55 protein-coding genes and 2 pseudogenes (2 of these 57 cut by a window edge) are annotated in these 54,152 nt (G+C 73.0%); 33 read left to right on the top strand and 24 right to left on the bottom strand.

The genetic code is table 11. The features are described from left to right. Together ACFCXS_RS16950 and ACFCXS_RS16945 are read right to left on the bottom strand one after the other, a co-directional pair. Positions 1-883 carry the 5' portion of an FAD binding domain-containing protein gene (locus tag ACFCXS_RS16950; RefSeq protein WP_376644111.1) on the bottom strand. 110 nt of this gene lie to the left of the window's left edge, so 883 of the gene's 993 nt are visible here — the first part of the coding sequence; the start codon lies at positions 881-883; its stop codon lies off the left edge, out of view. Next, on the bottom strand, positions 880-1,425 hold the full coding sequence (locus ACFCXS_RS16945; protein ID WP_376644110.1) for a (2Fe-2S)-binding protein: 546 nt from the start codon (positions 1,423-1,425) through the stop codon (positions 880-882). The genes ACFCXS_RS16950 and ACFCXS_RS16945 overlap by 4 nt, the downstream gene beginning before the upstream one ends. A gap of 241 nt (positions 1,426-1,666) precedes the next feature. Here ACFCXS_RS16945 and ACFCXS_RS16940 point away from each other — a divergent pair, with 241 nt between their 5' ends. Continuing rightward, positions 1,667-2,245, top strand: coding sequence for a TetR/AcrR family transcriptional regulator (locus ACFCXS_RS16940; RefSeq protein WP_376644109.1), 579 nt, complete (start codon positions 1,667-1,669; stop codon positions 2,243-2,245). A 127-nt stretch (positions 2,246-2,372) separates the two neighbouring features. Here ACFCXS_RS16940 and ACFCXS_RS16935 read toward each other — a convergent pair whose 3' ends face one another. The 3 genes from ACFCXS_RS16935 to ACFCXS_RS16925 all read right to left on the bottom strand — a co-directional run bounded on the left by ACFCXS_RS16935 (position 2,373) and on the right by ACFCXS_RS16925 (position 7,699). Beyond that, the gene (locus ACFCXS_RS16935) at positions 2,373-3,392 is read right to left on the bottom strand and encodes a hypothetical protein (RefSeq protein ID WP_376644108.1); all 1,020 of its coding nucleotides are present in this window, start codon (positions 3,390-3,392) and stop codon (positions 2,373-2,375) included. Further along, entirely contained in the window at positions 3,389-5,047 is a 1,659-nt protein-coding gene (locus ACFCXS_RS16930) for a serine/threonine-protein kinase (RefSeq protein WP_376644107.1), read from the bottom strand. The genes ACFCXS_RS16935 and ACFCXS_RS16930 overlap by 4 nt, the downstream gene beginning before the upstream one ends. A gap of 159 nt (positions 5,048-5,206) precedes the next feature. Then, positions 5,207-7,699, bottom strand: coding sequence for a SpoIIE family protein phosphatase (locus ACFCXS_RS16925; protein ID WP_376644106.1), 2,493 nt, complete (start codon positions 7,697-7,699; stop codon positions 5,207-5,209). Between the two features lie 339 nt (positions 7,700-8,038). Between ACFCXS_RS16925 and ACFCXS_RS16920 the strand changes: the two are divergent. The 5 genes and pseudogenes from ACFCXS_RS16920 to ACFCXS_RS16900 form a co-directional block, all read left to right on the top strand. Beyond that, positions 8,039-8,221, top strand: a pseudogene (locus ACFCXS_RS16920) (hypothetical protein); the annotation flags it as partial. Between the two features lie 19 nt (positions 8,222-8,240). Next, positions 8,241-9,215, top strand: coding sequence for an alpha/beta hydrolase (locus tag ACFCXS_RS16915; protein ID WP_376644105.1), 975 nt, complete (start codon positions 8,241-8,243; stop codon positions 9,213-9,215). Between the two features lie 256 nt (positions 9,216-9,471). After that, a pseudogene (locus ACFCXS_RS16910) lies at positions 9,472-10,329 on the top strand (hypothetical protein); the annotation flags it as partial. A gap of 339 nt (positions 10,330-10,668) precedes the next feature. Next, the gene (locus tag ACFCXS_RS16905) at positions 10,669-11,073 is read left to right on the top strand and encodes a helix-turn-helix domain-containing protein (protein WP_376644250.1); all 405 of its coding nucleotides are present in this window, start codon (positions 10,669-10,671) and stop codon (positions 11,071-11,073) included. Positions 11,074-11,232: 159 nt separating this feature from the next. Then, positions 11,233-12,423 (top strand): CaiB/BaiF CoA transferase family protein, encoded by a 1,191-nt coding sequence (locus ACFCXS_RS16900; protein ID WP_376644104.1) that lies wholly within the window; start codon positions 11,233-11,235, stop codon positions 12,421-12,423. A gap of 65 nt (positions 12,424-12,488) precedes the next feature. Here the strand turns inward: ACFCXS_RS16900 and ACFCXS_RS16895 are convergent, their stop codons facing one another. From ACFCXS_RS16895 to ACFCXS_RS16885, 3 genes are all read right to left on the bottom strand, one after another. Further along, the gene (locus ACFCXS_RS16895; RefSeq protein WP_376644103.1) at positions 12,489-13,466 is read right to left on the bottom strand and encodes a TerC family protein; all 978 of its coding nucleotides are present in this window, start codon (positions 13,464-13,466) and stop codon (positions 12,489-12,491) included. Between the two features lie 85 nt (positions 13,467-13,551). Continuing rightward, positions 13,552-14,196, bottom strand: coding sequence for a phosphoribosyltransferase (locus tag ACFCXS_RS16890; protein WP_376644102.1), 645 nt, complete (start codon positions 14,194-14,196; stop codon positions 13,552-13,554). A gap of 100 nt (positions 14,197-14,296) precedes the next feature. Further along, positions 14,297-14,956 carry a dienelactone hydrolase family protein gene (locus tag ACFCXS_RS16885; protein WP_376644101.1) on the bottom strand — a complete coding sequence of 220 codons (660 nt, stop codon included), beginning with the start codon at positions 14,954-14,956 and terminating at the stop codon, positions 14,297-14,299. A gap of 443 nt (positions 14,957-15,399) precedes the next feature. Between ACFCXS_RS16885 and ACFCXS_RS16880 the strand changes: the two genes are divergently transcribed. From ACFCXS_RS16880 to ACFCXS_RS16870, 3 genes are all read left to right on the top strand, one after another. Next, positions 15,400-15,855 (top strand): archease, encoded by a 456-nt coding sequence (locus ACFCXS_RS16880; protein ID WP_376644100.1) that lies wholly within the window; start codon positions 15,400-15,402, stop codon positions 15,853-15,855. A 176-nt stretch (positions 15,856-16,031) separates the two neighbouring features. Next, positions 16,032-16,484, top strand: a complete 453-nt coding sequence (locus tag ACFCXS_RS16875) for a YbhB/YbcL family Raf kinase inhibitor-like protein (RefSeq protein ID WP_376644099.1) — start codon at positions 16,032-16,034, stop codon at positions 16,482-16,484. A gap of 142 nt (positions 16,485-16,626) precedes the next feature. Then, positions 16,627-17,886 carry an MFS transporter gene (locus ACFCXS_RS16870; RefSeq protein WP_376644098.1) on the top strand — a complete coding sequence of 420 codons (1,260 nt, stop codon included), beginning with the start codon at positions 16,627-16,629 and terminating at the stop codon, positions 17,884-17,886. Between the two features lie 79 nt (positions 17,887-17,965). Here the strand turns inward: ACFCXS_RS16870 and ACFCXS_RS16865 are convergent, their stop codons facing one another. Next, on the bottom strand, positions 17,966-18,394 hold the full coding sequence (locus ACFCXS_RS16865) for a VOC family protein (RefSeq protein WP_376644097.1): 429 nt from the start codon (positions 18,392-18,394) through the stop codon (positions 17,966-17,968). A 317-nt stretch (positions 18,395-18,711) separates the two neighbouring features. Between ACFCXS_RS16865 and ACFCXS_RS16860 the strand changes: the two genes are divergently transcribed. Next, a complete protein-coding gene (locus tag ACFCXS_RS16860; RefSeq protein WP_376644096.1) occupies positions 18,712-19,086 on the top strand; it encodes a peptidase M23 in 375 nt (124 codons plus the stop codon). A gap of 263 nt (positions 19,087-19,349) precedes the next feature. Here ACFCXS_RS16860 and ACFCXS_RS16855 read toward each other — a convergent pair whose 3' ends face one another. Continuing rightward, entirely contained in the window at positions 19,350-19,799 is a 450-nt protein-coding gene (locus ACFCXS_RS16855; RefSeq protein WP_376644095.1) for a hypothetical protein, read from the bottom strand. A 262-nt stretch (positions 19,800-20,061) separates the two neighbouring features. Between ACFCXS_RS16855 and ACFCXS_RS16850 the strand changes: the two genes are divergently transcribed. Then, complete coding sequence (locus ACFCXS_RS16850; protein ID WP_376644094.1) at positions 20,062-21,249, top strand: hypothetical protein; 1,188 nt, start codon at positions 20,062-20,064, stop codon at positions 21,247-21,249. Between the two features lie 76 nt (positions 21,250-21,325). Here ACFCXS_RS16850 and ACFCXS_RS16845 read toward each other — a convergent pair whose 3' ends face one another. The 4 genes from ACFCXS_RS16845 to ACFCXS_RS16830 all read right to left on the bottom strand — a co-directional run bounded on the left by ACFCXS_RS16845 (position 21,326) and on the right by ACFCXS_RS16830 (position 25,514). Continuing rightward, complete coding sequence (locus tag ACFCXS_RS16845) at positions 21,326-22,879, bottom strand: protein kinase (RefSeq protein WP_376644093.1); 1,554 nt, start codon at positions 22,877-22,879, stop codon at positions 21,326-21,328. Then, on the bottom strand, positions 22,876-23,673 hold the full coding sequence (locus ACFCXS_RS16840; RefSeq protein ID WP_376644092.1) for a serine/threonine protein kinase: 798 nt from the start codon (positions 23,671-23,673) through the stop codon (positions 22,876-22,878). The genes ACFCXS_RS16845 and ACFCXS_RS16840 overlap by 4 nt, the downstream gene beginning before the upstream one ends. 87 nt (positions 23,674-23,760) lie before the next feature. Further along, positions 23,761-24,498: a class I SAM-dependent methyltransferase gene (locus tag ACFCXS_RS16835; protein WP_376644091.1), complete on the bottom strand. Its 738-nt coding sequence runs from the start codon at positions 24,496-24,498 to the stop codon at positions 23,761-23,763. A gap of 41 nt (positions 24,499-24,539) precedes the next feature. Beyond that, positions 24,540-25,514, bottom strand: a complete 975-nt coding sequence (locus tag ACFCXS_RS16830; protein WP_376644090.1) for a hypothetical protein — start codon at positions 25,512-25,514, stop codon at positions 24,540-24,542. Positions 25,515-25,862: 348 nt separating this feature from the next. Here ACFCXS_RS16830 and ACFCXS_RS16825 point away from each other — a divergent pair, with 348 nt between their 5' ends. Next, complete coding sequence (locus ACFCXS_RS16825) at positions 25,863-26,312, top strand: spore-associated protein (RefSeq protein ID WP_376644089.1); 450 nt, start codon at positions 25,863-25,865, stop codon at positions 26,310-26,312. Between the two features lie 57 nt (positions 26,313-26,369). Here the strand turns inward: ACFCXS_RS16825 and ACFCXS_RS16820 are convergent, their stop codons facing one another. Beyond that, the gene (locus tag ACFCXS_RS16820; RefSeq protein WP_376644088.1) at positions 26,370-27,764 is read right to left on the bottom strand and encodes a glycoside hydrolase family 43 protein; all 1,395 of its coding nucleotides are present in this window, start codon (positions 27,762-27,764) and stop codon (positions 26,370-26,372) included. Positions 27,765-28,004: 240 nt separating this feature from the next. Here ACFCXS_RS16820 and ACFCXS_RS16815 point away from each other — a divergent pair, with 240 nt between their 5' ends. The 4 genes from ACFCXS_RS16815 (at position 28,005) to ACFCXS_RS16800 (ending at position 31,830) form a co-directional block, all read left to right on the top strand. Continuing rightward, positions 28,005-29,432 (top strand): amidase, encoded by a 1,428-nt coding sequence (locus ACFCXS_RS16815; protein ID WP_376644087.1) that lies wholly within the window; start codon positions 28,005-28,007, stop codon positions 29,430-29,432. 19 nt (positions 29,433-29,451) lie between these two features. Then, complete coding sequence (locus ACFCXS_RS16810) at positions 29,452-29,670, top strand: hypothetical protein (RefSeq protein WP_376644086.1); 219 nt, start codon at positions 29,452-29,454, stop codon at positions 29,668-29,670. A gap of 134 nt (positions 29,671-29,804) precedes the next feature. Continuing rightward, on the top strand, positions 29,805-31,274 hold the full coding sequence (locus tag ACFCXS_RS16805; RefSeq protein ID WP_376644085.1) for an SPFH domain-containing protein: 1,470 nt from the start codon (positions 29,805-29,807) through the stop codon (positions 31,272-31,274). A gap of 109 nt (positions 31,275-31,383) precedes the next feature. Then, entirely contained in the window at positions 31,384-31,830 is a 447-nt protein-coding gene (locus ACFCXS_RS16800; RefSeq protein ID WP_376644084.1) for a type II toxin-antitoxin system PemK/MazF family toxin, read from the top strand. On the opposite strand, the gene ACFCXS_RS16795 is transcribed toward ACFCXS_RS16800, so the two are convergent. After that, complete coding sequence (locus tag ACFCXS_RS16795) at positions 31,793-32,638, bottom strand: TIGR02452 family protein (RefSeq protein ID WP_376644083.1); 846 nt, start codon at positions 32,636-32,638, stop codon at positions 31,793-31,795. The genes ACFCXS_RS16800 and ACFCXS_RS16795 overlap by 38 nt on opposite strands. Positions 32,639-32,928: 290 nt before the next feature. Here ACFCXS_RS16795 and egtA point away from each other — a divergent pair, with 290 nt between their 5' ends. The 5 genes from egtA (at position 32,929) to ACFCXS_RS16770 (ending at position 37,654) form a co-directional block, all read left to right on the top strand. Then, complete coding sequence (egtA, locus tag ACFCXS_RS16790; protein ID WP_376644082.1) at positions 32,929-34,230, top strand: ergothioneine biosynthesis glutamate--cysteine ligase EgtA; 1,302 nt, start codon at positions 32,929-32,931, stop codon at positions 34,228-34,230. After that, positions 34,227-35,561 (top strand): ergothioneine biosynthesis protein EgtB, encoded by a 1,335-nt coding sequence (gene egtB, locus ACFCXS_RS16785; protein WP_376644081.1) that lies wholly within the window; start codon positions 34,227-34,229, stop codon positions 35,559-35,561. The genes egtA and egtB overlap by 4 nt, the downstream gene beginning before the upstream one ends. Further along, positions 35,561-36,352: an ergothioneine biosynthesis protein EgtC gene (gene egtC / locus ACFCXS_RS16780; protein WP_376644080.1), complete on the top strand. Its 792-nt coding sequence runs from the start codon at positions 35,561-35,563 to the stop codon at positions 36,350-36,352. Before egtB ends, egtC begins: the two co-directional genes overlap by 1 nt. After that, positions 36,349-37,311 (top strand): L-histidine N(alpha)-methyltransferase, encoded by a 963-nt coding sequence (gene egtD, locus ACFCXS_RS16775; RefSeq protein WP_376644079.1) that lies wholly within the window; start codon positions 36,349-36,351, stop codon positions 37,309-37,311. The genes egtC and egtD overlap by 4 nt, the downstream gene beginning before the upstream one ends. Before the next feature lie 127 nt (positions 37,312-37,438). After that, on the top strand, positions 37,439-37,654 hold the full coding sequence (locus ACFCXS_RS16770) for a dodecin (RefSeq protein ID WP_376644078.1): 216 nt from the start codon (positions 37,439-37,441) through the stop codon (positions 37,652-37,654). Positions 37,655-37,686: 32 nt separating this feature from the next. On the opposite strand, the gene ACFCXS_RS16765 is transcribed toward ACFCXS_RS16770, so the two are convergent. Continuing rightward, positions 37,687-38,181 carry an HAD family acid phosphatase gene (locus tag ACFCXS_RS16765; protein WP_376644077.1) on the bottom strand — a complete coding sequence of 165 codons (495 nt, stop codon included), beginning with the start codon at positions 38,179-38,181 and terminating at the stop codon, positions 37,687-37,689. Between the two features lie 112 nt (positions 38,182-38,293). Between ACFCXS_RS16765 and rpmF the strand changes: the two genes are divergently transcribed. Further along, positions 38,294-38,464 (top strand): 50S ribosomal protein L32, encoded by a 171-nt coding sequence (gene rpmF, locus ACFCXS_RS16760; RefSeq protein ID WP_376644076.1) that lies wholly within the window; start codon positions 38,294-38,296, stop codon positions 38,462-38,464. On the opposite strand, the gene ACFCXS_RS16755 is transcribed toward rpmF, so the two are convergent. Further along, positions 38,447-39,157 (bottom strand): DNA polymerase beta superfamily protein, encoded by a 711-nt coding sequence (locus ACFCXS_RS16755; RefSeq protein ID WP_376644075.1) that lies wholly within the window; start codon positions 39,155-39,157, stop codon positions 38,447-38,449. The two genes, rpmF and ACFCXS_RS16755, sit on opposite strands and share 18 nt — an antisense overlap. Before the next feature lie 139 nt (positions 39,158-39,296). Between ACFCXS_RS16755 and ACFCXS_RS16750 the strand changes: the two genes are divergently transcribed. Both ACFCXS_RS16750 and ACFCXS_RS16745 read left to right on the top strand, forming a co-directional pair. Then, positions 39,297-40,283, top strand: a complete 987-nt coding sequence (locus ACFCXS_RS16750; RefSeq protein WP_376644074.1) for an LLM class flavin-dependent oxidoreductase — start codon at positions 39,297-39,299, stop codon at positions 40,281-40,283. Between the two features lie 21 nt (positions 40,284-40,304). Beyond that, positions 40,305-42,650, top strand: coding sequence for an ATP-binding cassette domain-containing protein (locus ACFCXS_RS16745; RefSeq protein WP_376644073.1), 2,346 nt, complete (start codon positions 40,305-40,307; stop codon positions 42,648-42,650). Between the two features lie 113 nt (positions 42,651-42,763). Here ACFCXS_RS16745 and ACFCXS_RS16740 read toward each other — a convergent pair whose 3' ends face one another. Both ACFCXS_RS16740 and ACFCXS_RS16735 read right to left on the bottom strand, forming a co-directional pair. Beyond that, a complete protein-coding gene (locus ACFCXS_RS16740; protein WP_376644072.1) occupies positions 42,764-43,579 on the bottom strand; it encodes a lysophospholipid acyltransferase family protein in 816 nt (271 codons plus the stop codon). Beyond that, a complete protein-coding gene (locus ACFCXS_RS16735) occupies positions 43,579-44,346 on the bottom strand; it encodes a GNAT family N-acetyltransferase (protein ID WP_376644071.1) in 768 nt (255 codons plus the stop codon). Before ACFCXS_RS16735 ends, ACFCXS_RS16740 begins: the two co-directional genes overlap by 1 nt. Before the next feature lie 218 nt (positions 44,347-44,564). On the opposite strand from ACFCXS_RS16735, the gene gvpO reads away from it, so the two are divergent. The 8 genes from gvpO to ACFCXS_RS16695 are packed head-to-tail and all read left to right on the top strand — an operon-like array spanning position 44,565 to position 48,158. Further along, positions 44,565-44,888, top strand: coding sequence for a gas vesicle protein GvpO (gvpO, locus tag ACFCXS_RS16730; protein ID WP_376644070.1), 324 nt, complete (start codon positions 44,565-44,567; stop codon positions 44,886-44,888). 37 nt (positions 44,889-44,925) lie between these two features. Then, the gene (locus ACFCXS_RS16725; protein ID WP_376644069.1) at positions 44,926-45,402 is read left to right on the top strand and encodes a gas vesicle structural protein GvpA; all 477 of its coding nucleotides are present in this window, start codon (positions 44,926-44,928) and stop codon (positions 45,400-45,402) included. After that, on the top strand, positions 45,399-46,166 hold the full coding sequence (locus ACFCXS_RS16720) for a GvpL/GvpF family gas vesicle protein (RefSeq protein WP_376644068.1): 768 nt from the start codon (positions 45,399-45,401) through the stop codon (positions 46,164-46,166). The genes ACFCXS_RS16725 and ACFCXS_RS16720 overlap by 4 nt, the downstream gene beginning before the upstream one ends. A 4-nt stretch (positions 46,167-46,170) precedes the next feature. Continuing rightward, positions 46,171-46,428, top strand: a complete 258-nt coding sequence (locus ACFCXS_RS16715; protein ID WP_376644067.1) for a gas vesicle protein GvpG — start codon at positions 46,171-46,173, stop codon at positions 46,426-46,428. Continuing rightward, the gene (locus tag ACFCXS_RS16710) at positions 46,425-46,769 is read left to right on the top strand and encodes a gas vesicle protein (RefSeq protein WP_376644066.1); all 345 of its coding nucleotides are present in this window, start codon (positions 46,425-46,427) and stop codon (positions 46,767-46,769) included. Before ACFCXS_RS16715 ends, ACFCXS_RS16710 begins: the two co-directional genes overlap by 4 nt. Then, on the top strand, positions 46,766-47,623 hold the full coding sequence (locus ACFCXS_RS16705) for a GvpL/GvpF family gas vesicle protein (RefSeq protein ID WP_376644065.1): 858 nt from the start codon (positions 46,766-46,768) through the stop codon (positions 47,621-47,623). Before ACFCXS_RS16710 ends, ACFCXS_RS16705 begins: the two co-directional genes overlap by 4 nt. Then, positions 47,620-47,868, top strand: coding sequence for a gas vesicle protein (locus ACFCXS_RS16700; RefSeq protein WP_376644064.1), 249 nt, complete (start codon positions 47,620-47,622; stop codon positions 47,866-47,868). The genes ACFCXS_RS16705 and ACFCXS_RS16700 overlap by 4 nt, the downstream gene beginning before the upstream one ends. After that, a complete protein-coding gene (locus ACFCXS_RS16695; protein ID WP_376644063.1) occupies positions 47,865-48,158 on the top strand; it encodes a gas vesicle protein K in 294 nt (97 codons plus the stop codon). Before ACFCXS_RS16700 ends, ACFCXS_RS16695 begins: the two co-directional genes overlap by 4 nt. A 146-nt stretch (positions 48,159-48,304) precedes the next feature. Here the strand turns inward: ACFCXS_RS16695 and ACFCXS_RS16690 are convergent, their stop codons facing one another. The 3 genes from ACFCXS_RS16690 to ACFCXS_RS16680 are packed head-to-tail and all read right to left on the bottom strand — an operon-like array spanning position 48,305 to position 51,704. Then, entirely contained in the window at positions 48,305-49,051 is a 747-nt protein-coding gene (locus ACFCXS_RS16690) for a succinate dehydrogenase/fumarate reductase iron-sulfur subunit (RefSeq protein ID WP_376644062.1), read from the bottom strand. After that, positions 49,048-50,997, bottom strand: a complete 1,950-nt coding sequence (locus ACFCXS_RS16685) for a fumarate reductase/succinate dehydrogenase flavoprotein subunit (RefSeq protein ID WP_376644061.1) — start codon at positions 50,995-50,997, stop codon at positions 49,048-49,050. The genes ACFCXS_RS16690 and ACFCXS_RS16685 overlap by 4 nt, the downstream gene beginning before the upstream one ends. Continuing rightward, positions 50,997-51,704 carry a succinate dehydrogenase gene (locus tag ACFCXS_RS16680; RefSeq protein WP_376644060.1) on the bottom strand — a complete coding sequence of 236 codons (708 nt, stop codon included), beginning with the start codon at positions 51,702-51,704 and terminating at the stop codon, positions 50,997-50,999. The genes ACFCXS_RS16685 and ACFCXS_RS16680 overlap by 1 nt, the downstream gene beginning before the upstream one ends. An 83-nt stretch (positions 51,705-51,787) precedes the next feature. Here ACFCXS_RS16680 and ACFCXS_RS16675 point away from each other — a divergent pair, with 83 nt between their 5' ends. Next, positions 51,788-52,672: a LysR family transcriptional regulator gene (locus ACFCXS_RS16675; RefSeq protein ID WP_376644059.1), complete on the top strand. Its 885-nt coding sequence runs from the start codon at positions 51,788-51,790 to the stop codon at positions 52,670-52,672. A gap of 102 nt (positions 52,673-52,774) precedes the next feature. Here ACFCXS_RS16675 and ACFCXS_RS16670 read toward each other — a convergent pair whose 3' ends face one another. Next, positions 52,775-54,152: the 3' portion of a putative bifunctional diguanylate cyclase/phosphodiesterase gene (locus ACFCXS_RS16670; RefSeq protein WP_376644058.1), read on the bottom strand. The gene runs 767 nt beyond the window's last position; only the last 1,378 of its 2,145 coding nucleotides appear in the window; the start codon falls outside the window, past its right edge; its stop codon occupies positions 52,775-52,777.

Genomic DNA, 54,152 nt, shown 5'->3' with positions numbered 1-54,152 from the left:
CGTCCGCGGCGGCGGCGAAGTGCTCCGCGTCGGCCGGGCCTCCGGTCAGCGCGCGTTCGGCCGTGCGGGCGCGCCAGGGGCGGGAGGCGACCGCGCCGAACGCCAGGCGCACGTCGCGGACACGGCCGTCCCGTACGTCGAGCGCGGCGGCCACGGAGCCGATGGCGAAGGCGTACGAGGCCCGCTCGCGCACCTTGCGGTAGCGGGAGTTGGCCGCTGTGTCGTCGGCCGGGAGGGTCACGCCGGTGATGAGCGCACCCGGCGGCAGGGCTGTCTCCAGGTGCGGGGTCTCCCCCACCGGCAGGTAGAACTCGGCGAGCGGCAACTCGCCCGCACCGGCGGCCGTTTCGTACGAGACGCGCGCGTCGAGGGCGGTCAGGGCCACGCCCATGTCGGAGGGGTGGGTGGCCACGCAGTGACCGGAGGCGCCCAGGACGGCGTGGTTGTGGTGCTCGCCCGCGATCGCGGGGCAGCCGCTGCCGGGATCACGCTTGTTGCAGGGGGAGGTGACGTCGGCGAAATAGCCGCAGCGGGTGCGCTGGAGGAGGTTGCCGCCGACGGTGGCCATGTTGCGCAACTGCCCGGAGGCTCCGGCCAGCACGGCCTGCGCGAGGGCCGGGTAGCGGCGGCGGACCTCGGGGTGGGCGGCGAGGTCGCTGTTGGTGACGGTCGCCCCGATGCGCAGCCCGCCGTCCTCGGCCGGCTCGACGCGGTTCAGGGGCAGTTCGCGTACGTCGACGAGCCGGGCGGGCCGTTCGACGCCGGTCTTCATCAGGTCGACGAGGTTGGTGCCGCCGCCCAGGAAGCGGGCTTCCCCGTCGCCGTCGAGCAGCGCCAGGGCGCCGGAGACGTCGTACGCGCGCCGGTAGCCGAACTCCCTCATGCCACAGCCCCCTTGGTCTCTTCGGCGGCCCGGGAAACGGCCTGGACGATCGACACGTAGGCGCCGCAGCGGCACAGGTTGCCGCTCATGCGCTCGCGGATCTCCTCCGGGGTCAGTGGCGGTGGTCCCGCCTCGGGCCGGACGTCGCCGGTGACCGCGCTCGGCCAGCCGGCCGCGTGCTCCTCGATCACGGCGATGGCCGAGCAGATCTGACCCGGTGTGCAGTAGCCGCACTGGAACCCGTCCAGGTCGAGGAACGCCTGCTGCACGGGGTGCAGTCGCCCGCCCTCGGCCACGCCTTCGATGGTGGTGACCTCGCGCCCCTCCGCGGCCACGGCGAGCTGGAGGCAGGCCAGGCTGCGGCGGCCGTCGAGCAGGACCGTGCAGGCACCGCACTGGCCCTGGTCGCAGCCCTTCTTGGTGCCCGTCATGTCGAGTCGTTCGCGCAGGGCGTCGAGCAGGGTGGTGCGGTGGTCGACGGTCAGCGTGTACTTCTCGCCGTTGACGGACAGGGTGAGGTCGCTGGACGTCGATGGGGGCATGGAAGCCTTCTCTCTCACATCGCCGGGCAAGGGGGGCGGGGGCGCTGCGGGTGGTGGTGCCGGTCCGCGACCGGGCGGGACGCGGCGTGCCCGCGCGCGGAGTAACCGGCACGGGCTGCCCGCACGGGTGGCCCGCCGCTACGATGAAACAAGCGGACACTTGTCCGCTACTCGGGAAACGTAACGGACAGCTGTCCGCTTAGCAAGGTCCGGTTCCGGCCACGGCCCGCGAGGAGTACGAGTGCGGCAGAAGAAGGACGCCCCCCTGCGCTCGGACGCGCTCCGCAACCGCGAGCGCATCCTGGAAGTGGCGCTGGAGGAACTGACACGTTCGGCGGACGTCCCGCTGAGCGCGATCGCCAAGAAGGCGGGCGTCGGGCAGGGCACCTTCTACCGCCACTTCCCCACCCGCGAGGCACTCGTCCTGGAGGTCTACCGGCACGAGATGCAGCAGGTCGCCGGCACCGCGGCGCCGCTGCTGGAGAGCCGGGAGCCCGACCGGGCGCTGCGTGAGTGGCTGGACCGGCTGGCGCGGTTCGCCCTGGCCAAGGCGGGCCTGGCCGACGCGCTCCGCCAGGCCACCAGCGCACCGGGACAGCCGGAGAAGCCCCGGCACACCCCGGTGACCGAGGCGGCCGAACTGCTGCTCCGGGCCGCGGAGAAGGCCGGCACCATCCGCCCGGGCATCACCGCGGACGACCTCTTCCTCGTCATCGGCGGGCTCTGGACGCTGCCCCCCGGCACCGACTGGCAGCCCCGCGCCACCCGTCTGCTGGATTTCGTCATGGACGGGCTGCGCGTGGGAGCGCCCGGGAGGTGAGGCGCGAGGCGCGAGGCCTTCGGCGGGCAGGCTTCGGGATACGCACCCGCCGGGCCCGGGGCGGACCCCGGACGTGACGTGTCCGGACCGCCCGCACGGGGGTGCCTCCCGGTCAGGTGCCTCCCGGTCAGGGGCAGTCGTACGTGAAGCCGGTGGTGACCGTGCGCGGGGTCCCGGAGAGGATGCGCAGTTCGGCCCGGGCCGTCCGGTGTCCCGGGCCCTGGAAGGTCCAGCGCAGGTGAAGGCGTGCGTGCCGCTGTCCCCGGGTCAGCCCTTCCTTCAGTACGCCCGAGGCGGTGCCGTCGCTCCGGATCCAGCGGTAGGACAACGTGCCCGGGCGGCCGTTGGTGGTGACCTGGGCGACGAGGTCCGCGGTGCCGTCGCAGCCCAGGGACCCCGGCCGGGCCGTGACCGTCACCGTGCTCACCGCCAGGGGCGGCCCGAGGCGCTGCCAGGCGAGGAACGCGAGGACGCAGAGCAGTACCAGCGCGGGGAGGGCGTGCCTGCGCAGCCGTCGCTGCCGGGGCGCGGGAGGCGGCGGGACGGCGGGAAGGGTCCGGTGGGTGCGCTGGTGAACGGCGGCGGTCACTCCCGGGCCGAAGCGCAGCACGGCTCCTTCGACCCGGTCGGGGGGCGCCGGCCGGACAGGCGCCTTCTCCGTCACCGCCTGTTCCGCGAGGGTCTCGTCGTCTCCGGGCCGCTGGACCCAGTGGCCGGCGAGGACGGTGGCGCTGTACTCCGCGTCGGCTCCGAGCGTCGGGTTCCGGCCGGCGGGGGACCCCGGCGCCTCGGACCGTTCACCGGCGTGACCGAGCACCGCGGTCCGCTCACCGGCGGGACCGATCACCCTCGTCTGCTCGCCGGCGGGACCCCGCACCGTCGTCTGCTCGCCCGCAGGGCCGAGCACCTCCGTCCGCTCGCCCGCAGAACCCAGCACCACCGTCCGCTCGCCGGCGGGACCGAGCACCGTCGTCTGCTCGCCCGCAGAACCCAGCACCTCCATCCGCTCGCCCGCAGAACCCAGCACCTCCATCCGCTCGCCCGCAGAACCCAGCACCACCGTCCGCTCGCCCGCAGGGCCGAGCACCTCCGTCCGCTCGTCGTCGGTCGTCGGTGCGGCGGTGCGGTCGTCGTCGTGTGCGGTCATCGCAGGTCGCACCGCCTGGTCAGGAGTTGCTGCGAGGCGCCGCCGTCGGCGGCGGCCGGGGTGGTGGTGGCCTGCATCGTCCAGTAGCAGCCGAGGTTCCGGAAGGTGTGGTCGACGCCGAGCGTGTACTGGGTGGCGCCGCTGCGCTCGAAGGTCTGGGACGTGCCGTCCGCCGTGCCCGGCTGTCCCGCGATGTCGCCCGTGAACCAGGAGACGGTGATGGAGACCGGGCCGGTGCCGTCCGTGGTGATGCCGAGGGTCGCCGTTGCGGTCGTGGGGCCGGTCTGCCGGAAGGCCGTCACGGTGACGTCCTTGACGGCGGCACCGGTGGGCGGCGCAGGGGCCGTGGTCGTCGGCGTCGTCGCGGTGGGGGGTGCGGTGGTCGTCGCGGCGGGAGCGGTCGTCGGCTCGCCGCCGGGCGGGGCGGCCGAGGCCGTCGGCGCACCGGTGCCGGTGGTCGCCGGGTCCGATGCCGGCACGGTGGGGGACGGCGACTGTGCGGCCGAGGCCGTGGAAGAGGCGGACGGGGAGGAGGCGGCCGGGGCGGCGGACGCCGTCGGGCCCGCCCCGGACCCGGCGCTGGTGGTGGCCAGGGCCTGCGCCGACCGCTGCGCCGCGGTCCCGGGGTCGAACGGAAGCCCGTACGTCAGGAGCGCACCGAGCAGCACGGCGGCGGCGGACACGAGCAGTCCGGGGCGGCCGGGCAGCCACGGGTGGGCCCGGCCGGGGTTCGGTGTCCGGCTCAGCACCGTGCGAGCGGTGTCCGTGGTGCTCCGGGGTGCCGTGCGGGCCGAGGGAAGGAGCAGCGGCAGCAGGGCCACCAGCGCGGCGAGCCGTCCCCGGCCGCGTTCCTCCCAGTCGGTGCCGTAGGCGGCACCGGCGAGCGACTCCAGTTCGGTGACGAAGGCCTCGGCCTGCGCGGGGCGTTCCGCCGGGTCCTTGGCCAGACCGCGCCGCACCAGCTCCCGCACCGGGTCGGGAACCTCCTCGGCGGGGACGGGCGCGTCGAGGTGCCGCAGCGCGAGCTCAGCGAGGTTGTCGCCGTCGTACGGCTTGTGCCCCGTCAGGCACTCGAAGAAGGTGGCCGTGGCCGCGTAGACGTCGGAGGCGGGCGAGGCGGGTGCGCCGGTCCACTGCTCGGGGGCCATGTAGGAGGGGGTTCCCGCCACACCGGCGCTGGTGCCCGCGTCCACGGCGATGCCGAAGTCGACGAGTTTGGAGTACCCGTCCGGCCCGACCAGGACGTTCTCCGGCTTGTAGTCGCGGTGGACGACACCGAGGTGGTGCGCGTCGGCCAGACCGAGCAGCGATCCCTTGAGGACGACGAGCGCGGCCTCCGGAGCGAGGGGGCCCTCCTGCCGGAGCAGCGTGCGCAGCGGGAGGCCGTCGACCAGCTCCATCACGATGGCGGCGCCGTCCGGGCTCTCCACGTACTCGTACAGCCGGGCGACATGAGGGCTCCCCAGGCCGCCGAGCAGTCGTGCCTCGGCCCGGAAGCCGCTTACGAACCCGGCCCGGGTGCGCAGCGACTCGCTGAGGTACTTCACGGCGACCGGCACACCGGTCTCCTCGTGCACGGCGAGGACCACCCGGCCGCCGGCCCCTGCCCCGAGTTCGAGCGACTCGGTGTACCCGGGCACCGCCCATGTGTTCATCTCAGCCCCCCAAGGCGGCCGCTCCCCAGCGGCCGGACACGCTCGGAGACACATTTTTCGGCCACTTCTGTTGCGTGGCCAGAAGCATGCGTGAGGCGTGCCCGGACCGTGACACAGGCGCGGTCGCATCTCCGAGGACCGCGCACCGGTGGCGCCCGGTCAGGTCGGGCGCACGTTCGCCGCCGGGCCGGGTACGCCGAGCAGGAGCAGCGTCACGTCGTCGTCGGAGGTGTCGGTGTCCGCGATGAGGGTCCTGACCAAGCGGCCCGCCGCCTGATCAAGGGTGTCCGGGTCGTCCACGGGAGCGCCCTTCAGGGCGATGTCGACGGTGCGGACGAGGACGTCGACCTGCGCCTCGATGTCGGTGCCGGGCCTTTCGACCAGCCCGTCGGTGTAGAGCACGAGTGCGCTGCCCGGCGGCAGCGGCCGGGTCGCCTCCTCGAACGGCACCCCGTGTCCCGCGTCGTTGACGCCCAGCGGCACGCCGACGGGTGAGGCCAGCCGGCAGGCCGGCGCGTCGGGCGGCAGGGCGATGACGGGCAGGTGTCCCGCCGAGCAGAGGGTGACCTCGTGCCTGCCCTGGTCCAGGACCAGGTAGACGCAGGTCACCAGCTGGTCCGCCAGGTCGCCGACGAACGTGTCGAGTGCCCTCATCAGCCCGCTGGGCGTGGCACCCGTACGGGCCAGGGCGTGGGAGGCGGCGCGCAGTTGCCCCATGACGGCCGCGGCCTCCAGCCCCCGGCCCATCACGTCGCCGATGAGGACGCCCGTGCGGCGCTCGTCGAGGGGGATGACGTCGAACCAGTCGCCACCCACTCCGGGGTCCTGCACGGACGCCAGGTACCGGTAGGCGCACGGCAGGTGCGCCAGACGGGGCGGCTCCCCCATGAGGCTGTGCTGCAGGGTGTAGGCGATGCGCCGCTGCTGCTCGTAACGCTCGGCGCGTTCGGCCTCCAGCCGTCTGCGCTCGGTGATGTCCCGGACGGTCAGGACCACCAGGGTCTCCTGCTCGGAGCGCAGGCTGCTGACGCTCACCTCGACGGGGAACTCCGAGCCGTCGCCGCGCAACCCGAACAGGTCCGTGTCCGCGACCGTCGGCTTCGGCGCCCGCAGGCGGAAGTACGCGTCCAGGAGGGCTCCGTGCCGCCGGCGCCGGGAGGCCGGCACCAGGCCGATCACGTCGGTGCCGACGAGGTCGCCCGGCACGCGTCCGAACAACCGCTGGACCTGCGGGTTGGCCATGAGGACGGTGCCGTCGCCGTCCGTGATCAGGGTGGCGTCGGGGGCGGACTCCAGCAGTGCGAGGAACCGCCGGTGCGAGCGTTGGACCTCGCGCTGCGCCGCGACCCGCTCGGTGATGTCGGTGACGACACCGCACAGGGCGTAGGGCGTGCCGGAGGCGTCCTTGAGCGGGAACAGGGTGGAGAGGAACTCCCTCGGGCCGCCCGGCAGGGCGAGCCGTTCCTCTCGCTGCACGGGCCTGCCCTCCGCCAGCATCGCGAGGTCGGCGGCTCGCGCCTGGCGCGCGAGACCGGAGGGCATGACGTCGTCGTCCCGGCGGCCGAGGACCTGGTCCCGGGGCAGGTTCAGACTCTGCTCGAACGTCGTGTTGACGGCCAGGAAGCGGCCGTCCAGGTCCTTGATGAACACCACCGCGGGCGTGTGGTCCATGAAGGCCTGCAGCAGTGCGTTCTGGCGGACCTGCCACTCGAGTCGGCCGTGTGCCACCTCGACACGACGGCCCACGGCCAGGGTCGCGAAGATCACCGCCGTGAACACGGCAACGTGGCCGCAGACGAGCAGCGCGGTGCCCAGCCGCGACCCGAACACCCCCTCGTCCTCGCCTGCCAGGGTGGCCAGGCCCAGCAGCGGTGGCACGATCACGACGGTGACGAACAGCCAGCGTCCCAGCGCGCCCGTCGTCCCCGCGTTCAGCAGCAGTCCCGCGCAGCCCTCTCCCGGACGGGCCAGGAAGAGCGCCGTCCCCAGCAGCGCCAGCGCCACGGCGGTGTGCAGGGCCATGCCCGAGTACGGGCCGAACTGCTCCAGTTGGGGCACCGCGTAGGCGGCCCCGTACAGCCTGAGCATGCCGAGAGCGCCGACGGCCAGTCCCAGGATCTGACTCACCCAGGCGGGCACCCGGCTCACCCCGGCACACAGGGAACCCGCCCCCGCGGCTATCAGCGCCGCGGTCGTGTTCGGCGCCATCCGTCCCGGCGGCCCCGTCCCCTGGTGGACGGTGTCGTCGACGAAGAGGAGCTCGTCGATCCCCAGGCCCCTCCCGGTCGCGTATTCCGCGAGGGTGAGGGCGCCGAGCAGGGCGACCAGGACCGCCGCGACGCGCGAGACAGCGAGCGTCGCCGGGCGGGCCCCACCCCGGACGACCACGTACAGGGAAAAGCCGAGCGCCGTGAGGGCCACGGCCGTGTTGGCCTTCATCGCCACCGCGATGCCGGGCAGCACTTCCTTCAGGACATCGGCCCCCGAGATCCATCCGATGAGGCCCACCAGGCCCAGCAGACCGGCCGACAAGGCCGCGGCCCTGGCCACCCGGTGCGCGGCGGCGAGAGCGCGCGGGTGGAACGGCAGCCCGTCGACCTGCTCCGCACTGTCCGCGCCAGGCGGCCCGGGTGTCTGCTGGTCCCTCGTCACCGCATTCTCATCCCTGCCGGATGACTACCAAACCGCATCAATCAGCCTAAGTAATAGGAAAGGGTATAGCTGAGACGGGCGACGGGCCGGGTGAGGTGGCCGGGCTTCGCGAGGCGGTTGGGTCCTGTGAGGCGCGTGGGCGGTGGGAGGTCTCGTCGTCGCCGCGGTCCGCCGCCCGGGGGGTGCGGGGCTCCGAGTCCTGTGAGGTGACCGGACTGGGCAGGGGGAGCGTCTTGTGCTGTGCCGAGCCCCGGGTGGCGCCACTCGTGCCGGCCGAGCGGGTTCGGCAGGTCGCTACCCTGACCACCGAGGCCGGCGGCAGGTACGCGCGGTCGCTGCCGTGCGGCCCTGCGCGGCATGGACCTCACCGGGGTGGTCGTCCGCCCGGTCGACGGGACGCTCGCCCCTGCCCCGTCGCCCGACCGCCTGGCACCACCCGCCGTACGGCGGGCAGTTTCCGCCGCCCGGCGGCGTCCCCGGACGGGGCCCGCGGTCCGACCATGGCTGCACGAGCCGCCGTGACCTCGCGTGAGGAGACACCATGACGCACGTTCCGCCCCCGTTCGACCCCGAACTCGCCGCCGCCCTGGAGCTGATCAAGGACGTGATCAGCCCGGGGCTGACCCTCGACGAGATCGCCGAGGTGCGGCAGGGGCCGGGCATCCGGCTGCTGGCCGAGCTGGACCTGACGGTGGGCGGGACCTTCGAGGTGGAGGACCGGCAGGTGCCGGGGCCGCGGGGCGAGCCGGACATCTCGCTGCTGATCTGCCGCCCGGCGGCGCCGGAGACCGCCGGGCCGCGCCCCGTGATCTACCACGTGCACGGTGGGGGCATGGTCATCGGGAACAACCGGGTCGGCGTCGACGTACCCCTGGCGTGGGCGCAGGTGCTGGACGCGGTCGTGGTGTCCGTGGAGTACCGGCTGGCTCCGGAGCATCCGCACCCCGCGCCGGTCGAGGACGTCTACGCCGGGCTGCTGTGGACGGCGGACCACGCCGCCGAACTCGGCGCGGACCCCGAGCGGATCGTCATCGGGGGCGCGAGTGCCGGCGGCGGGCTGTGCGCGGCGCTTGCCCTGCTCGCCCGGGACCGCAAGGGGCCGCAGCCGATCGGACAGGTGCTGATGTGCCCGATGCTCGACGACCGCAACGACACGCCCTCGGCCCATCAGATGGCGGGCCTCGGAGTGTGGGACCGCACCGCCAACGAGACCGGCTGGAGCGCGCTGCTCGGCTCGCGCCGCGGCGGCCCCGACGTGCCGGCGTACGCGGCACCGGCCCGGGCCGAGGACCTGACGGGGCTGCCTCCCGCGTTCCTCGACGTGGGCTCGGCGGAGACGTTCCGCGACGAGGTCGTCGACTACGCCTCGCGCATCTGGCAGGCCGGCGGGGTGGCCGAGCTGCACGTGTGGCCGGGCGGCTTCCATGGCTTCGACGGCTTCGCCCCGCAGGCGGCGGTGTCACAGGCGGCGCGGGGAGCACAGGTCGCCTGGCTGCGGAGACTGCTGGGGGTGTGAGGGGAAGGCGGGGCGGCGAGCCCGACGAAGCCGGTCGCATGCCGATCATCAGCAAAAGGCCGCATGCTGAGATCGCCTGGAGCGCGAAGGGCTGAGCACCGCGAACCCGGCGCCCGCCCTCTCACTCCGGCCGGCCGCGAAGGGCCACCGCGTGCGGAGGCCATCGGGAGCACGAAGAGCTGAGCACCGCGAACCAGGCGCAAACCCTCGCACTCCGGCCGGCCGCAAAAGCCGCCGTGTGCCGCACCATGGGCCTATGAAAGAGCTGGCCGGGCGACTGACCGCCCTCGACCCGGATGCCGGTGCGGCGGTCCGGGTCATCGCCTACTTCGACCGCCTGGCCGAGTCCAGAGCGGGGGTGGAGGCGCTCGTGCGCGGCGCCGCGGTCCTGGCCGGCTGTCCGGCGCGGCTGGTGGATCCGGAACGGCGTGTGCACGTGCGGGTGGAGGCCGACGGCACCCGGCGTGACGGGCAGGCCCCACCGGACCCGGCCTGGCCCTGTGCACGGCTGAGCCCCGACAGCGCGGCGATGCTGTGGCTGGAGCGGGATGCGGCCGATGCCGGGACCGTGGTGACCGCTGCGAAAGGACTCGGAGCGGGACATGCCCGGCCCGTCCCCGAGAACGCCGAGGCGCGGCATGCGGCGGTCGCCCCCAGTGTCGTCGACGCCGTGATCCTGGAACGGGCCGCCGGTGCCGTACGGCTCGTCCTCGACCGCACGCGCGGCCGGGCCCCGGCCGACGATCCGGCGCTGGTCGAGACCCTCCTCGACGCCACAGCCCCCGAACAGGCCCGGCTCCTCGCCGCCCGGCGGCTCGGCCTGGACCTCACCGCCCATGCGCGGGCGCTCGCCCCGCTGAACGGCCGGCCCCGGGTGATACCGGCCGACGCGGGGACCGTTGCGCACGCAGGCCGTCCGTCCGCGGAGGGCACCGACCGGCCCGGGGCCGGCCTCACGGGCCCGGCAGCCGTGCGGACCACACACGGTCCCCGCGAAGGCGCAGGGGGACACCCCCCCGCAGCTCGCCCCGGCTCGCCTGCCCCGGCTGCTCCTCCTTCCGCCGCACCGGCCCCGACCACTCCTCGTCCCGCCACCCCGACCGCAACCACTCCGCGCCCCGCCACCCCGGACCCGACCGCTGCACGCCCCGCCACCCCGGCCACAACCGCTGCACGCCCCGCCACCCCGGCCACAACCGCTGCACGCCCCGCCACCCCGGACCCAACCGCTCCGCGCCCCGCCACCCCGGACCCAACCGCTGCACGCCCCGCCACCCCGGACCCGACCGCTCCGCGCCCCGGGGCCGACTCGTCCGCGTCCCCCGCCGGTCCCCATCCCGCTCCCGCCCCTCGCCACACCGCTCCCGCCAACCTCCACCCCGCGCCCGCCGGCCTCCGTTCCTCTCCCCCGGACCCCCGCCTCCCCGCCGGGCGCCTCGGTGTCGGGCCCGCCGTGCCCGTGCTGGAGCTGCCGAGGTCCTGGGCCGAGGCCCGTACCGCGCTGCGGTTCACCGCCGAGGACACCCCGCAGGATCCCGGGCCGTCGGTCGTCCGCGCCGACGAGCTGGGCGGGATCGCCCTCCTCGCCGATCTCGTCGCGCCGGGTTCCGAGCCGCCGGAGGACGTCCGTGCCCTGGAGAGCGCCGCCGCGACCGCCCCCTGGCTGCCGCTCACCCTGCACGCGGTCGCGTCCACGTCGAGCCTGCGGGCGGCCGCCGCCGAGATCAACGTCCACCACTCCACGCTCCAGGAACGCCTGGCCCAGGCCGAACAGGTCCTCGGCTGGCCGGTGCGCACACCGCAGGGACGGCTCCGCCTGCACCTCGCCCTCACGATGCGCCGCCTGGCCCGGCCATGACCCGCCTCGCACGCAGGAAAAGCCGCACGTCAGCTACACCGCCGGGCTCCGAAACCGTCCGTCGGCGTGATCCGGATCGCGTCGGTGGCCCGCCCTCCCGCTCTCCTCCTGCGGCAGACTGTCCGAGCGCCCTCCGTACACGATTCGGGAGCTTGAGGCATGAGCGTGCAGCGGTACCCCCTGGCCGGGGTCACGGTGGTCAGTCTGGAGCAGGCCGTGGCCGCGCCCTACGCCACCCGGCAGCTCGCCGACCTCGGGGCCCGGGTGATCAAGGTGGAGCGGCCGGGCGGCGGCGACTTCGCCCGCCGCTACGACACGACCGTGCACGGGCACTCCAGCTATTTCGTCTGGCTCAACCGCTCCAAGGAGTCCCTCACCCTCGACCTGAAGGACCCCCGCGGTCACGAGATCCTGCACGACCTGCTCGACGGCGCCGACGTCTTCGTGCAGAACCTCGCCCCGGGCGCCGCCGCCCGGCTCGGTCTCGACGCCGCCGCGGTCACCAGCCGCCGTCCGAACCTGATTCCGTGCACGATCTCCGGCTACGGCACGACCGGCCCCTGGTCCGACCGCAAGGCCTACGACCTGCTCGTGCAGTGCCAGACCGGGCTGGTGTCGCTGACCGGCACCCCCGAGGGAACCGCCCGGACCGGGATCTCGGTCGCCGACATCGCCGCCGGGATGTACGCCTACAGCGGCGTCCTCACGGCCCTGTACACCCGTGCCATGACCGGCGAGGCCCACCCCGTGGAGGTGTCGCTGTTCGAGGCGCTCGCGGAGTGGATGGGCCAGCCCGCCTACTACACCCGGCACGGCGGTACCCAGCCCCCGCGCCTGGGCACCCAGCACGCCACCATCGCGCCCTACGGGACGTACACCGCCGCCGACGGCAAGGACGTGCTGTTCTCCATCCAGAACGAGCGGGAATGGGCGGCGCTGTGCGCCGAGTTCCTCGGCCGTCCGGAGCTGGTCGACGATCCGCGGTTCGCCACCGGCTCCGACCGTGTCGCCCACCGCGAGGAGCTCAACGCCGTCGTCGTCGAGCGGTGCGCCCGCTCCGGGTCCGGCGAGCTTCTCAAGGACCTGGAGCGCATCGGCATCGCCTGCGCCGGGGTCAACGACGTGGCCGGCTTCCTGGACCACCCCGTGCTGGCCGCCCGCGGCCGCTGGAGCGAGGTCGAGGTGCCGGGCGCCACCGTGGAGGCGCTGCTCCCGCCCGCCGACCTCGCCGGTCTGCCCGCGCGCATGGACCCCGTGCCGGCGGTGGGCGAGCACACCGAGGCGATCCTCGCCGAACTGGGCCGCACCGACGAGGAGGTGGCGGCCCTGCGTACGGACGGGGTCGTCTGACGGCAGCTCCTCGCCCGTCGTCCGGCAGGACTGCCCCGTCGTCCGGCAGGAGCCTGCCCCGCCGTCTAGCGGGTCTCCGCGGCAGGCTCTCCCGCCGTCCCGGCCTGCCGCTTCGACGCGCGCAGGCTCGTGAACGTCGTGACCGCCAGGACCAGCACGATGAAGCCCAGCGAGAACGGGATGCCGATCTCGGGGACGTGGACGCCCGACTCGTGCAGCGCGTGCAGCACCAGCTTCACGCCGATGAAGCCGAGGATGATCGACAGGCCGTAGGAGAGGTGCACCAGCCGCTTCAGCAGGCCGCCGATGAGGAAGTACAGCTGGCGCAGCCCCATCAGGGCGAAGGCGTTCGCGGTGAACACGATGTACGGGTCCTGCGTCAGGCCGTAGATGGCCGGGATGGAGTCCAGGGCGAACAGCACGTCGGTGGAGCCGATCGCGAGCATCACGACCAGCATCGGGGTCATGATCCGCTTGCCGTTCTCGGTGATGAACAGCTTCGTGCCGTGATAGCGGTCGGCCACGCCGAAGCGCTGCTCCGCCATCTTCAGCAGCTTGTTCTCCTGGTACTCCTCGTCGTGGTCCTGCTTGCGGGCGTCCTGGACCAGCTTCCAGGCGGTCCAGATCAGGAACGCACCGAAGAGGTAGAACACCCAGGAGAAGGCGGAGATGATCGCCGCCCCGGCCGCGATGAACACCGCCCGCAGCACCAGGGCCACCAGGACGCCGATCATCAGCACCCGCTGCTGGTACTGCGACGGCACCGCGAACTTGCCCATGATCAGCACGAACACGAAGAGGTTGTCGACGCTGAGCGACTTCTCGGTGATGTACCCGGCGAAGAACTCGCCCGTGGGCCCGCTCCCACCCGCGAACCACAGCCCCGCGCCGAACAGCACGGCAAGGACGACCCACACCACCGTCCATGTCCCGGCTTCCCTGATGGACACGTCGTGCGGCTTGCGGCCGACGAAGAAGTCGACGGCGACGAGCACGCAGAGCGCGGCCACGGTCAGCAGCCACACGGACGGCGAGACGTTCACTTGTTACTCCTGATGCAGGTGTGGGGAGGGGACATCCTTGTCCGGTGTGGCTGGTTCTCGCCACCCCTGCCAGGTGAACAACAGGTCAAAGCTGCACGTGCAGCGCTTCCATCACGTCCTCGTCCGTCAGCTGGTCGAAGTCCTCGTACCACAGGCCCACGGCCATGAACGCGGCAGGCCGGTGCAGGCAGATCACCTCGTCGGCCTCGGCGCGCATCGACTCGGCGCCCTCCGGGGAGCAGACGGGCGCGGCCAGCAGGACCCGCGCGGGCGCCTGACGGCGCACGAAGCGCAGCGCGGCCCGGGCCGTGGAGCCGGTCGCCAAGCCGTCGTCGACGACGATCACGGTCCGTCCGCGCAGGTCCGGTGCCGGCCGGCCCTGCCGGTACAGCCGTTCGCGGCGCCGCAGTTCGGCGCGCTCCCGCTCGATGACGGGGGCGAGGGCCGCCTCGCCGATACCGAGGTGGCGCAGGGCGTCCTCGTCGAGGAGCGGCACCTCGTCCCCGGCCATCGCGCCGACGCCGAGCTCCTCCTGGTGGGGCGCGCCGATCTTCCGTACGACGAGCACGTCGAGCGGGGCGTCCAGCGCGGCGGCGACCTCTCGCGCCACGGCGACCCCGCCCCGGGGCAGGGCGAGGACGAGGGGGTAGGGCAGATCTCCCGCGCGCTGCCGGGTGCGCAGTGTTTCGGCCAGTTCCCCGCCGGCCTGCCTGCGATCACGGAACCGCATGACGGTCACCTCTGCTTCCCACACGAATGAGGCCCCGGCCCGTCCGGCTGCCGCGTACCCCCGCGTCCGCCGGACGATGCGCGCCTTCCGGACCCGGCGGTCATCGGCCCGGGGCCGTCCCGAGCTGCTGGTCGCACCACTGACGGGCAGTGGCGGTGACATGGTCGAGTGCGCCGGGTTCCTCGAAGAGGTGCGTGGCGCCGGGCACCACGTGGAGGGTGTGCGGGGCGGGCAGTCGCCCGGCCGCCTCCTCGTTGAGCCGCAGCACGTGTGTGTCCCGGCCGCCCACGATGAGCAGCACCGGGACGCGAACGGCGTCCAGGGCGTCGCCCGCCAGATCGGGCCGTCCGCCGCGCGTGACGACCGCCGTCACCCGGTCGGGGCGTTGCGCGGCGGCGACCAGGGCCGCGCCCGCGCCGGTGCTGGCGCCGAACAGGACGGCGGGGAGGCCCGAGGTGCCGGGATCCCGCGCCAGCCAGTCCAGGGCTGCCACCAGCCGGCGACCCAGCAGAGGGATGTCGAAGCGGAGTTCTGCGGTGACGGCGTCCCGGCGTTCCTCGTCCTCGGTGAGCAGGTCGACGAGAAGGGTGCCGAGCCCCGCGGTACGCAGGCCGGCGGCGACCTCGCGGTTGCGGGGGCTGTGCCGCGAGCTGCCGCTGCCGTGGGCGAAGAGCACGACCGCGCGGGCGTCCGGCGGCACGGTCAGATCACCGGTGAGGCCCGCGCCGCCGGCGGGCAGGGTGACCGTCCGGGAGATCATCGTCAGCCTCCTCTCCCCCGCTCCCTCGCTTCCCCGTTGTACCCACGCCAGGCCGGACGTCCCATGGCGCGATCTGTGGGATGCGTGTCGTTGACGCCGTACCGCGCACCGCTGGAGCGTGAGGGGTGTGACCGATCGCCGTATCGTCTTCGTCGTCTTCGACGGCTTCCAGCCCCTCGACCTCACCGGCCCGCACGAGGTGTTCCACAGCGCGGGCGGGTACGTCTGCGAGGTCGTGGGGAGCCGGGCGGGGCCGGTCCGGTCGGTCAGCGGGCTGGACGGCTTGTGCACCGGCACGTTCCTGCTGCACGCGGCCGGATCCGCCAGAGGGCGCCGGGTATCCCTTACGACCCGGCCCCGCCGTACCTCGCGGACGAGCCGGTCTGATCCACCTGTGCGGCGCCGGGCCGCATGGGTGGGCCGGCCTCGGGCAGGCGATGTTCATGGGCGGTGACACGGGCGACGGCGGGCAAGGGCGGCAGCCGGGTGAGTGCGGACACCGAGCGGTGCCGCATCCCGGCGACATCCGGATCGAGGCGTGGGCGGCGTGCAGAGAGCACTGTCTGGCGGAGGCCGTCCTGGCGATGGTGGAGTGCTTCGCCGACGTCTCCCGGGTGCGGCCCACCGCCGTGGACCGGGTCCGTCTGCCCGAGGCCAGCGACGACGACCTGCTCGCCGCGCTGCTCGACGAGATCATCTTCCGCCTGGAGGAGTACGGCCAGGTGCCCGTGGACGTGGAGGCGGACGAGGCCGACGGCGGCCTGGACGTACGCCTGGCGGTCACCGGCCTCTCCGCCGTGGAGATCACGGGCGCGGTCCCCACGGCGGTGGCCTGGGAGACGCTGCGGATCGGACCGGACCCGTACGGGTGGTCATGTGCGGTGAGGGTCGACGCCTGACCCGGCGGACGGGCCGCGCCCGGCGTGGAGGGGTGGACGGCGTGGTCGTGACGCTGTTCCCGTGCGGGCCCGCGCGTTCCTCCCTCTGCCGTCTCGTTCCGGCTCGCCCGGGCGGGTACCGGGGGAATCGGCCCCGAACCGTGTGCTCCGGAGCCCCCGGGGGTACCCCGTGGCCCATGACCGGCATCGAACTCAGCAGCAACGCGTTCAACGACCACTCCTTCATCGCGCGCCGGCACGCGTACGAGGGACCCAACGTCTCTCCGCCGCTGACCTGGAGCGGCGTACCGGACGACGCGGCGGAACTGGTCCTGCTGTGCGAGGACCCGGACGCCCCGTCGGGCACCTTCGCGCACTGGGTGGTGGTCGGCATCGACCCGCACAGCGACGGCGTCGAGGCCGGGCACGTCCCACCGGGCGGCACGGAACTCGTCAACGGCTACGGCCAGCACGGCTGGGGCGGCCCGCATCCCCCGCCGGGGGACGACGCCCACCACTACCACTTCCGGCTCTACGCCCTGTCCGAGCCGTGTGTCCTGCCCGACGCGCCGCGCGCGGACCAGGTGCACGAGGAGGCCGACAAGCGCCGCCTCGCGGACGGGACGCTGGTGGGGCTCTACCAGCGCTGAGCCTTGCACCCCCGTACCGCCGCGTCACAACGGTCGGTTGTGGCGGGGGCGCCGGGTGGTTGTTTGCCCGGCGCTTGCGATCTCGCTTGGATGACTCGCGGACGACGCCGGGTCGTCCACGGGAGCGGGGAGTGCGCCGGGTATGGCGGGCAGGCGGTCGCTGGGACGGCGTTTCGGGTGGCTGTGGGGCGCGTACGCGGTCAGCGCGGCCGGCACCTGGCTCGCGTTCGACGCGTTCGCCCTGATCGCGGTCCTGGCGTTGGACGCCGGTCCGGCGCAGGTGTCGCTGCTGGCCGCGGTGGGACCGGCGGTCGGCGCGGCGGTGTCGGTACCCCTCGGACCGTGGGTGGAGGTCCGCCGCAAACGCCCGGTGATGATGGCGACGGACCTGGTCCGCTGCGCGGTACTGCTGAGCATCCCCGTGACGTTCGCACTCGGCCGGCTCACCTTCGGCCAGTTGCTGCTGGTGTCGGTGGCCGTCGCGGCGGCCGACATCACCTTCAACGCGGCGGCGGGGGCGTTCCTCAAGGACCTGCTGCCGCGGGAGGACCTGCTCGTGGCGAACGGGCGGTTCGAGGCGACGACCTGGACCGCCAGCATGGTCGGCCCGCCGCTGGGCGGGGCCGCGATCAGCCTGTTCGGCCCGGTGACGACGGTGGTGGCCGACGCGGCGAGCTATCTGCTCTCGGCGTTCGGCCTCAGGGCGATCGGCGACGCCGAGAAGCCCCCCGTGCGACCGCAGCCGGCGCTGACCCGGCCCGGGGATCTGCTGGAGGGCTGGCGCCACATCCTGGCCGATCCGGCACTGCGCCCGCTCTTCTTCAACTCGCTCCTGGTGAACTCCCTGATCATGGCGGCGTCTCCCCCGCTGCTGATCCTGATGGTGGACGACCTGCACTTCGCGCCCTGGCAGTACGCCCTCGCCTTCGCGGTGCCCTGCACCGGCGGCCTGCTCGGCTCCCGCCTGGCCCCGCGGCTCGTGGCGCGCCACGGCCGGTACCGGGTCCTGCTCACCGCCGGGGTGCTGCGGGCCTGCTGGTCGATCGGCCTGGCCTTCACCGGCCCCGGCACGCCCGGTCTGATCCTCGTCATGCTGGTCGAGTTCGGCCTGATCACCTGCTGCGGCGTGTACAACCCGGTCCTCGCCACGCACCGTCTCGACCGCACCCCCACCGGCCGGGTCACCCGCACCCTGGCCGCCTGGTCGGCCACCGGCAAGGCGGCCACCGCGACGGTCACCGCCCTGTGGGGCGTACTGGCCGCCTGGACCGGTCCCCGGGCGGCCATCGCGCTGGCCGGTGCACTGCTCCTGCTCACGCCGCTGCTGCTGCCCCGGCGGGATCACACGCGGGCGCCCGACCCCGAACGGGCGGCCGTCGCAGTGGAGTCGGACGGCGGCTGACCGTCGTGGCCGGCTAGGCGGGTGGGCCGGTCCGGGACGGACACCGCAGTGCGCCCGCCCCGGACCTGCCGGATCCGGCTCAGACCGCCCCGGGGACGTCCTCCGTGACACCGTTCAGCTCGGAGTCCGGGTCCGTGCCGTAGGGGCGGGTGAGGATCTCCAGGCCGTGGCCCGCCGGGTCGAGGAAGTAGACGCCCCGGCCGCCGTCGTTGCGGTTGATGCGGCGGGGGTGGTTGCCGTGCGGGTCGGCCTGGATGGGGATGCGGGCCTCGACAAGGCGGGCCAGCGCCTGGTCGAACTCGTCCTCGGAGACGAGGAACGCGTAGTGCTGCATGGGGATCTCGGCGTCGATGGTGAGGAAGTCCAGGGTGACGCCGTTGGCGGTGGTCACCGGCAGGAAGACGCCGGTCGGGGCCCCGACCTCCAGTCCCAGGATCCCGGCGAGGAAACGAGCGGACTTCTCCCTGTCCCGGGACAGGACGATGGTGTGATTGAACTCGACTGACACGGTTGAATGCCTCCACGGGCATCTCCGCGGCGCCTCCATGCCTCACCCGGACGGTGACCGGCACGCGATGCCGCGCCGTGGATCGTAGGCAGCGGCGGGCGGGGGCGTCGAGCTGTTTTCGGCCGAGTTCGGGTCCGCCGGCGGGGGGCTTCGTCGCTGCCGTCCCGGCCGATCCTGACAATTGTCAGGACCGCGTCGGCACTCGGCTCCCTACAGTTCTGAACGTCGGCGAGCCGCCCGTCCCGGTGGCCGTCCGAGCCGGATCAGGACCACGTCCGGCACCCCTTTCTCGCCTTCGTCCTTCGGGGGACAGACACATGAAGCGACTGATCAGCCGTACCGCCATGGGCCTCGCCGTGACCGCGCTCGCCGTCGGCGGTCTCGCCACCACCGCGCAGGCCGCCCCGGCCACCGCCACAGGCGGCGACCCGACGCTCACCGACGTCTACATCTGGGCCACCGACGTCAACCTGCGCCAGCAGCCGACCACCGACTCTCCGCGGCTCGCGGTCCGTTCGAAGTGGTACGCGGACGCCCTGTGCCAGAAGCAGGGCCAGACCGTGCACGACCCGGCGGTCGGCACCAACAACTGGTGGACCGCCGTCATGGAGTTCTCGGGCAGCGACATCGCCTGGGTGAACAACCTGTACATCCGGGGCGGCGAGAAGATCGCCGGGGTCCCGGACTGCTGACGCACCTTCCCTCCACACGCCTGCGGCGGGCCACCGTGAGACCGGTGGCCCGCCGCAGGGATGTACGGGGTCAGCAGTAGCCCATGGGACCCACGTCCGTGCAGTAGACGTAGTCGATCTGTTCCTCCGCCTGGCTGACTCGTTCTCGTCGTGCTGCGGGGTGTGGTGCGCCGACGGTGCGGGTGGTGCGCCGAAAGGGGGGCGGACCGGCGTACCGGCCGCCCCCCCGGTACGGCGTGCGACATGCTGCGCGCGGGGGCGACTCAGTACCAGCCGGTGTTCAGCAGGTCGTGGCCGTCGCACGTGAGCAGGGCGCGCGAGACGCGGCCGTTGAGGTTGCTGCCCATCTTCGTGTAGGCGTAGTTGATGCCGTCGTCGACGGTCTCGGAGACCCAGCCGTCGTTGCGGCCCGCGCCGTTGTCGGAGCGCTGCAGCACGGCCGCGCAGCCGGGCCGGGAGTTCTCGACACGGGCGAACGAGCCGCACTTGTCGGAGTAGAAGTACTTCAGGGCCATGCCCTCGAAGTACTTGGTGGCTCCGATCTGCCGGAACGTGCCCGAGCAGAACGTGGTGGTGGGGTACTGCCCCTCCTGCCCGTAGCTCCCGTAGTTGCCGCCCGAGTACGGCTGGGCCTGGGCAGTGGCCGGAAGGAGCGCCATCACCGCGGCGGCGCCCCCCGCGGCCAGCATTGTCGTAAGTGATCGGCGGCTCATGAGCCCTCTTTCGTGTGTCGGCGGGTGAAACGGTCGTACGCGGCGACCGGCCCCCGGACGGCCGTCGCTCGCTGGTCGTGACCGTACGGGGCATCACCGCACCAGCGGCACCTGACACTTATCAGGGTCGGCGCCCCGGATCTGCGCGCTGCGCCGGAGCCCTGACATTCGTCAGGACCGCCCGCCCCGCCCCCGCTCCTATCGTGGCTCCGCGGGCCAAGGGGGCCCCGTCTGACCACCGGGCCATCATGAAAGGGCAACCATGCGCATGCTCCTGCGCGGCGCCGCCGCGCTCGCGGCCGTCGTCACGGTCGCGTCACTCACGAGCGGTGCGTCGGCGCAACCCCGGACGGGCAGGGCGGCGGAGGGCACCGGGACCGCCCGGACCTCGGCAGCCGCCCAGATCCCGCCCGGTGTCACCGCCGGTGTGGCCGTCTTCGACCGCAGGACCGGTACGTTCACCGAACAGGTCGACGCGAGCAAGCAGTTCCGGTCCGCCTCGGTCGTCAAGCTCCTGCTGGTGCTGGACTTCCTGTGGGACCGTGGGCCCGACTACACCATCCCGCCGGCCGACCGCGCCCGGCTGGAGCCGATGCTGCGCGGCAGCGACGACGACGCCGCGAATCACTACTGGTCGACGTACGGCGGCTCGGCGATCATCGACCGGATGACCGCCGAGCCCGCACTCGGTCTGCGCGACACGGCGCCACCGCCTCCCGGGTACGAGGGCTTCTGGGGCTACACCGCCATCTCCGCACGGGACACGGTGGCGATCTACCGGTACATCCTGGAGAAGGCACCCGCGCCCGTCCGGGACTTCGTCATGGACAATCTGCGCCGCTCCACCCGCTGCTCCGCCACCGACCACTTCGACCAGCACTTCGGCATCGCGGGGTCGTTCGACAAGCCCTGGGCGGTGAAGCAGGGGTGGTCCGGGGAGTACGCGAAGGGCACCTGCGGCCCCCGGACCACGTCCTCGGAAACGCAGGCGGAGTCGGTCTCCCCCGCTCCCCGCGCCGCCGCGGCCGTCGATCTCACCCGGCCCGCACTGCACACCACCGGCACGGTGGGTGCGGACGACCGCACGATCGTGGCCGTGCTGACGCTGCACCAGACCGGCACGTCGTACGGCAAGGCGTACACCGACATCGGTCGGCTGACCCGCTCGCTGAACGTGCCGGGCGGGGCACGGCCCGCCGGAACCTGGTTCGGCACCTGGGGCGAGTTCGTCAACGTCCGCCAGGGGCCGGCCGCGGGCGCCGGCCGGATGACACAGCTCCCCGCCGGGGTCGAGGTGCTGGTGGGCTGCCAGGTCCGGGGCGAGGTGGTCACGGTGCCGCCTTACACCAACGAGTGGTGGGCCTATCTGCCCCAGTACGGCGGCTACATCTCCAACATCTACATCAGCTCGCCGGACAACCGGCTGCCGAACGTCCCGGAGTGCGGCTGACCGCGGCCGGTGACGGGAACGGGGGACGAGCGGTGGGCGGGGCTGCGGCCCTGCCCACCGCTCGCGTGCGCGCGGCTCAGCGCTCGTACTCGGCAAGGTAGCGCATCACCTTGTCCACGTGCGGCCGTACCCGCTCCGGTACGCCGCGCTCCTCGATGACCGTGCGGTCACTGGTGCGGTAGCCGGCCGCGACGAGCGCGGGCAGGTCCTTCTTCGGCAGGCCGGCCTGCTTGAAGCGCTGATCGAGCCAGCACACGTACAGGCTCATGGTGGAGATCGCGTCCGGCGGTGACATGAGGTCCTTGTCGCCGTCGCCGTCGCCGTCCACCGCCCAGGCGCGGAACACCGACGGCGTCCACATGGCGATGCCGAACTCCTCGCTCTGCGGGCGGGAGGCCTTCGGGTCGAAGTTGCTCTCCGCTTTGATCAGGGCGGCGAGCAGGGCGGGCGTGATCTCCTCGTCGGTGCAGCGGTGGGCCGCGCGGGCGATGACGGGGCGCAGCGCCTCGGGCACGTCGGAGCCCTCGGGGATCTCACCGGCCGGCGGGCTGGGCGTGCCGGAGAGGGTGGGGGTGCCGGGGTCGCGCTCGTCGTCCTGCGTGCCCCCGCCTCCCCCGAGCAGCGCCGCCCCGGCGACCGCGGCGGCGGTCAGGACGACGAGGCTCGCCGCGACGGCCGGTGCCATGCGTCTTCGGCGGCGGTGCGGGCCGCCGGTGATGTCCTCGATCCGGCGGGCGACACCTGCGGCCGTGTGCGGGAGGCGGGCGGCGTGGTCCGGGGCGAGGCAGTCCGCCATGAGCCGGCGCATGTCCTCGTCGAGACCGGCGTCGAGCCGCAGGGGTGCGGTGCCGCGTGCGTAGGACTGGGCCGCGAGTGAGCGGGCGCGGGCGGTCGCGCCCGGGAAGGGGTGGAGGCCGCCGGTGAGGACCTGGTGGGCGAGGACACCGAAGGCCCAGATGTCGGCGGTGGGCCGGACGACGGCGCCCTGGGTGCCGGTGCGCTGCGACCACCATTCGGGCGGCAGGTGGTCGAGAGTGCCGAGCGGCGGCAAGTGGGCGTGGGTGCCGTCGAGTTCGGCGGCCAGGCCGAAGTCCGCCAGCCAGACCCGACCGCCCGGGCCCAGCAGGACGTTGGCGGGTTTGAGGTCGCCGTGCACCCAGCCGGCGTCGTGCATGTGGGCGAGTCCCGCGGCCACTCCGCGCAGGACACGGTCGGCGTCCGCGATCGGCCCGCCGGTCTCCGCGGTGTCCAGTACGTCCTGCAGGCTGGCCTCGGCCCGGTCCATGACCAGTGCGATCGCGCCGTCCAGGGCGGGGAGTTCCGGTGCGTCGACGGTGTGCACGGCGTGGGTGCGCACGAGGTGGGGGTGATCGGCCTCCGCGCTGAACCGGACCTCGCGGGCGACGAGTTCACCGAGCGCCGCGCGCTGCCCCGGGCCCAGGGCGCCGGTCGGGAGCACCTTCACCGCGACCGGCGTGCCGTCGGCGACCGTACGAGCCTCGTACACGGTCCCCCAGCCGCCGGAGCCGATGACCGCGCCCACCTCCCAGCCGTCGATGCGGAAGCCCTCCGGGAGGCGGGCCGGGCGGGGTGCCTCCAGCTCGTCGTCCCGCTCCTCCGGCGTGGTCATGCGTCTGCCTCCTGCGGGTCGGCGAGGCGGGCGGCGCCGCGGGGCGGCAGCAGGCCGAGGTGCTCCTCGCGGACCAGGCCGAAGCGCAGGGCGACGGAGGCGAGCCGGGTGCGCTTGGCGCCGGTGCGGCCGCCGTCCGCCGCGGTCGCTGTCTCCTCGCCGAGGTCCAGGCGCAGTTTGGCGAAGGCGAGGTAGTCGATGTGGTAGTTGACGGCGGAGCGGGTCAGGTCCCGGCAGGACTCCAGGGGCCGCAGCCGCTCCACGATCTGGCCGACGCCGGGCAGCGCCGAGTCGGAGGGGTCGCGCAGCCGCGGCTCGCACAGGGCCACCAGGACGAGGAAGTACTTCGACGTCGGGTCCAGGGCGAAGGGGTGGACGGTCTGTTCGCCGCCGCCCGGTACGGACTGCTCGCCGAGGTAGGCGTGCTGGGGTGCGAACACCTTGAACGTGGCGGTGCCGGAGAGGGCCGGCAGCACCACGCGGGAGAACTCGAAGGGCACGGGTGCCCCGAGCCGCCCTGGCGCGACGGTGAGGTACTCGCCCGCCCCCTCCAGGTTCTCCACCACGTACGACACGCTGCGACTGAAGTTGGAGAGCCGCCAGTAATCTCCTGCGGCCTCCAGTTGCCCGGCCCGGCGGGAGATCCCGGGATCGGCCAGCACGATGCGGACCCCCGCCCCGCCGCGTCCGAAGTCCGCGATGTCCCCCGGCCCCAGGTGGATCAGTTCGGGACTGCCCGTCTCGCCCCCGCCCCACTGGGCGGTACCGGGCAACTGCACGATGATCGTTTCCACGCGGACTCCCCCGCTGATGTCGCCCCCGATTTGGTCGCGAGGATTGTACGGGCGGACTTCCCGTGTCACGGAGGCGGCGGGGCCGGGTCAGCGGGCGCTTTCCGGGCGTCGCGCGAGGAGCACGAACTCCCGGCCGGGCCGGTCCGGTGCGTCACGTATGTCCTCCACGACGTAACCCTGCGCGGCGAGTTCCGCCTCGATCTCCTGCCGCTCGCGAAAGCGCAGCGTCGAGTCCGACGTCAGCGTCTGCCCGTCCGCGGCGAACACATAGGTCCACCGGAAGGTCACCAGCGGTCCGTTCACGTCGAGCAGGTCGCACCAGGACTCGACGGCGCCCACACCCGCAATCTCTGTCACGCCGTACGTGGTCTCGCGGTTCCACTGTTCCCAGGCTCGACGGGCCGGTGTCCGCGTCTCGAACACCAGGCGCCCGCCGGGTCGCAGCGCGGCCCGGATCCCTCGCAGGGTCCGCTGCCAGTCCCCGCGCCCGGTGATCTCCTGGGCGACGTTGCCCGTCATCGTCGCGAGGTCGACGGCGAGCGGCGGCAGGGCCGTCGCGTCGCCGTGGATCCAGCGCACCCGCTCGCCGCCCGGCTTGCCGCGTGCCACCTCCAGGGACGCCTCGGCGGGATCGACGCCGACGACGTCGGTGCCGCGCTCGGCCAGCAACAGCGCGAACACCCCTGTTCCGCAGCCGATGTCGAGGACCCGGCGCGCCCCGGTGTCCGCCGCCAGGCGCAGGTACGGATCGAGATCGCGCCGGTCGGGGTCGAGCGGGTCGTACACCGCGGCGAGCCGCGGATGCCGGAAGCACTCGTCAGCCATGGGCCCGACGATACGAAGGCCGGCTGCGCACGGCCACCGGCTCAGCCGCCGAGGCAGATGACGAGCAGGCAGAGCTCCTTCGACTTCGGGGCGGAGGGGGACGTCTCGGGCGGGGTCGTCGCCGCGGGCGGGGGTGTCGAGGGGGAGGCCGGCTGCTGTGCGTCCGAACCGGACCCGGCGGCCGGGGGTGCCGTCGGCTCCGTGGCCGTCGAACCGGACGAGCCGGACGAGCCGGACGAGCCGGACGAGCCGGATGAACCGAGGCTTCCGGTGACCGTGCCGACGGTGTCCTCGACGGTCTTGCGGGGCGCGGTCGTCAGCGGGAGCTCGCGGGGCGTGGCGGCCGCGTCCGTCCGCGTGTCCGTCGGCGTGGTGCGGGGGTCGGCCGCCCGGGACTGCTGGTGGCGCGAGGAGCGGTCGTCGTGCGACGGGGACGTGGCGGCGGAGCGCGGGGTGTCCTGTCGGCTCGACGTCGGTTCGGTGAAGGTCGGCGCCTCACCCAGGGAGCCGCCCATGGTGGTGTCCTCCGGCGTCGCGGACGCCTGCACACCGGGCTTCGCGTTGCCGTTCATCGCGGCGACCGTCAGACCGCCTCCGACGAGCGCGACCGCCGTCGCCACCACGGCCCGGCGCTGGTTCTTCTTCCAGCGCGCCAGCTGGCGCCGCCGGGCCGCCCGCCCCGCCGGCCGGGCTTCGTAACCGTCGGCCCCGTCGGCAGCCGAGGGGCCGTGGGCGTCCGAGGGGCCGTGAGCGTCCGGGGAGCGGTGGGCGTCGGACGAGCCGGGGCCGTCCTGCGCAGGCGCGGGGGTCTCGTCCCACACGGTGCCGTCGTGCCAGGTGCCGAGGCCCGACGGGTACTGCCAGGACGCCGGTCCGCCCGGGTCCGGGGCGGGCCCGTGATCCGGGGCGGGACGGCGGGCCAGGACGGAGGGGTCGATGTCCGGGGCGTAGGCGCCGCACCCCGGGCAGACCAAGGCGCCGTTGAGGTGCCGACGGCACGACGAGCAGTAGTCCATGTGTGGTGTTCCCGATCTGGCTGTTCCGGCGGCTCGCCGGCCGCGCCCTGGTCACGTTCGCACGTGGGATCGAGCCGTAACGCTAACGAGACTTTGAAAGGGCGGTGTGCAGTCTGTGTGACGCCCCTGCACAGATCCTCGGGATCTCGCGTGTGCCCCAAGTGACCCGTGAGTAAAAGAGTCGCCACATGGGAACGCTCGCGCCCCCACCGTCACGGAGCCCGCCCCTCCACTCGTGCGGCCCCTCAACTCCCCCGATTTTCCTGCCGAATGACGCACAACCCTTTGAAGGCCAGGCGGGTCACACCATGCAGGAGCAACCACCTCGAAGAGTTGCATGGGGGAAATATGCGATTCACCCGTTCCATCCTGGCGGCATCCGCCGTGGCGGCACTGTCCGTGGGAACCATGACCGCCCTGGCGGCGCCGGCCTCGGCCGCGCCCAACACCACTCCGCAGAAGGTCTGCGGCAGTGGGTACAAGACGGTCAACTCGGCGACCGTCGGCTCGTTGGGGACCGTCTACCTGACCTACAACGCCTCCAACGGCAAGAACTGCGTCACGACCATCCGCAACAACCCGGGCAAGGCCGTGGACATGTCGGCCTGGATCTCCGTCCCGGACACCGAGCAGAGTGACTACGACGAGGGCCTGTACACGTCGTACGCCGGGCCGACCTACGCCTACGGCAAGGGCCACTGCGTGGACTGGGGCGGCAGCATCGCCAACACGTACGTGCAGGTGTACGGCTCCAACTGCGGCTCCCTGAAGGAGCACCGGGTCACGTTCACCCGCTGACCCCCCTCCAGCCGGGCTCCACGGGCGACCGTGGGGCCCGGCTTCTGCGTGCCGCGCCTACGCCCAGGCCGCCACCGGCAGGAACGAACTGTCCTGCCGGAACCCGTCCGTTCCGTCGGAGCGGTCCACTCGGAGCTCGTAGGCGTAGTGGCGCAGGTAGCGGCCGGGGTAGTTGTACGACTCGAAGCGGACGGAGCCCGAGGCCGTGCCGGTCCGGAGGACGAACGTGGCGTCCCTGGCGAAGGTGCTCGTGCCGTCGTTCGGGTCGAAGCGGGCGCGGAAGTCCCAGTGGCGCAGGTAGGCGCCGGTCGCGTCCCGGAAGGAGCAGCCGCTGCCGTCGGCGAGCCCGGCGACGACCGTGAAGGTGGCGGACCGCTTGTCGGCGGCGGTGCTGGAGGCGCTGACCACGGGCAGGTCGAGCAGTGAGGACTGCTGCTGCCAGTAGCGCGTCGGGTAGTTGACCGAGCGGAAGGAGCGGGTGGCGTTGCGGGCCAGGACCGGGCCGCCCGCGACCGTCTCCTTGACGACCGTGAAGTGGCGGGCCGTACCGGAGACCGCAGGCAGGGCGGCCGGGGGCGACCAGGTGGCGAAGGTGTCGTAGCTGTCGCTGAAGTAGTAGTTCCCGTCGCCGTAGCCGTCGAAGAACATCCGCCAGCCACCGTTGTCGAGCTGCACCAGGGCCGGGCCCTCGCGGTAGCTGCCCCAGCCGGCCCAGTCACCCGTCCGGCGGATGGTGTACGGGCCGGTGAGGTTCGAGGCGGTGGCGTACTCGATGTACTTCGTCGTCTCGTTCTTCGGGAAGGCGTGGTAGGTCGAGCCGATCCTCACGATGAACGTGTCGATGTGGTTGGCGCCGATGCCGGAGAGGGCGACCGGCGCGCTCCAGGCCGTGAGCGTCGAGTTCGTCGCCCTCAGCAGGTACGGCGTGAAGATCCACTCGTCGTTCGTGGTGGAGCAGGACACGATGACGCTCACACTGCCGTCGCCGTCGACGAACCACTCGGGCGCCCAGGCGCGCGAGAGGCGCGCGATCGGCACGGTGTAGTCGTAGAGGAACGTCCAGTTGACGCGGTCGGAGCTGCGGGCGAAGCCGATGGTCGTGCTGGGGTCCTGCCAGGTGTGCGTCGTGTAGGTGAGGTAGTAGAACCCGTCGGTGTGTCTGATGACACTGGCGTCGCGGATGCGGTTCGCGGGCGGGGTGTAGGCGGCGGAGCGCAGCAGCCGGAAGTCCGTGGCGTCGTCCGACTGGTAGACGTCGACGGTGCCGTCGTCGCTGTTGAGGAACGGCACGATGGTGTAGCGGGTGGCCGAGCCGTTCGGGGGCGCTGCGGCCAGGGCGCCGCCGAGCAGTCCGGGGGATTCGCCGAGCAGGACGGCCGAGGCGGGCAGGGCGGTCAGGGCACGCAGCAGCGTACGGCGGGACGGAGCGGTGGGGGGCGGGTGTGCGGTCACGGGCGGCTCTCCCTTGGACACCAGGTTCGATATACCGGACAGAGTTCGGCAAATCGATCATTTGTGGGGGCTCAGAAGGTAGGGGCGAGCCGGAGGGCGGTCAATGGTTTGAACGAGGACCGACGCGCCCGGTGAGGAGGAAGCGGCCGGTGGGTGAACATCCACTCCCGCCGTCGGCATCACACCTCCGGCCTCCGGACGTTACCGTTCGGTAGAGGAGCTGCTTCCGGAGGTGGCCGTATGACGCTCGACCGTTGCGAAGGCCTGGCGGAGACCGCCCGTGCGCTGGCCGCAGGCGAGGTGACGTCGCGGGTGCTGGTCGAGCGGACGCTGACCCGCATCGAGGCGACGCAGGGGAGCCTGAACGCCTTCCGGATCGTCCGGGCCGAAGCCGCGCTCGCGGAAGCCGACGCCGCGGACCGGGAACAGGCCTCGAAAGGCCGACGCAAACCGCTGCTGGGCGTGCCGGTCGCGGTGAAGGACGACATGGACGTGGCCGGTGAGCCGACCGCGTTCGGCTGCTGCGGCGAGTTCCCGCCGGTCGCCGAGGACGGCGAGGCGGTACGGCGGCTGCGCGCCGCCGGAGCCGTGATCATCGGCAAGACCAACACCTGCGAGTTCGGGCAGTGGCCCTTCACCGAGGGGCCCGCGTTCGGCGCGACCCGCAACCCCTGGAGCACGGACCACACGCCCGGCGGTTCCTCGGGCGGCTCGGCCGCCGCGGTCGCCGCCGGTCTGGTGCCCGCCGCGCTCGGCTCGGACGGTGCCGGTTCGGTGCGGATCCCGGCCGCGTGGACCCATCTGGTCGGCATCAAACCGCAGCGCGGCCGTGTCTCGACCTGGCCGCGCGGCGAGTCCTTCCAGGGCATCACCGTCAACGGCACCCTCGCCCGCACGGTCGCCGACGCGGCCCTGCTGCTGGACGCGGCGAGCGGCAACCACACACAGGACCCGCACCAGCCTCCCCGCCTCGACGTGTCCGGGGCCGTCGGCCGCGACCCCGGGCGGCTGCGCATCGCGCTCTCCCTCAAGCCGCCGTTCACGGCGGTGCCCGCCCGGCTCCTGCCCGAGGTGCGCACCCGTGTGGTCGAACTGGCCGAGCGACTCGCCGCGCTGGGGCATGTCGTCGAGGAGGCGGACCCGCCGTACGGGCAGATCGGGCTGACCTTCGTGCCGCGTGCCACGGCCGGGATCGCCGAGCGCGTGGGCGAGGCGCCCTTCCCGGCGTTGCTGGACCGGCGCACTCTGGGCGCGGCCCGGCTGGGACGGCTGCTCGGCGGTGCCCCGCTGCGGGCGGCCCGGCGCGCGGAGAGCGTGCTGCACCGGCGTATCGGCGGGTTCTTCACCTCGTACGACGTCGTCCTCGCGCCCACGACCGCCGCTCCGCCGCCCCGCATCGGGGCCCTGCTCGAACTCAGCGGGTTCGCCACCGACCGGACGATGATCGCCGCGTGTCCTTACGCCTGGCCGTGGAACGTGCTGGGCTGGCCGGGGGTCAACGTGCCCGCCGGGTTCACACCGGACGGGCTGCCGGTCGGCGCGCAGTTGCTGGGACCGGCGAACAGTGAACCGCTCCTCGTACAGGTGGCCGCGCAGTTGGAGGCGGAGCTGCGCTGGTGGGAGAAGTGGCCGTCGCCGCCGGTCACGGCACGTTCCGCTGCCGCCTGAGCGACCGTACGCTGTCCTCATGGCGGACGCGTCGATGATCGGGCTCATGGGGCGGGTCACCGGAACGATCGGACCCGGGCTGGTCGGCGAGGTGATCGTCCGGGTGCGCGGCGGCGCCGAGCACTTCCTCGCCCACCCCGCCTCCGCGAGCGACCGCATCGAGACGGGCACGGTCGTGATGGTGGTCGAGTACCTACCCCCGAGGACCGTCTACGTCACTGCGGCGTACGACAGTTGAGCCCGCTGCGACGCAGGTGAGAGCCGTGGACGTCAAGCTTCGGCCAAGGATGGGCCGGTGGCTGTACCCGGGCTCCGCCGAGGAGCACACTCCCCTTCGTTCGGTGCCGAGAGGGCACCATGCAAAGGGGGCGAATGCCGATGGTCGTCGGCGTCGTTGCGGGGGTGGCGGTTGCCGCCGTCCTCGTTCTGATCGGTCTGTTCAAGCTCATGTGGCGGGTCGCCGAACCCAATGAGGCACTCATCATCTCGGGGTCCAAGCACCGCACCGAGGGCCTCGAGGAGGGCATGGGGTTCCGCATCGTCACCGGGCGCGGCACGCTGGTGCTGCCCGGGGTGCAGGCGGTGCGCAAGCTCTCGCTCGATCTGAACGAGACCGAGTTGCAGGTGGACTGCGTGACCCACCAGGGCATTCCGCTGAAGGTGCGGGGCGTGGTCATCTTCAAGGTGGGCGACGACTTCGTGTCGATCGCCAACGCGGCCCGCAGGTTCCTGGACCAGCAGAAGCTGATGTCGGAGCGGGTGCACAACGTCTTCGCGGGGCATCTGCGGTCCATCGTGGGCGGGCTGACGGTGGAGGACATGATCCGGGACCGGGAGAAGCTCACCGGGCAGACACGGGCCGCGTGCGGCACCGAGATGGAGAAGCTGGGCCTGATCGTGGACTCGCTGCAGATCCACGAGATCGAGGACCCGACCGGATACATCCAGAACCTGGCCATGCCGCACGCGGCGGCCGTGCAGCGCGACGCGCGCATCGCACAGGCGGAGGCGAACCGGCTGGCCACCGAGGCCGAGCAGCAGTCGTTCGCGCGGATGGCGGAGGCGACCCGGGACAGCGAGATTTTGCAGGCCGGCTATCAGGCCGAGCGCGACAAGGCGGCCGCCAAGGCCCGGCAGGCGGGACCGCTCGCGGAGGCCGGTGCCCGGCAGGAGGTCGTCGTCCAGGAGACACGGGTGGCGGAGCTGGAGGCGCACCGGCGCGAACAGCAACTCCAGGCGGACGTCCGCAAACCCGCCGACGCGGCGGCCTACGAGACACGCACCCTGGCCGAGGCCGATCGCGACGCGCGCATCTCGTCGGCCCAGGCGCAGGCGAAGGAGACGGAACTGGCGGCCGCCGCCGAGGCGACCCGGGTGAAGACGGCCGCGAGCGCCGACGCGGAGGCGACCAAGGCGCGCGGTGAGGCGGCCGCGATGGCGACCCGGGCCACCGGTGAGGCCGAGGCGGCGGCGGCTCAGGCCCGGGGTCTGGCTGAGGCGGAGGCGGCCCGGGCGAAGGGCCTCGCGGAGGCGGAGGCCATCAAGGCCCGTGCCGCCGCCCTGGCGGAGAACCAGGAGGCCGTCGTCGCCCAGCAACTCGCCGAGAACTGGCCGGAGATCGTCAAGGCCGGCGCGTCCGCGTTCGGCAACGTCGACAACATGGTGCTGCTGAACGGTGCCGACGGCATGGCAGACATGTTCGCCAAGGCACTGACCATGGGCGGCACGGGGCTGGGCCTCGCCCGTCAGCTGCTCGCGTCGATGGACCGGGGCGGGCAGGCACCGCAGGATGCCTCCGCCCTCAACGGGCACGCCCAGAAGGTGCCGATGGACGACAAGTGACCCGGGCGGCTCCGCCTCTGCCCCGTGACGGGCCGGACCGGGCAGTGCCGCCGGACGCGGAGCGACCCCGGGGAGGTGTGGTCACGGGGGCAGCCTCTAGGGTGCCCCCGTGACTCCGTTCAGCGATGAGAACGTCCCGGGCCGCCACGGCCCCTCCGCCACCGTCCAGGCCGACCCGCGCGAGGTGGGCCCGGTGCGCACGGAGTACTCCCCCGCGCACGACGGCGACCCGGATCCCGGGGAGATCGTCTGGACGTGGGTGCCCTTCGAGGAGAACGACGGCCGGGGCAAGGACCGCCCGGTGCTGGTGGTCGCGCGTGAGGCCGGCGGCACCTTCCTGGCCGTGCAGTTGTCCAGCAAGGAGCATGACGGCGACCGGGAGTGGGTGGGGATCGGCAGCGGGCCGTGGGACCGCTCGGGGCGGTTCTCGTGGGTCTCCGTGGAGCGGGTGCTGCGCCTGCACGAGGACGGCATGCGCCGGGAGGCCTGCGCCCTGGACCGCATGCGGTTCAACCGGGTCAGGCGCCGCCTGCAGGAGCGCTACGGCTGGAGCTGAACGTCTCCTCGAAGGCTCTGCGCACCGCACGGTCCCGCGTCCGGTCCAGGACCCCGAACACCACGTGTTCGAAGGCTTCCGCGAACCGGCCGCCGGGCCCCAGCAGCGCCCGGAAGGCCTCCGCCACCTGCGCGGGGTCGTTGCGGAACACCCCGCAGCCCCAGGCGCCCAGGACGAGCCGGCCGTAGCCGTGGGCGGCTGCTGTCTCCAGCACGCGTTCGGCCCGGACCGCGAGGGCCCGCGGCAGCTCGTGCGCCCGTTCGGGTGCCGAGCGGAGCACCACGCCCGCGTTGGGCGCCGGCGAGGTCAGGAACCCCGCGGTGTACGGCTCGGCCAGCAGGCCGCCCCGGTCGTCACGGAAGACGGGCACGGCCGGTGAGTGGATGACACGGTCCGTGTAGAACGGGTCGCGGTGGGCCCGGTGGTGGTCGTAGAAGGCGCGGGCCTCCAGGAGGCAGGTGTAGAGCGCGGAGGCCCGGCACAGGGCCTCCTCCTGGGCCTGGGCGCCGTTGAGATAGCCGCCGCCGGGGTTTCGGGCCGAGGCGAAGTTCAGCACCGCCACGGGCCCGCCCAGCCGGTGGGCCGCCTCCAGGCTGCTCTCGCCGGTGACCTCCACCCGCGCGTTCCGCGCGCCCGTCACCCGATCGGCGGACACCGGCACCGGTTCCGGCCCGTACATGCGGGTGCCCTCGCGCGCCGCCCGCAGTTCCGCCTCGATCGAGACCTCGCGCCCGTCCGGCGCGCGGTAGGCGCCGGCCGCGACGATCTGCTCGGTCTCCCGCGCGATACCGCGCAGACGCGCGCTCACGGCGCGACCCCCGTACGCGCCGTGAGCGCGCACCGCGCGGTCGGTGTTGTCGTGCTCACGCTGGCATCGTGCGTGATGTCCGATCCCCGCCGCAACAGAGTTTTCGCCCTGGGAGAACGCCCGGGAAAGTCCCTGGAAACGCCGGGCCGGGCGGGATGACCGCCCGGGAACGCCCCGCTTCGCCCCCTTGTGCCGAGCGGCATGAACGTCTTGGGTGGACGGGTGATCCCGGCCCGGGCCGCCGAAGAGCCCGGACCGGTGGCATGGTGGAATCTCAGGAGGATCCCGACATGTCCGATTCGGTAAGTGGCTGTACCCGGCCACGCACCTCACTGTCCGAAGCCGAGGTCGAGGCTCTCGTCCGCGGCATCTGTTTCAAGACCGGCCCGCCACGGCGCCTCGGTGTGGAGGTGGAATGGCTCGTCCACGAGCTGCGCGCACCGCAGCTCCCGGTCGCGCCCGAACGACTCGAAGCGGCGTACGCCGCACTGCGCTCCGTCCCTCTGAAGTCGGCGCTCACCGTGGAACCCGGCGGCCAGCTGGAGCTGAGCTCACTCCCCGCCGCCTCGCTGACGGAAGTCGTCACCACGGTCTCCGCCGACCTCGACGCCGTCCGCGCGGTGCTGCGCGACGACGGTCTCGCCCTCGTCGGCCTCGGCCAGGACCCCTGGCACGAGCCCCGCCGGTTCCTGCGTGAACCGCGCTACGACGCCATGGAGGCGTGCCTGGACCGTACGGGCCCCGCCGGCCGCTCGATGATGTGCACCTCCGCCTCCGTGCAGGTGTGTCTGGACGCCGGCTACGAGGAGCCCGGGCCGCTCGGCCTGGTGCGCCGCTGGTGGCTGGCCCATCATCTGGGCGCGGTCCTGGTGGCCGCGTTCGCCAACTCCCCGCTCGCCGGCAACCGGCCGACCGGCTGGCTGTCCACCCGGCAGCTGACGTGGACCCGGATCGGCGCGGGCCGGGCGGGCGGACCTCGGCTGGACGCCGACCCGCGCGGCGCCTGGGCCCGGCACGTGCTGGACTCCCCCGTGATGTGCGTACGGCGGGACCGCGGCCCCTGGGACGTCCCCGAGGGGCTCACCTTCCGGGACTGGATCCGCACCGGCGCGCCCCGGCGGCCCACCCGGGAGGATCTCGACTACCACGTCACGACGCTCTTCCCGCCGGTCAGGCCGCGCGGCCATCTCGAGCTGCGCATGATCGACGCACAACCCGGCGACGACGGCTGGATCGTGCCGCTGGCCGTGACGGCGGCGCTGTTCGACGACCCGGAGGCCGCGGAGACCGCCTACCGGGCCGTGAAGCCGCTGACCGAGCGGACACTGGGGCTGCCCGCGCCGCACAATCCGCTGTGGCTCGACGCGGCCCGCGGCGGTCTGGCCGACGCGGAGCTGCGCGAGGTGGCCGTCACGTGCTTCACGACCGCACTGGACGCCCTGCCCCGGCTCGGCGCCGGCCCCGAGGTCGTCGAGGCCGTCACGGCCTATCTGGACCGCTACGTCGTCCTGGGGCGCTGCCCCGCCGACGACCTGCTCGACCGACAGCGCGGCACGGACGGCCGCGCCCACGGGAAGGACTTCCGCCCATGACCGACACCGATCCCGCTGTCGACGCCCACGTCGACCCCGAGGTCCTCCGTGAGCGGGCGGTCGCCTCACTCGTCGTGGCCCGGGACCGCACCACCCTGCTGACGAGCTGCGTGGAGGATCCCGACCTGACCGCACAGCACTCGCCGCTGATGTCGCCGCTGGTGTGGGACCTCGCGCACATCGGCAACCAGGAGGAGCAGTGGCTGCTGCGGGCCGTCGCCGGGCACGAGGCGATACGGCCCGAGATAGACGGCCTCTACGACGCCTTCGAGCATCCGCGCGCCGAGCGGCCGAAGCTGCCCCTGCTCTCCCCGGCCGAGGCCCGCACCTACGCGGCCGACGTACGCGGCAGGGCATTGGACGTGCTGGAGGGGCACGCGTTCCACGGCACGCGGCTGACGGAGGCCGGGTTCGCCTTCGGGATGATCGCGCAGCACGAACAGCAGCACGACGAGACCATGCTGATCACCCATCAGCTGCGCACCGGCCCGCCGGCCCTGACGGCACCCGACCCGGAGCCGGCGCCGCTGTTCACCGGTCCGTCCGAAGTCCTCGTACCCGGTGGCCCGTTCACCATGGGCACCTCGGGCGAGCCGTGGGCCCTGGACAACGAACGCCCCGCGCACCGGCGCGAGGTGGCGGCATTCCACATCGACACCACGCCGGTGACCAACGGCGCCTACCAGGCGTTCATCGACGACGGCGGCTACGGCAACCGGCGGTGGTGGACGGCCGAAGGCTGGGCGCACATCCAGAAGCACGGCATCGACGCCCCGCTGTTCTGGCGGCGCGACGCAAAGCAGTTCCTCAGGCGCAGGTTCGGTGTCACCGAGGTCGTACCGGCGGACGAGCCCGTGGTGCACGTGTCCTGGTACGAGGCCGACGCCTATGCCCGCTGGGCGGGACGGCGGCTGCCCACGGAGGCGGAGTGGGAGAAGGCCGCCCGGCACGACCCGGCCGCCGACCGCTCGATGCGCTACCCCTGGGGCGACGCCGATCCGGGGCCCGAGCACGCCAACCTCGGTCAGCGGCACCTTCGTCCGGCGCCCGCCGGGAGCTACCCGGCGGGTGAGTCGCCGCTCGGCGTGCGGCAGCTGATCGGTGACGTGTGGGAGTGGACGGCGAGCGACTTCCTGCCGTACCCCGGGTTCAAGGCGTTCCCGTACAAGGAGTACTCGGAGGTCTTCTTCGGCCCGGAGTACAAGGTGCTGCGCGGCGGTTCGTTCGCCGTGGACGCGGTGGCCTGCCGGGGCACCTTCCGCAACTGGGACTACCCGATGCGGCGGCAGATCTTCTCCGGGTTCCGCACGGCCAGGTCGGAGGACGCCTGATGTGCCGCCATGTGGCGTACGTGGGGCCGCAGGACGTACTGGGCCGGCTTCTGGTGGAGCCCCCGCACGGGCTGTACCGGCAGTCGTGGGCGCCCCGGCACCAGAGGTACGGGACGGTCAACGCCGACGGTTTCGGCGTGGGCTGGTACGCCGAGGGCGACCCGGTGCCGGCCCGCTACCGCAGGGCCGGGCCGATCTGGGCGGACCTGTCGTTCGCGGATCTCGCCCGGGTCGTACGGTCGACGGCGCTGCTCGCCGCGGTGCGGGACGCGACCCTCTCGGGCGCGGACGCGGAGGCCGCGGCGGCCCCGTTCGCCTCGGGAACCTGGCTGTTCAGCCACAACGGGGCGGTGAAGGGCTGGCCCGGCTCGCTGGCCGCGGTGTCCCGGACGCTGCCGCACGAGGAGTTGCTGTCGCTGGAGGCCCGTAACGACTCGGCGCTCGTGTGGGCGCTGGTGCTGGCCCGGCTGCGGGGCGGTGACGAGGAGGGCCAGGCGATGGCCGACACGGTCCTGGAGGTCGCCGCGGCGGCCCCCGGCTCCCGGCTCAACCTGCTGCTCACCAACGGCGACACCATCACCGCGACCGCCTGGGGCGACGCCCTGTGGTACCTCGCCCGGCCCGGCGGCGGCACCGTCGTGGCCTCCGAGCCCTACGACGACGATCCGCACTGGCAGGAGGTCCCCGACCGCACCCTGCTCGTGGCGAGCCGCACCGACGTGCTGCTCACGCCGCTGAAGGAGCCCGCCGACGCCTCCGTGCCCGCACTCGCGAAGGAGCCCCGTACGTGAGCCCGTTCCGTCTGACCCGCACCCTGCCCGAGGACGCCACGGACGCCGCGCTGCGCGCCGATGTCCACCGAGGTCTGACCGGCCGCCCCAAGTCGCTTCCGCCCAAGTGGTTCTACGACGCCCACGGCAGCGACCTGTTCGAGAAGATCACGGAACTGCCGGAGTACTACCCCACGCGCGCGGAGCGGGAGATCCTCCTGGCACGTTCCGGCGACATCGCCGCGGTGACCCGGGCTCGCACCCTGGTCGAGCTCGGCTCCGGTTCCTCGGAGAAGACCCGGCATCTGCTCGACGCCCTCACGAACCTGCACACCTACGTCCCGGTCGACGTGAGCGAGAGCGCCCTCGCCCAGGCCGGACAGGCGCTCGCCGCCGAGCGGCCGGGCCTGTCCGTGCACGCGCTGATCGCCGACTTCACCTCGGATCTGACCCTGCCGGACACGCCGGGACCCCGGCTGGTGGCCTTCCTCGGCGGCACGATCGGCAATCTGCTGCCCGCCGAACGCGCCGCGTTCCTGGCGTCCGTACGCGCCATGCTCGTCCCGGGCGACGCCCTGCTGCTGGGCACGGACCTGGTCAAGGACGAGGAGGTGCTGGTCCGGGCGTACGACGACGGGGCCGGGGTGACCGCCGCGTTCAACAAGAACGTCCTGACCGTGATCAACCGGGAGCTGGGCGGCGACTTCGATCCCGCCGCGTTCGACCACGTGGCGCTGTGGGACGCCGGGCACGAGTGGATCGAGATGCGGCTGCGCTCCCGTACGGCACAGACGGTGAAGGTGCCGGCGCTCGGCCTCGCCGTCGACTTCGCGGCCGGTGAGGAGATGCGGACCGAGGTGTCCGCGAAGTTCCGGCAGGAGGGCGTGCGCGCCGAACTGTCGGCGGCCGGCCTGGACCTGACGCACTGGTGGACGGACGGCCCGGGGCGCTTCGCGCTGTCGCTGAGCGTGGCGCGCTGACATCGGGGAACCCGGGAGCGGCGGCGACGGCGGGAGACGACGTCTCGCGCTTCGCCGCCGCCTGGGGCACGGTGGAATGACGCGTGACACTCCCGTCACGGGAACGTCATGGAAGAGGAGCAGCGGCATGTCGAACCACACCTACCGGGTCACGGAGATCGTCGGCACCTCACCGGACGGCGTCGACCAGGCCATCCGCAACGGCATCGACCGGGCCTCGCAGACGCTGCACAACCTGGACTGGTTCGAGGTGACGCAGGTGCGCGGCCAACTCGAGGACGGGCACATCGCGCACTGGCAGGTGGGCCTGAAGGTGGGCTTCCGGCTCGACGAGTCGGAGTAGACAGGGCGCGGGCTCTTCCCCGGCAGGCGGTCTCAGGTGCGCCCTTCGCGCTCCTGCGCCGCCTTCATCTCGGCGGACCTGGTCACCCAGTCGGCCCGTACGACGGTGAAGCCCGCGCGGCGGGCGTCGGCGCAGACCAGTTCGTCGTCGTCGACGAGGACGCGGACCTGGCGGGTGCGGGCGAGCCGCCGCAGGATCTCCAGCTTGGTGAACCGGGCGGGCCGCCGGTCGGCGTCCCGCCGCATGTACACGCGCCCCTCGGGCAGCCCCTGGGCGGCGAGCCAGTCGAGCGTGTCGCGCCGGCAGCGTTCGGGCCGCCCGGTGAGGTAGAGGATCTCGCACTCGCGCGCGTGCTCCTGGACGAGCGCGACGCCCTCCGGGACGGGCGGGTCCTGCGGTGCCGCCGAGAAGAAGCCGTCCCAGTCCTTCGGCCTGCGCTGCAGGAACCCCTGCCGGTGCGTGGTGTCGGCGAGGGTGTTGTCCAGGTCGAACACGGCCAGCGGGGCCTTGCTGCGGTCGTCGTTCACGTCGCCCACCCTAAGTGTTCCCCGGGGCGGCGTGGTCGGCACCGGGACTCTTATTGTTAATGGGATCCATTTTCATGTAACGTCTCGGTGCCCGACACCGAGGAGGAGTCCCATGGCCGTCCCCAAGCGGAAGACGTCCCGCAGCAACACCCGTCACCGGCGCGCCCGGTGGAAGGCGGTCACGCCGGCGCTGGTCCCCGTGACCGTGGACGGCGTCCGTCACCTCGTACCGCAGAACCTCGTCAAGGCCTACGAGCGCGGTCTGCTACGCCCCGACGGGTGAGCACGCCCGCTGCGCCCAGAAGTGCGCCCGGACCCGGCGCAGCCAGGCCTCGACCGGCGCCTCGTCGGGCTCGTCCGGCAGTACCGTGGAACCCTCGTCGAAGGCGGCCTCGTAGTGCCGGAGCAGGGGCAGGGCGGCCTCGGGGTCGGCCGCGACGCGCTCGCCGAAGGCGTGGTACTCGTCCGGGTTCTCGACGCGGATCGTCAGCCGCCCGGTGGTGTACAGCTCCAGGCCCTGCCCGCACAGCCGCTTGAGATGCCGGGCGTGCTTCGCCGTGCGCTTACGGGTGTCGGCGGAGAACGAACCGTCGCCGCGGGTCTCCAGCCGCCGGAACTGCTGCGTGGCGTAACCGAGATAGGCGTCCTTGACGCGCTTGGCGCTCAGGAACGCCGAACGGATGCCGATGAGTTCGTCGCCGAGCGACGTGCGCACCTCGTACAGGTCGTCCGGGAGCCACACCAGCTCCATCGCGGTCGGGTTGCCGCCGAGGGCCAGCCGGCACCATTTGGCGGCCTCGTGCAGGGTCCGGTCCGGCGCCGTGCTGACGTGCGACTCCTTCGGCCGGCGCAGACCGTGCAGCTCCTCGGTCGGCGCGGCGAACAGGCCGAGGCGGTCGATGTCGGAGCCCGGGCGGGCCAGGCCGTAGGCGGTCGATCCGACGATGCCGGAGAGCAGGACGTTGGGGACGGTCACGGTCGGCCGCCTTTCGTTACGAGGTACCGGAACATTGTCCTGACGTGCCGGGACGCGGTCACCCGCTTTTCCCGCGGTCCACCGACGGTCCACGCGGGACGGCGGAATACCGGCGGGGCCGCCCGGCGTAGAACCTGGTATGGATCCCGTGCGCCTGTCCGTCCTCGACCGCTCCCGCACCCGCGAGGGGCACACCCACCCCGAGGCGCTGCGCGACACCGTGCGGCTGGCGCAGGAGCTGGAGCGGCTCGGCTACCACCGGGTCTGGGTCTCCGAGCACCATGGTGTGCCCGGGGTCGCCGGCTCCGCGCCGACCGTGCTGGCCGCAGCCGTCGCGGGCGCGACCCGGACGATCCGGGTCGGCACCGGTGGGGTGATGCTGCCCAACCACCGGCCGCTGGTCGTGGCCGAGCAGTTCGGTGTGCTGGAGTCCCTGTTCCCCGGGCGCATCGACATGGGCCTCGGCCGGTCGGTCGGCTTCACCGACGGGGTGCGGCGGGCCCTGGGCCGCGACAAGAGTGACGCCGATGACTTCGAAGGCCAGCTCGCGGAGTTGCTCGGCTGGTTCCGGGGCACGTCCCCCACCGGGGTCCACGCCCGCCCGGCGGAGGGTCTGCGCGTGCCGCCGTTCGTCCTGGCCATGGGCGAGGGCGCCGGCATCGCCGCCCGCGCGGGTCTGCCCATGGTCATCGGCGACCTCAGGAACCGGGACCGGATGCGGCGTGGCATCGACCGGTACCGCGACGGCTTCCGCCCCTCCGTCTGGGCCGCGGAGCCCTACGTCGTCGTCTCGGGCACGATCGCCGTGGCCGGCACTGCCGAGGAGGCCCGGCGGCTGCTCGTCCCGGAGGCCTGGTCCATGGCGCACTCCCGCACCCACGGCACCTTCCCGCCCCTGCCGCCCGCCGAGCGCGTGGAATCGCTCAGCATGACCGCCAAGGAACGCGGCTTCCACGAGTCCGGCCTGACCGGCCACATCGCCGGCACCGAGGAGCAGGTGGCGCACGAGCTGGAGAAGCTGCTGAAGGAGACGGGCGCCCAGGAGGTACTCGTCACGACCAGTACGTACGACCGTGAGGCCCTGCTCGACTGTTACCGGCGGCTGGCCGCGATCACCTCCGGTTAGATCCGGTTAGAGTCGTCTCCCATGCACGACCGCGACCCTCATGACCCGTACGTCCGTGTCCGCGGAGCCCGTGAGCACAACCTCCGGGGAGTCGACGTCGACATTCCCCGGGACGTGGTGGCCGTGTTCACCGGCGTGTCCGGCTCGGGGAAGTCGTCGCTGGCGTTCGGCACGATCTACGCGGAGGCGCAGCGGCGCTATTTCGAGTCGGTCGCGCCGTACGCGCGCCGGCTGATCCACCAGGTCGGCGCGCCGAAGGTCGGGGAGATCACCGGTCTGCCCCCGGCGGTCTCGCTCCAGCAGCGCCGCGCGGCGCCCACCTCCCGCTCCTCCGTCGGCACCGTCACCAACCTCTCCAACTCCCTGCGCATGCTGTTCTCCCGGGCCGGCACCTACCCGCCGGGCGCCGAGCGGCTCGACTCGGACGCCTTCTCGCCGAACACGGCGGTGGGGGCCTGCCCGGAGTGCCACGGGCTCGGGCGGGTGCACCGCACGAGCGAGGAGCTGCTGGTACCCGACCCGTCGCTGTCGATCCGGGACGGGGCGATCGCCGCGTGGCCGGGTGCCTGGCAGGGCAAGAACCTGCGGGACATCCTCGACGCGCTCGGCCACGACGTGGACCGGCCGTGGCGGGAGCTGCCCGCGCGGGAGCGGGAGTGGATCCTGTTCACGGACGAGCAGCCGGTCGTCACGGTGCACCCCGTGCGGGACGCCGACCGGATCCAACGGCCTTACCAGGGCACGTACATGAGTGCCCATCGGTACGTGATGAAGACGTTTTCGGACTCCAAGAGCCCGACCCTGCGGGCCAAGGCCGAGCGGTTCCTCACCAGTGCGCCCTGCCCGGCGTGCGGCGGCAGCCGGCTGCGCCCGGAGGCCCTGGCGGTGACGTTCGGAGGCCGGACCATCGCCGAGCTGGCGGCACTGCCGCTGGTGGAGCTGGCCGACGGTCTCGACGGGACCTCGGAGGCCGCCCGGGTCCTCACCGGCGACCTGAGGTCCCGTATCGCGCCGGTCGTCGAGCTGGGCCTCGGCTACCTCAGCCTCGACCGGCCCACCCCCACCCTCTCCGCGGGCGAACTGCAGCGTCTGCGCCTCGCCACCCAGCTGCGCTCCGGCCTGTTCGGCGTCGTCTACGTCCTCGACGAGCCGTCGGCCGGACTGCACCCGGCGGACACCGAGGCGCTGCTCACGGTGCTGGAGCGGCTGAAGGCGTCCGGGAACTCGGTGTTCGTGGTGGAACACCACCTGGACGTGGTGCGCTCCGCCGACTGGCTGGTCGACGTGGGTCCGGGCGCGGGTGAGCACGGCGGGCGAGTGCTGCACAGCGGACCGGTGGCCGCTCTGGCCGGTGCCGACGACTCGGCGACGGCCCGCTATCTGTTCGACCGCTCCCCCGCCCCGGCCCGGGACGTGCGCGAGGCGAGCGGGTGGCTGAAGACCGGCCCGGTCTCACGGCACAACCTGCGAGGCGTGTCGGCGGAGTTTCCGCTCGGCGTGTTCACCGCGGTCACGGGGGTGTCCGGCTCCGGCAAGTCCACGCTCATCGGCGAGATCGCCGAGGACTCCGCGGGCGTGGGCCGGCTGGTCTCGGTCGACCAGAAGCCGATCGGCCGCACCCCGCGTTCCAACCTCGCCACCTACACCGGCCTGTTCGACGTCGTACGCAAGGTGTTCGCGGCCACCGAGGGGGCCCGCGAACGCGGTTTCGGCGTCGGGCGGTTCTCCTTCAACGTGGCGGGCGGACGCTGCGAGACCTGCCAGGGCGAGGGCTTCGTCAGTGTGGAGCTGCTGTTCCTGCCGAGCACGTACGCGCCCTGCCCGGACTGCGGCGGGGCGCGCTACAACCCGGAGACCCTGGAGGTGACGTACCGGGGGCGGAACATCGCGCAGGTGCTGGATCTGACGGTGGAGGGCGCGGCGGAGTTCTTCGCGGACACCCCGGCCGTGGCCCGCAGCCTCACCACCCTGCTCGACGTCGGTCTGGGCTACCTCCGCCTCGGCCAGCCCGCGACCGAGCTCTCCGGCGGCGAGGCCCAGCGCATCAAGCTGGCGAGCGAACTGCAGCGCGGCCGGCGCGGCCACACGCTGTACCTCCTCGACGAGCCCACGACCGGGCTGCACCCGGCGGACGTGGACGTCCTGATGCGCCAATTGCACGGCCTCGTCGACGCCGGGCACACGGTGGTCGTCGTAGAGCACGACATGTCCGTCGTCGCGGGCGCGGACTGGGTGATCGACCTCGGCCCGGGCGGCGGCGACGAGGGGGGCCGCATCGTGGCGGCGGGCCCGCCCGCGGACGTCGCCCGCTCGGCGGCCGGGCGGACCGCACCCTATCTGGCGCGCGCTTTGTCCGGGGGCCGCTGAGGTCCGGCGCCCACCCCGCGCCGGTGCGGAACCGGAGAACCGGGCGCGGCAAGGACGCGCGCGACGGGCCCCGTCGAGATCCCGGCGCCTCCACGGTCGAGATCCGGGCGCCGCTAGGCCACCAGCACCGTGTGCGTCCAGGCGGGCGCGGCCGTCTCCTGCGACTGGGCCGCCCGGGCGAGAGCGCGGCGGTCGGGGCTGCCGCCCGGCGGGAGGGCGTCGCGTACCTCGACCTCCGCGATCAGGCCGCGGGCGGTCGTCACCCGCCACAGGGAGGCCAGCAGCGTGTCCTCTCCGACGTACGCGGGGGCCGTGGTGGCCCTGCCGTCACCCAGCCGGTAACCGAGGCGGACCGGCTGGACCGGCACCCCGGCGTCCAGGGCGGCCTGGAAGACGGCCCGGCGGAAGGTGCCCTGGGCCCGGCCGCACCAGGTGCTGCCCTCGGGGAAGGCCGCGACCGCGGTGCCCTCGCGCAGTGCCTCGGCGATCCGGGCGACGGTGTCCGGGAGGGCCCGCAGCCGGTCCCGCTCGATGAACAGGGTGCCGCCGCGCGCGGCCAGCGCACCGGCGACGGGCCAGCGCCGCACCTCCGTCTTGGCCAGCATCCGGGCGGGACGTACGGCGGCGAGCAGCGGGATGTCCAGCCAGGAGATGTGGTTGGCGACCAGCAGCAGACCCCCGGTGGGGGCGGCTGCGCCGGTGACCCGGACCCGGACCCCCGCGGCCCGCACGATCCACCGGCACCAGCGCCGGACCAGCGACGCCGGTATCCGGGCGCCGACGGGTGTCAGAGCGATCCCGGCCAGGAGGAGCAGGACGACCGCGCCGAGCCGCAGCACGGCACGCGGCACGTCCCGCGCCCGCACGGCCGCCGGCGCCTGGACACAGGCCTCGGGCGTGCAGGGCGCGGTGGGCAGCCAGGCGCTCATCAGGCCGGTACGAGGGAGAGGAAGTGGCGCAGGTAGCGGGCGTTGACGCGGCTCATCGGAAGCAGTACGTACAGGTCGGCGACGCCGAAGTCCGGGTCGTGGGCCGGTTCACCGCACACCCAGGCACCGAGGCGCAGGTATCCGCGCAGCAGGGCGGGCAGTTCGACGCGGTCCGCGGGCGCCGGACCCGGTGTCCACGGCAGCAGCGGCCGGACCCGGAACTCCTCCGGGCTGAGGTGCCGGCCGCGCACCCGGTCCCAGGTGGCGGACGCGAGCGTGCCGCCGTCGGCGAGCGGGACGGAGCAGCAGCCGGCCAGCCACTCGTGGCCGCGGTCGACCATGTAGCGGGCGATGCCGGCCCAGATGAGGCTGATGACCGCGCCGTCACGGTGGTCGGGGTGCACGCAGGAGCGGCCGACCTCGACGAGCCGCGGCCGGATCCCGTCGAGCGCGCTCAGGTCGAACTCGCCCTCGGAGTAGAGCCGTCCGGCCACCGCCGCGCGCTCCGGCGGCAGCAGCCGGTAGGTGCCGACGACCTGGCCGGTGGTCTCCTCCCGTACGAGCAGGTGGTCGCAGTAGGCGTCGAACGAGTCGGCGTCGAGGCCGGGCTGGGGGCCGGCCAGCAGGGCGCCCAGCTCCCCGGCGAAGACGTCGTGCCGCAGCCGCTGGGCGGCCCGCACGTCCTCCTCGTTCCGGGCGAGGGCGACGGTGTAGCGGGTGGGGGCCGCGGGCTGCGCGGGGCGGTCGACGGTCAGTACGCCGGTCATGGCTCTCTCCTGGTCACGGGCCGGTTCGCCGAGGCGGGGCGGGGCGCTGAGCGGTGTCGTGCGGGCCTTCGCCTCAGTTGTCCCGACGCCGCCTGACCGCCGCGTGTCATGTGCAGAGAGAGCGGGTGTGAGGTTGTTGAACGGCTCGCGCCCCGGGTGCGGCCCGGATGGCCCAGCCGGACACGCGCCCTGCGGCTGCTGCGGCCAGAGTGAGCTGCATGACAGAACGCGGAGGCGACGAGCGGCGAGGCGGCTCTGCCTCGTCCACCAAGCGGCGACGCCCCGTGCGCGGTGCCGGGGAAGCGGCCCGGCGCGCCGCCGAGGCGCTGACGGAGCTGATCCGCCACCGCCTCGAAGGGGTGTCCGCGGTGTGCCGGGGCGAGGACGACGGCTGGGTCGTCGACGTCGACGTGCTGGAACTGGCCCGCATCCCGGACACCACGAGTCTGCTCGCGACGTACCGGGTGGAACTGGACGCGGCGGGCGAGCTGGTGCAGTACCGCCGGATCGCGCGCTTCCGGCGCGGCGCCCAGGACCAGTGACCGGACCGCCGCAACCGCCCACCGGAAGGACCGCCGCATGACCGTCTACAGCGACGAGATCGTCTGTGCGCCCCGCGCCGGAACCCTCTACGACGTGCTGGAGCTGATCCTCGACCGCGGCATGGTGATCGACGTCTTCGTGCGCGTCTCGCTGGTCGGGATCGAGATCCTCAAGGTCGACGCGCGCATCGTGGTCGCCAGTGTCGACACGTATCTGCGGTTCGCGGAGGCGTGCAACCGCCTGGACCTCGAGCACGACGCGCGCTCCAAGACCGTGCCCGAGCTGTTCGGCGGGCCGGTCGCCCGGAGCGTCGGCAAGGCGGGCGCCAAGCGCACCGCCCGCTCCCTGACCGACAAGGTCCGCGACGTCCTCAGCCCGGGGGACGAGCCGGAGGACGACGCGGTAGACGACGATGCCGAGGCCCGTGCCGAGCGGTCCCCGCGGCCGGCGCGCAAGCGCCGCAGTGACGAAGACCGCCCGCGGCCCAGGCGCCGCAAGGCCGAGGAGGAATGACCGTGACGGCCACCGCCGCCCTCACCACCGCCGGCACGCTCGGCACCCTGTACGTCTACGGCATCGCGCCCGCGGGCATCCGGGCCCCGCGGGCACCCGGGGTGGACGGTGCGGCGGTGCGGCTGCTGACCGAGGCCGGGCTGTGCGCCGCTGTCTCGGACGCCCCCGCGTCGGTCCGGGCGCGGCGGCGCGACCTGACGGCTCATCAGTCGGTGCTCGGCGAACTCGCCGCGCAGGGCCCCGTCCTGCCCATGCGGTTCGCCGTCCTCACCCCCGACGCGGCGGCGCTCTGTTCCCAACTGCGCGCCGACCGGGCTTATTTGACGGCACAGCTCGACGGGGTGAGGGGTTGCGTCGAGATGAACGTGAAGGGCGCCGTCGTGCCCGGGTACTTCGCCGACCTGGTACGCCGTGACGACACCCTGCGCGCGCTCGCCCGCCGGACCCGCCTGCGTCCCGGTTACGAGGCGAACGTGCGGCTCGGCGAGGCACTCGCCAAGGGTGTGGCGCGCGAGGCCCGGGACGCGGCCCGGACGGTGCTGGCCCGTCTGACCCCGCTCGCCGTGCGCACGGCGCCGGGGCCGGTCGATGACGAGCAGGTGCTGAGCACGTCGTTCCTGGTGCGTTCCGCCGACGAGCAGCGCTTCCGGCAGGCCGTGACCGCGCAGGCACGGGACGTCGGGGACCGGCTGACACTCAGTGTGACCGGTCCGCTGCCGTGCTACAGCTTCGTCGACGCGCGGTCCGCCCCGGCCGGCCGGTGACGCGGTGGGACTCGTGAGCGGGCTCCTGCTGCTGCCGCTGGCCCCGGTGCGCGGCACGCTCTGGGTCGCCGACCACCTGCTCCAGGAGGCCGAACGGCAGATGAACGACCCGCGTGCGGTGCAGGCGCGCCTCGCGGCACTCGAACGGGCCCTGGAGGAGGGCGCCATCGACGAGGCTGCCTTCGAGGAAGAGGAGGAGCGGTTGCTGGCGCGCCTGGCCAGTCCGGTCCGGTACACAGGACATCGCGGGGGTGCTTCGTGACCGACCTCGGCACCTGGCCCGCGGGCCCCGGAGCACAGCCGGCCGGGCCACCCTCCGGGAGCCTCGCGGATCTGCTCGAACGCGTCCTGGACAAGGGCATCGTCATCGCGGGCGACATCAAGATCGACCTGCTCGACATCGAACTGCTCACCATCCGGCTGCGCCTGTTCATCGCCTCGGTCGAGACTGCCAAGAAGGCCGGCATCGACTGGTGGGAGACGGACCCGGCGCTGTCCTCGCGCGCCGCGCGTGACGCGCTCAGCGAGGAGAACGCCCGGCTGCGTGCCCGCCTCGAGGCCCTGGAGGAATCCGGGCCCGACACCACGGAGGCGGCCCGATGAACGCAGTCCGGACCGACCGTGCTGCCGCGGCGCGAGGGGAGGTGTCTCGCTCCACCGTCACCTGCGTGTTCGCCGTGACGGACACCCCTCCGCCGGACGAGGTGCTCTCGGTGACGCCGGGCCATGACGGCGGCGGCCCGCTGCGCATCCTGGCCGCAGGCCCGCTCCACCTGGTCGTGCAGGACGTTCCCGCGGCGGCCTTCGACGAGGAGGCGCTCGCGGAGCGACTCAACCGGCCGGAGGAGCTGGAACGCTGCGCCCGCGCCCACCACCGGGGCGTGGAGACGGCCGCGAGCGAGGGTCCCGTCGTCCCCCTGCCGTTGGCCACGCTGTACCTGGACGACCACAACGCGGTGCGGGCGGTCACCGACCGGGCGGCATCCCTGCGCACCCTGCTGGACCGGCTGCGCGATCGCACCGAATGGGCGGTGAAGGTGCACGGCCCCGGCACCGCCGCCGGGACGGCCGGCGCTGCCGCCGAGGCGGGACCGGCCGACGGACGGTCGTACCTGCGGCGGGCGAGCGACAGGCGGCGCACCGAGCGCGAGTCGCGCGAGCGGGCCCTGGCGCAGGCGCACGCCGTGGACCGGGAGCTGCGACGGTACGCGGTCGCCGCGACACGGCACCGGCCGCAGAGCGAGCAGCTGACCGGCCGGAGCGTTCCCCAACTCCTCAACGCCGCCTATCTGGTCGACGACGGACGGCGCGAGACGTTCGTCCGCGCCGTCGGCGAACTGGCCCGCGACGCGCGGCTCTCGGCCGTGGAGGTCACCATGTCAGGCCCCTGGATCCCGTACTCCTTCGCCCGGCCGGACGAGACGGAGTGCGCCGCGCCCCAGGAGGCCGGCGCATGACCGTGCCGGCCGCCGGCGGCGCCGACCGCACGGCTGTGCCCTGGGACGGGCAGGAGCCGTACGCGCCCGTCGGGGTGCCGCTCGTCGACCTGCTCGACCGGGTGCTGGCGACCGGCGTCGTGGTCAGCGGTGACCTGGTGCTGGCCATCGCCGACGTGCCGTTGGTGCGGATCTCCCTGCGCGCCCTGCTGGCCTCGGTCAGCGACCGGGTCCCCGCGCCCTGGTCGGACAGCGGGCCGCTGTGACCGCGCCGCGCACCCATGCGCTGGACCTCGATCCCGAGCGCGTGACGAACGACCTGGCTGCCCTGGTCCTGACCGTGGTGGAACTCCTGCGGCAGCTCATGGAACGCCAGGCGGTACGCCGTTTCGACGAGGGGACGCTCAGCGCCGAGCAGGAGGACCGGCTCGGTACCGCGCTGATGCTGCTGGACGAGCGCATGGACGAGCTGTGCGCACAGCACGGGTTGCTCCGCAGCGACCTGAATCTGGACCTGGGCCCGCTGGGCCCTCTCCTGGCCGATCCCGGGCGGTGACGCGCACAGCGAGACGGGACCGGGGATGAGCACCACTCCCGGCCCCGCCCGTCCGCACCTACCGGCGAACGTTCACTGCACCCCCCGGCTGTGCGACCGGGCGCAACCCGCCCCGCGGCCGCCGAACAACCGTCCCCGCGGCGGCGCTACCGCTTCACCTTCCGCGCGGCCCGCAACCACTCCTTGTTCATGCTGGTGATGGACATCAACGGGATGCCCTTCGGGCAGGCCGTGGCGCACTCGCCCGCCAGGGTGCACCCCCCGAAGCCCTCCTCGTCCATCTGCTCCACCATGTCCAGCACCCGCGTCTCCCGCTCGGGCGCCCCCTGCGGCAGCACGTTGAGATGGTTGATCTTGGCGGACGTGAACAGCATCGCCGCCCCGTTGGGGCAGGCCGCCACACACGCCCCGCACCCGATGCACTCGGCGTGCTCGAAGGCCAGGTCGGCGTCCGGCTTCGGCACCGGCGTGGCGTGCGCCTCGGGGGCCGCCCCGGTCGGCGCGGTGATGTACCCGCCGGCCTGGATGATCCGGTCGAACGCCGACCGGTCCACGACCAGGTCCTTGATCACCGGGAACGCGGACGCCCGCCACGGCTCGACGTCGATCGTGTCGCCGTCCTCGAAGGAGCGCATGTGCAGCTGACAGGTGGTGGTCCGCTCGGGCCCGTGCGCATCGCCGTTGATGACGAGCGAACACGCGCCGCAGATGCCCTCGCGGCAGTCGTGGTCGAAGGCGACGGGGTCCTCGCCCCTGACGATGAGCTCCTCGTTGAGCGTGTCGAGCATCTCCAGGAACGACATGTCGGGCGAGATGCCGTCCACTTCGTACGTGGACATCGTGCCGTCGGCGTCGGCGTTCTTCTGCCGCCAGACGCGCAGGGTGAGCTTCATGCGTAGCTCCGCTGGGTGGGGTGGACGTACTCGAAGACCAGGTCTTCCCTGTGCAGGACGGGGGCCTCGCCGGTGCCGGTGAACTCCCAGGCGGCGGCGTAGGAGTACTCCTCGTCCTTTCGGGCGGCCTCGCCGTCGGGCGTCTGGGACTCCTCGCGGAAGTGGCCGCCGCAGGACTCCTCGCGGTGCAGCGCGTCGAGGCACATCAGCTCGGCGAGCTCCAGGTAGTCGACGATGCGGTTGGCCTTCTCCAGCGACTGGTTGAACTCCTCGCCGGTGCCGGGCACCTTGATGCGCCGCCAGAACTCCTCACGGATCTGCGGGATGCGCTCCAGTGCCTTGCGCAGGCCGGAGTCGGTGCGGGCCATGCCGCAGAACTCCCACATGAGTTCGCCGACCTCGCGGTGGAAGGAGTCGGGGGTGCGGTCGCCGTCGACGGACAGCAGCAGGTTGAGCCGGTCCTGGGTCTCGGCCAGCACCTCTTGGACTACGGGGTGTTCGTCGGTCACCGCCTCGTGGTGCGGGTTGCGGGCCAGGTAGTCGTTGATGGTGGAGGGGAGGACGAAGTAGCCGTCAGCGAGTCCCTGCATCAGCGCGGAGGCGCCGAGCCGGTTGGCGCCGTGGTCGGAGAAGTTGGCCTCGCCGATCGCGAACAGGCCGGGGACGGTGGTCTGGAGGTCGTAGTCGACCCACAGGCCGCCCATCGTGTAGTGCACGGCGGGGTAGATCCGCATCGGCACCTCGTACGGATCCTCGTCGGTGATCCGCTGGTACATGTCGAAGAGGTTGCCGTACTTGGCCTCGACGGCCTTGCGCCCCATCCGCTCGATGGCGTCGGCGAAGTCCAGGTACACGCCCTGGCCGCCGGGCCCCACTCCCCTGCCCTCGTCGCAGACGTTCTTCGCGGCGCGGGAGGCGATGTCGCGCGGGACGAGGTTGCCGAAGGACGGGTAGATGCGCTCCAGGTAGTAGTCGCGCTCGTCCTCGGGGATCTCGTTCGGGGCCCGCCGGTCGCCCTTCGCCTTCGGCACCCAGATCCGTCCGTCGTTGCGCAGCGACTCGCTCATCAGCGTCAGCTTGGACTGGTGGTCGCCGGTGCGCGGGATGCAGGTGGGGTGGATCTGGGTGAAACAGGGGTTGGCGAAGTGGGCGCCGCGCCGGTGGGCCCGCCAGATCGCGGTGGCGTTGGAGTTCATGGCGTTCGTCGACAGGTAGAAGACGTTGCCGTAGCCGCCGGAGGCGAGGACGACCGCGTCCGCGAAGTACGTGCCGATCTTTCCCGTGACCAGGTCCCGGGCGACGATCCCGCGCGCCCGCCCGTCGACGACGATCAGGTCGAGCATCTCGGTGCGCGGGTGCATCTCGACGTTCCCGGCGGCGATCTGCCGGCTGAGGGCCTGGTAGGCGCCGAGCAGGAGCTGCTGCCCCGTCTGGCCGCGGGCGTAGAACGTGCGCGACACCTGCACGCCGCCGAAGGAGCGGGTGTCGAGCAGTCCGCCGTACTCCCGGGCGAAGGGCACACCCTGGGCCACGCACTGGTCGATGATCTCGACGGAGATCTGCGCGAGCCGGTGGACGTTGGACTCGCGGGCCCGGAAGTCGCCGCCCTTGACGGTGTCGTAGAACAGGCGGTGGACGGAGTCGCCGTCGTTGCGGTAGTTCTTCGCGGCGTTGATGCCGCCCTGCGCGGCGATGGAGTGGGCGCGGCGGGGCGAGTCCTGGTAGCAGAACTGGACGACGTGGTAGCCCTGTTCGGCCAGGGTGGCACCGGCGGAGCCGCCGGCGAGGCCGGTGCCGACCACGATGACCGTGTGCTTGCGCCGGTTGGCGGGGTTGACCAGCTTGGCCTCGAAGCGGCGCGTGTCCCACCGCTCGTTGACCGGCCCGGTGGGGGCCTTGGTGTCGACGACCGGTTCGCCGGTCGTGTAGTCGGCGTACGAATTCATCAGCTCACCACTCCGGTCATGACGGCCACGGGTACGGCGATGAAGCCGGCCGTGAGCAGCAGCGCGAGGACGTTCGCGAGGGTCTTCAGGGCGCGGTCACGGGTGCGGCTGCCGACGCCGAGGGTCTGGGCCGCGCTCCAGAACCCGTGCCGGACGTGCAGGCCGAGCGCGAGCATCGCGACGATGTAGACGACGTTGCCGTACCAGGTGGAGAAGGTGTCGACGACGTTCTGGTACGGGTGGCCCTCCTGAAAGCCGCCGGGGTGCACGGTGCCGGTGGTCAGGTCGAGGATGTGCCACACGATGAACAGGCCGAGGATGACGCCGCCCCAGCGCATGGTCCGCGTCGCGTAGCTCGCCCGGGCCTTCTTGTGCACGTACCTGCCCGGCCGGGCCCTGATGTCGCGGCGGCTGAGCTGGTACGCCGAGGTGGCATGGGCGACGACGGCGACGACCAGCACGATCCGGACGAGCCAGAGCGTCCACTCGTAGTGCATGAACGGTTCGCCGACGGTGCGCAGCCAGTGGGCGTAGTGGTTGAACTCGCCCGCCCCGAAGAAGATCTTCAGGTTTCCGATCATGTGGACGACCAGGTACAGCAGCATGATCAGACCGCTGACCGCCATCACGGTCTTCTTGCCGACGGTGGAGTCCCACACGGTGCGTGCGAAGGACGGCCGCCGGTCCGTCCGCGTTGCCAGAGCCATGGAACAGCACGCTACGGACCCGCGGGCGATCGGTCCAAGACATGCTCCGGCTTGACTCCATAGGCTGGAGCTATCGTGGGGGTATGCAGTTCCAGCAGCTCCAGTACTTCGTGGCCGTCGCGGAGACCCGCCACTTCACCCGGGCCGCCGATCTGGTGCACGTCGCCCAGCCCTCGCTGTCGCAGCAGATCAAGTCGCTGGAGCGGGAGCTGGGCGCGGACCTGTTCCTGCGCGCCCGGGGCAACATCACGCTCACGGACGCCGGGGAGGCGCTCCTGCCGCTGGCCCGCCGCATCCTGGCCGACGCGGACACGGCCCGGCACGAGGTGCAGGAACTGGTGCAGCTGCGCAGCGGCCGGGTGCGGCTGGGAGCCACGCCGAGTGTGTGCACGGGCCTGCTGCCGGACGTGCTGCGGGCCTTCCACGACCGCTACCCGGGGGTCCGGCTGCTGATCGAGGAGGGCGGATCGCACGACCTGGTGCGGGAGCTCGCGCGCGGGGCGCTGGATCTCGCGCTGGTGGTGCTTCCGCTGCCGACGCCGTCACCGGCGCTGACCACGGTGGAGCTGCTGCGGGAGGACCTGGTCGTGGTCTCCTCCCCGGACGCGCCGAGACCTGGGCAGGGACGGCGTGCCGTCCGGGTCTGCGACCTCGAGAGTGAGCGGCTGGTGATGTTCCGGCACGGCTACGACCTGCGCGAGCTGACCGTGGCGGCGTGCCGGGCCGAGGGGTTCGAACCCGACTTCGCCGTCGAGGGCGGGGAGATGGACGCGGTGCTGGGCTTTGTGCGAGCCGGGCTGGGCGTCGCCGTGGTGCCCAGGATGGTCGCGGCGAGGCCGGGCAGCGGACTGCGGGTGACGCCGCTGGCCCGGCCCGGCCTGCACCGGACGATCGCGCTGGCCCACCGCAGCGATGTGGCTCCGCCCCGGGCCGCTCGGGAGTTGCAGCGGATGCTGCTGGAGCGGTGAGGCGGTCTCGCCCAGGAGCGCCACGGTGGTGAACGCCGTGCGGGGGGTGCGGAACCGTCGTGGCGGTTCGCGCAGTTCCCCGCGCCCCTGGGGCGTTACCTCCTAGCCTGTCGCATCGACCAGGGCCAGCTGGTGCAGCCGCTCCGGCGGGCCCGGCCTCGCGTAGTACCAGCCCTGGGCCGTGTCACAGCCGAGGATGCGCAGTTGGTCGGCCTGGGCTCCCGTCTCCACGCCTTCCACGGTCACCGCCAGGTCCAGGCTGTGGGCCAGGGAGACGATCCCCTCGACGATCTTCAGGTCGACGGGGTCCGCGGGGAACTGCTGCATGCTCTGAGTGAAGGACCGGTCCAGCTTCAGGATGCTGACCGGCAGCCGGCGCAGGTTGGCGAGGTTGGAGTAGCCGGTGCCGAAGTCGTCCAGGGCGATGTCGACACCCATCTCCGCCAGCCGCCGCAGCGGCTTGAGCAGGTCGTCGTCCGCCCCGATCAGCGCCGACTCCGTGACCTCCAGGCACAGCGCGTCCGGCTCGACACCGGTGCGCTCCAGGATGTCGACCGTGTCCTGCACCAGGCCGGGATGCGTCAGCTGGCACGGCGACAGGTTCACGTTGATCCGCAGCGGCCCCACCGTCTCGGCGCCGCCCTGCAGTTCCCGCCACTCGCGTGCCTGGCGCACCGACTGCTCCAGCACCCACCGGCCCAGCGGCACGATCAGGCCGGTGTGCTCGGCGAGCGGGATGAACCGGTCCGGCCCCAGCACCCCGTGCTGCGGGTGCAGCCAGCGCACCAGCGCCTCGGCGCCCCGGACACTGCCGTCGCCGAGATGCACCAGCGGCTGGTACTCGATGAAGAACTCGCCCCGCTCCAGCGCCGTCGGCAGCGCCGTGGTCAGCCCGTGGCGCGTGATGGCCCGGGCGTCGGCCTCCGGGTCGGCGAGTTCGAAGCGGTTGCCGCCCGCCGACTTGGCCCGGTACATGGTGATGTCCGCGCTGCGCAGCACCTCTGCCGGGCTGCGCTCCCCGGCCGGGCCCTCGACGATGCCGATGCTGCCGCGCACGGTGAGCTCCCGGCCGTCCACACTGATCGGCGCCAGCAGCGCGTTCATGATGCGCCCGGCGAGCTCGTCGACGTCCCGCTGGGTGTCGGGCCCGGTGGTCAGCGCCACGAACTCGTCACCGCCGAGCCGCGCGACCATCTCGCCGGGCGCGGTGGCGCAGGACTGCAGCCGGTCGGCGACCTCCACCAGCAGCCGGTCGCCGGCCGCATGGCCGAGGCTGTCGTTGATGGTCTTGAAACCGTCGAGGTCCAGGTAGCACAGCCCGAACCGCTGGCCTTCCCCGGCGCCCAGGGCCTTCTCCAGGCGTTCGAAGAAGAACGTGCGGTTCGGCAGGCCGGTGAGCGCGTCGTGCGTGGCCTCGTAGCGCAGCCGCAGATTGAGCAGCCGCCGCTCCGTGGTGTCCTCCATGAGGGCGAGCTGGTAC

Source organism: Streptomyces sp. NPDC056373 (assembly GCF_042262425.1).
Lineage (GTDB): Bacteria > Actinomycetota > Actinomycetes > Streptomycetales > Streptomycetaceae > Streptomyces.
Note: the sequence above shows the minus strand (reverse complement) of the source record. Positions and strands in the feature narration are given on the sequence as shown.

Coding starts and splice junctions, on each gene's coding strand:
- ACFCXS_RS16945 (WP_376644110.1), bottom strand. CDS start 1,425: ATGCCCCCATCGACGTCCAGCGACCTCACCCTGTCCGTCAACGGCGAG.
- ACFCXS_RS16935 (WP_376644108.1), bottom strand. CDS start 3,392: ATGACCGCACACGACGACGACCGCACCGCCGCACCGACGACCGACGAC.
- ACFCXS_RS16930 (WP_376644107.1), bottom strand. CDS start 5,047: ATGAACACATGGGCGGTGCCCGGGTACACCGAGTCGCTCGAACTCGGG.
- ACFCXS_RS16915 (WP_376644105.1), top strand. CDS start 8,241: ATGACGCACGTTCCGCCCCCGTTCGACCCCGAACTCGCCGCCGCCCTG.
- ACFCXS_RS16900 (WP_376644104.1), top strand. CDS start 11,233: ATGAGCGTGCAGCGGTACCCCCTGGCCGGGGTCACGGTGGTCAGTCTG.
- ACFCXS_RS16890 (WP_376644102.1), bottom strand. CDS start 14,196: ATGCGGTTCCGTGATCGCAGGCAGGCCGGCGGGGAACTGGCCGAAACA.
- ACFCXS_RS16885 (WP_376644101.1), bottom strand. CDS start 14,956: ATGATCTCCCGGACGGTCACCCTGCCCGCCGGCGGCGCGGGCCTCACC.
- ACFCXS_RS16880 (WP_376644100.1), top strand. CDS start 15,400: ATGGGCGGTGACACGGGCGACGGCGGGCAAGGGCGGCAGCCGGGTGAG.
- ACFCXS_RS16875 (WP_376644099.1), top strand. CDS start 16,032: ATGACCGGCATCGAACTCAGCAGCAACGCGTTCAACGACCACTCCTTC.
- ACFCXS_RS16870 (WP_376644098.1), top strand. CDS start 16,627: ATGGCGGGCAGGCGGTCGCTGGGACGGCGTTTCGGGTGGCTGTGGGGC.
- ACFCXS_RS16860 (WP_376644096.1), top strand. CDS start 18,712: ATGAAGCGACTGATCAGCCGTACCGCCATGGGCCTCGCCGTGACCGCG.
- ACFCXS_RS16855 (WP_376644095.1), bottom strand. CDS start 19,799: ATGAGCCGCCGATCACTTACGACAATGCTGGCCGCGGGGGGCGCCGCC.
- ACFCXS_RS16850 (WP_376644094.1), top strand. CDS start 20,062: ATGCGCATGCTCCTGCGCGGCGCCGCCGCGCTCGCGGCCGTCGTCACG.
- ACFCXS_RS16845 (WP_376644093.1), bottom strand. CDS start 22,879: ATGACCACGCCGGAGGAGCGGGACGACGAGCTGGAGGCACCCCGCCCG.
- ACFCXS_RS16835 (WP_376644091.1), bottom strand. CDS start 24,498: ATGGCTGACGAGTGCTTCCGGCATCCGCGGCTCGCCGCGGTGTACGAC.
- ACFCXS_RS16830 (WP_376644090.1), bottom strand. CDS start 25,514: ATGGACTACTGCTCGTCGTGCCGTCGGCACCTCAACGGCGCCTTGGTC.
- ACFCXS_RS16825 (WP_376644089.1), top strand. CDS start 25,863: ATGCGATTCACCCGTTCCATCCTGGCGGCATCCGCCGTGGCGGCACTG.
- ACFCXS_RS16815 (WP_376644087.1), top strand. CDS start 28,005: ATGACGCTCGACCGTTGCGAAGGCCTGGCGGAGACCGCCCGTGCGCTG.
- ACFCXS_RS16810 (WP_376644086.1), top strand. CDS start 29,452: ATGGCGGACGCGTCGATGATCGGGCTCATGGGGCGGGTCACCGGAACG.
- ACFCXS_RS16805 (WP_376644085.1), top strand. CDS start 29,805: ATGCCGATGGTCGTCGGCGTCGTTGCGGGGGTGGCGGTTGCCGCCGTC.
- egtA (WP_376644082.1), top strand. CDS start 32,929: ATGTCCGATTCGGTAAGTGGCTGTACCCGGCCACGCACCTCACTGTCC.
- egtB (WP_376644081.1), top strand. CDS start 34,227: ATGACCGACACCGATCCCGCTGTCGACGCCCACGTCGACCCCGAGGTC.
- egtC (WP_376644080.1), top strand. CDS start 35,561: ATGTGCCGCCATGTGGCGTACGTGGGGCCGCAGGACGTACTGGGCCGG.
- ACFCXS_RS16770 (WP_376644078.1), top strand. CDS start 37,439: ATGTCGAACCACACCTACCGGGTCACGGAGATCGTCGGCACCTCACCG.
- rpmF (WP_376644076.1), top strand. CDS start 38,294: ATGGCCGTCCCCAAGCGGAAGACGTCCCGCAGCAACACCCGTCACCGG.
- ACFCXS_RS16750 (WP_376644074.1), top strand. CDS start 39,297: ATGGATCCCGTGCGCCTGTCCGTCCTCGACCGCTCCCGCACCCGCGAG.
- ACFCXS_RS16745 (WP_376644073.1), top strand. CDS start 40,305: ATGCACGACCGCGACCCTCATGACCCGTACGTCCGTGTCCGCGGAGCC.
- ACFCXS_RS16740 (WP_376644072.1), bottom strand. CDS start 43,579: ATGAGCGCCTGGCTGCCCACCGCGCCCTGCACGCCCGAGGCCTGTGTC.
- ACFCXS_RS16735 (WP_376644071.1), bottom strand. CDS start 44,346: ATGACCGGCGTACTGACCGTCGACCGCCCCGCGCAGCCCGCGGCCCCC.
- gvpO (WP_376644070.1), top strand. CDS start 44,565: ATGACAGAACGCGGAGGCGACGAGCGGCGAGGCGGCTCTGCCTCGTCC.
- ACFCXS_RS16725 (WP_376644069.1), top strand. CDS start 44,926: ATGACCGTCTACAGCGACGAGATCGTCTGTGCGCCCCGCGCCGGAACC.
- ACFCXS_RS16720 (WP_376644068.1), top strand. CDS start 45,399: ATGACCGTGACGGCCACCGCCGCCCTCACCACCGCCGGCACGCTCGGC.
- ACFCXS_RS16705 (WP_376644065.1), top strand. CDS start 46,766: ATGAACGCAGTCCGGACCGACCGTGCTGCCGCGGCGCGAGGGGAGGTG.
- ACFCXS_RS16700 (WP_376644064.1), top strand. CDS start 47,620: ATGACCGTGCCGGCCGCCGGCGGCGCCGACCGCACGGCTGTGCCCTGG.
- ACFCXS_RS16690 (WP_376644062.1), bottom strand. CDS start 49,051: ATGAAGCTCACCCTGCGCGTCTGGCGGCAGAAGAACGCCGACGCCGAC.
- ACFCXS_RS16685 (WP_376644061.1), bottom strand. CDS start 50,997: ATGAATTCGTACGCCGACTACACGACCGGCGAACCGGTCGTCGACACC.
- ACFCXS_RS16680 (WP_376644060.1), bottom strand. CDS start 51,704: ATGGCTCTGGCAACGCGGACGGACCGGCGGCCGTCCTTCGCACGCACC.
- ACFCXS_RS16675 (WP_376644059.1), top strand. CDS start 51,788: ATGCAGTTCCAGCAGCTCCAGTACTTCGTGGCCGTCGCGGAGACCCGC.